The sequence below is a fragment of the Actinophytocola algeriensis genome (assembly GCF_014203735.1).
GTDB classification, from domain to species: Bacteria; Actinomycetota; Actinomycetes; order Mycobacteriales; family Pseudonocardiaceae; genus Actinophytocola; species Actinophytocola algeriensis.
Genome location: NZ_JACHJQ010000002.1, coordinates 1,147,389 through 1,205,059, shown reverse-complemented (window position 1 = coordinate 1,205,059; position 57,671 = coordinate 1,147,389). Strand labels below are relative to the sequence as shown.

Sequence of the window (57,671 nt, the reverse complement as noted above, 5' to 3'; positions counted from 1 at the left end):
CCGAGTGGACACGGCGGGAGCCGGACGCGTTCGCCGCGCTGCTCGCGCGGGAGCGGGTGACGGTGCTCAGCCAGACCCCGTCGGCGCTCGCGGTGATGCTGCCCGCGATCGCGGCGCGGGACGGCGCGGCCGATCACCTGCGGTACTTGTTGTTCGCGGGGGAGAAGCTCGACCGGCACCTCGCCGACCAGTGGTACGCGGCGGTCGGCGGTCCGGCCCGGCTGGTGAATCTGTACGGCACCACGGAGACCACCGTGCATGCGTCGTGGCGGTGGCTGCGCCCCGACGAGACCGACACCGCCGAGTCCGCGATCGGCGGACCCCTGCCGGGCACGGCACTGCACGTGGTGGACCCGGCCGGTGCGCCCGTGCTCGACCGGTGCGTCGGCGAGCTCTGGGTCGGCGGCCCGCAGGTGAGCACCGGGTACGTCGGGCGGCCCCGGGAGACCGCGACGCGCTTCGTGCCCGACCCCTTCGGCGCGGCGCCCGGCGCACGCGTCTACCGGACGGGCGACCTCGCACGCCGCACCGGCACCGGGTTGTCCTACCTCGGCCGCCGGGACGCCCAGGTGCAGGTGAACGGGTTCCGCGTCGAGTTGTCCGAGATCGAGGAGGCGCTCACGGCGCAACCGGGGGTGGCCGCGGCGGCCGCCGCCGCGCAACGGGACGGCAGCGGCTCGGGCATCGTCGCCGTCGTCGTCCCGGGCGAGGGTGCCACGCTGTCCACGGCGGACCTGGTGCGCGGGGTGCGGACCGTCCTGCCGCGCTACATGGTGCCGCGTGCCGTCGCGGTCGTGGACGCGCTCCCGTTGACCAACAACGGGAAGCTCGACCGGGCCGCGGTGACCGCGACCTCGGCGCCGGACGGGCACGCGCCCGCCGTGGCACCCCGCGACGCCCGCGAGGGCCTGCTCGCCGAGTTGTTCCGCGAGGTGCTCGCGGCGTCGTCGGCGGTGTCCGCGGACGCCGACTTCTTCGACCTCGGCGGCGACTCCATGCGGGCGATCCGGCTCGTCGGACTCGCCAGGGAGCGCGGTCTGTGGCTGACCGTGCGCGACGTGTACGCCGCACCGGTGCTGTCCGCGCTCGCCACCCGCGCCGTGCTCGGCGAGGAGGACGTGACCGGGTCACGCGCGCCGTTCTCGCTGCTGCCCGCGGAACTGGCCAGGACGTTCCCCGCGGACGTCGAGGACGCGTACCCGATGACGGCCATGCAGTCCGGCATGATCTACCACCAGGAGCTGGCACCGGCGTCCCGTGTCTACCACATCGTGCTGAGCTACCGGGTCCGCGGACCGATGGACCCGGACGCGTTCCGCGCCGCCGCACAGGCGGTGACCGACGCGCACCCGGTGCTGCGCACCAGTTTCGACCTCGCCCACCCGAACGGCCCGACCCAGCGCGTGCACACCGGCGTCGAGGCGGTGGTGGACTTCGAGGAACTCGACCACCTCGCCCCCGCCGACCAGGAATCCAGGATCCGGCAGGTCGCCGCCGCGGAGACCGCGCACGACTTCGACCTCGAGCGGGCGCCGCTGCACCGGCTCGTCGTGCTCACCCTGTCCGCCGACGAGTACCAGCTGATCTTCACCCACCACCACGCGATCCTCGACGGCTGGTCGGTGAACGTGTTCTTCGAGGACCTGCACACGCACTACCTCGAGCTGCGGGCGGGCGGGACCGGCGCCGTGCCGCGGCCGAGGACCAGGTTCGCCGACTACGTGGCAGCCGAACAGCGTGCGCTGGCGGACCCGGCCGACCGTGAGTTCTGGCGCGCGCGGACCGCGTCGCCCGCCAGGCTGGTCGCGCCGGACCGGCCGCAGGCACCAGCCATGCGGCAGCTGTCCGTCGAGCTGCCGGGCCGCATCGACGGGCTCCGCGCGGTCGCGACCCGCCTCGACGTGCCGCTCAAGGCACTGCTGCTGGCCGCGCACGTGCGGGTGATCTCCTGGCTCACCGGCACGGACGAGGTCACGACGAGCCTCGTCTACGCCTGCCGCCCCGAGGCACGGGACTCGGAACGGCTGCTGGGGCTGTTCCTCAACCAGCTGCCGCTGCGTGTCGACCTCACGGACCAGACGTGGGCGGACCTGGCGCGGCAGGTGTACGGCGACGAACTGGCCATGATGGGCCACCGCTGGTACCCGAACGCCGCGATCCAGCGGGACTTCGGCACCCGGCCGATGTTCGACTCCAGCTTCAACTTCACCGATTACCACACCACGCGCGAGATGCTGCGCGACGGCGACGTGGCACTGGTCGACAGCGACGAGCTGGAGTCCACCCACTACGCCTTCGGGTCGAACTACACGGTCGACCTCCGCACCGGTGAGCTGCGGGTGATCCTGGAGTACGACGAGAACGCGCTCACGCCGTCGACGGTGGCGCTCGCGGCGGAGGCGCACCGCCGCGTGCTCACCGCCTTCGACCAGGACGCGAACACCCCGTACCGGGCCACCGCGCTGCCGGGCGTGGCGGACGTGACCCGTCCCGCCGAGCCGGCCCTGGCGACCCGCGACGTCGCGCAGCCGCACGGGCACACCGCGCCGGGCGGCGCGCTCGAGCAGGCCGTGCACGACGTGTGGGCCGAGGTGCTCGGCGCCGACGACTACGACGTGCACACGGACTTCTTCGCCGCGGGCGGGGACTCGCTCGCCGCCATGCAGGTGGTGAGCCGCCTGCGGGCCCGGCACGGCGCGCTGTCGATGGGCGCGTTCATCGAGGCGGGCACGATCGCGGCGGTCGCCGCCGCCATCAACCCCTCCCGTGGCGCAGGCCGGTCCACAGTGGATACCACGGGGGAGCGGCGGTATCCGCTGTCCCGGGCGCAGTCGCAGATGTGGCTGGTCGCGAACCACCTTCCCGGGGTGGCGCTGTTCGGGATGCCGGGTGCGCTGCGCATCGACGGGCCCCTGGACCTCGGCGTGCTCGCCACGACCTTCGCCGCGCTGATCCGGCGGCACGAGGCGCTGCGGACCCGCGTCGAGACCACCGGTGACGGCCCGGTGCAGGTCGTCGAACCGCGCGCCACGCTCGACCTGGCGACCGTCGACGTGAGCGGGGAGACCGACCCCGCCGCCCGGTGCGAGGCGCTCATGGCGGCGGCCGTCCGCGAGCCGATCCCGCTCGACACCGCGCCGCTCATGCGCGCGACCGTCTACCGGCTCGGCGCGGAGCTGCACGTGCTGTACCTGAACATCCACCACCTCGTCTGCGACGGGTGGTCCCTCACGCTGCTCCTCACCGAGGCCGCCGCCACCTACCGGGTGCGAGCGGCGGGTGGGAAGCCCGACGTCCGGCCCGCGCTCGGCAACGGGCAGCTCGCGCAGGCACGTGCGGAATGGGCGCGAGGTGTGGAGGGCCAACGGGAGCTGGCCCACTGGGTCGAGCGGCTCTCACCGCCGTGGCCGACACTCGACGCCCCACCCGGCAGTCGTTTCGTACGGGCACAGGGCACGACCCTGCTCGCCCGGCTGCGTTCCGCGTCGTGCGGCCGGGTGCTGGGTGCGGCCGACACGGCGGCACTGCGCGCCGCGGCGCGCGGCCGGGGGTTGACCGAGTTCACCGTCGTGCTGAGCGCGTTCGCGGCGACGCTGCGGGCGTGGAGCGGGCAGGACGACGTCCGGATCGCGACCCAGCTGGCCAACCGCGCCACGCCCGGCGCCGAGGACGTCGTCGGCCTCGTCGCGAACACGGTCGTCCTGCGGCTGCGCGTCGGCGCGGACGACGATCCGGTCGCGGTGACCGAGCAGGCCCGTGCGGTGGGCGTGGACGCGCTGGCGCACCAGGAGATCCCGTTCGAGGACGTGCTGGCCGAGCTCGAGGCCCGCCACCCCGGCGACCGCGGCGCACCGGTGTTCGAGGTGATGCTGGTCGTGCAGGAGGAGACCCGGCAGGTGGACGTCGGCGAAGGGTTGCGGTTCTCGCCGCACCGGGCGGACCGCGACGTGCTCGGCGCCCCCGTGGCGGCGACGACCTGCGACCTGGTCCTCGGCGTCACCCCGGTCGACGGCGAGCTGGCGCTGACCCTGTTGTACAAGCCCGCGACGGTCACGCGGGAGCTGGCCGTGGCCCTGCTCGACGACGTCGCCGCCGCGCTCGTCGCGACCACCCGTGCGCTGGGGGAGAACTCATGACCGCCTGCGCCGCACACCGGCCCCGGCGCCTGCGCCTGCGGCGGCTCCCCTCGGTGCGCGCGGTCGGCGGGCTCGCCGTCCTGACGCTCGCAGCGGCCTGCGCCGCCGCCCTCACCGGTCCGATGTGGACAGCGGTAGCGGTGGTCGTCGCCGGGGCGGGGGCCGTCGCCTGGTACGCGCGGCACCACCGCGCCAGGATCGCGGTCGAGACCGCGCTCGCGCGCGCGTTGCTCGCCTCGGTCCCGGCCTGCCCGGACGAGGTCGCCGTACCGGGACTCGACGCCGACGTGCGCGCGACGGTGACCGGCGACGGCGTGACGCGGCTCACCGCGGCGTCGTGGCTCGACGCGGTGCGCGGCCTGGGGTTCGTGATGGGGCGTGACCGCGGGTTCCACCTCGACCTGGTGCGGCGCACGGCGGGCGGGCGGCTCGCCGAGGTGTGGGGCCGGACGGCGGTGCCCGCCGACCGGCACTACCGCCTGCTCGGTCTCGAACGGGCGGCGCGCCGGGCCGCGGACACCCTCGACGCGCCGGAACGCGACCTGCTGACCGCCTTCGCCGCCGGGGTGAACGCGTCCTTCGCCCACGACGGGCCACCATTCGAGTCCCGCTTCCTCTCGTGGCGGCCCGAACCGTGGACCGTCGCTGACAGCCTGCTCGTCGCGCTCTTCCTCTTCCACGCCCTGTCCTGGCACGAACCCGGGCGCCGCGCCGAGGCGGTCATCAGGCGGGCGCTCCCCCCGGACGTGGCGGCGTTCCTGCTGCCCGGGGGACCGGACACGGTGCCCGCCGGGCTGCGCGCGGTGCGGGGTGACGACGTGCCCGCCGACGTGGTCGCGGTCGACGGGGCGGTCGCAGGCTCCAACTGCTGGGTGCGCACCGGACCCGGCGGCCCGGTCCTGGCGTGCGACCTCCACCTGCCGCTGCTGTTGCCGAACCTGCTGTACGAGGTCGACCTGCGCTGGCCGGACGGGTCGGTGCACGGCCTCGCCACACCCGGCCTGCCGGTCGTGCTCACCGGCGGGAACGGGCACCTGGTGTGGGGCGTGACCAACCTGAGCGCCGCCGTGCTGGACCTGGTGCCCGCGGGCGCCGGGGCGACCACCACGACCGAGCACGTCCGGGTGCGCGGCGGTGCGCCCGTGGCCGTCGAGGTGACCGTCGACGGGGACCTGCCGGTCCTGCCGAAGCCGCTGCTCGGCGAGCGGGTCGCGGCCGCGTGGACCGGGTTCGACCCGCGCGCCTGTGACCTGCGTTTCCAGCGCCTCGCCACGGCCAGGACCGTCGCCGAGGGCATCGCGGTCCTCGACGAGGCCGACGGGATCGCACTCAACGCCCTCCTGGCCGACCGCGACGGGCGGATCGCCCACCTGGCGACCGGTCTGCTGCCGGAGCGGCCCCGGCTGGTCGACCCGCCGTCGGGTGTCCTCGTCTCCGCCAACGACGCCGCGCTGCCAGGGCATCCCTTCTGGTACGACGCCGACCCCGGGCACCGCGCCCGGCGGATCCGGCAGGTCCTGGCGGACACACACGACCCGACCCCGGACGCCATGCGCGCACTGCAGCACGACACGGACGCCGCGCTGTACCGGCGGTACCGGGACCTCGCCGTCGCAGCCCCCGCCGAGTCGTCCACTGTGGAGCTGCTGGCGGGGTGGGACGGCACGGCGCGCACCGGATCGCGTGCCTTCCCGGTGCTCGTGCGCCTGCGGCAGCTGCTCGCCGAGCGGGTGCTCGCCCCGTACTTGACCGCGTGCCGTGAGCTGGAACCGGAGTTCCGCTACCCGTTCCGCGACGTGGACCGGCCGCTGCTGGCCATACTGTCCATACAGGACCCGGCGCTGCTGCCGCCCGGTGCCGCCGACTGGCCCGGGCTGATCGCCGAGTGCGTGCACCAGGCCCGAGGACGGCGGCTACCTGCCTGGGGCCGGGTGAACTCCGTCGGGTTGAGCCATCCCCTGACCGGGCTGGCGCCATGGGCGGAGCGGCTCCTCGGCATCGCGGCACGACCCCAGCCGGGTGCGCTGCACAGCGTTCGCACCTGCGTCCCCGGGTTCGGTGCGGCGGGCCGGGCCGTGCTCACCCCCGGCGGCGGGACGTTCGAGCTGCCGGCGGGCCAGTCCGGTCACCCGCTGAGCCCGCACTTCGCCGACCGCCACCCCACGTGGCTCCGGTCCGGCGCACCCCGGGCATCCCGGGCCGTGTGCGGCTACTCGCTGTCCCCCGCACACCAGCCCGCCATCGCGAGGAGGGCGTCGTGAACCAGCACACCACCACCGCCCGGCCGGGCATCATCCGGGTGGGACCACCGCGCGCACCCCGTGTCCGGCTGCTGTGCGTGCCCTACGCCGGCGCGGGCACCGCCGCCTACCGCGCGTTCCCGGCGGTGCTGCCGCCGACGGTGGAGGTGTGGGCGGTCCGCCTGCCCGCCAGGGAGACCCGCCTGACCGAGGAACCGCTCACCGACATCGGCGCCGTGGTCACCGCGCTGGTCGACGAGCTCGCCACGGAACCGTTCGCCGCGGACGTGCCGTTCGCCCTGTTCGGGCACAGCATGGGCGCGCTGGTCTGCTTCGAGCTCGCCAGGGCACTGCGCAGGACGGGGATGCCCGAGCCCGCGCACCTGTTCGTGTCCGGCAGGCGCGCACCCAGGATCCGCGACGAGCTGCCCTCGATCCACCGCCTCGAACCCGCCCGGTTCCTCGACGCGGTCGAACAGCTCGGCGGGATCCCCGGCCAGGTGCTGGCCGAACCCGGGCTGCTCGACCTGATCGCGCCCGCGCTGCGGGCGGACTTCGCGGTCTGCGAGACCTACCGGCACACCGAGGAACCGCCGCTGCGGTACGGCATCTCCGCGTTCGGCGGCCGATCCGACCCGACCACGACGGCCGAGCAGCTGGCGACCTGGAGCACGGAGACCGCGGACCGGTTCACGTTGCGCCTCTACTCCGGTGACCACTTCTTCATGCACACCCACCACCGGCTGATCCTCACCGAGCTCTGCCGGGACCTCGAAATCGAGCCGTAGAGGGGAGCACACGATGGCCGAGCGCGGGGCGTGGCTGCTGAAGCCGCCACCGGACGACGCGCGAACACTGCTGTTCGGGTTCCCCTACGCCGGTGGCGGCGCGTCGCTGTACCGGCGCTGGCCGGACCGGATCGGCGGCGCCTGGTTCTGCCCCCTGCAGCCCCCCGGCCGCGAGCACCGGTTCCGCGAACCAGCCGCCCGCACGGTCGACGAGTTCACCACCGCGCTCGTCGAGTACCTCGACCGGTACGCGGACCGGCGGCTGGTGTTCTTCGGCCACTGCGGTGGTGTCCCCCTCGCGCTGGCGACGACCCTCGCCCTGCAGGACAAGGGCATGCCGCTGCCCGCGCACGTGTTCGCGTCCGGCTGGGGTCCGCCGCATGAAGGGTTGTACGGCCGCCTCAACTTCGTGGACCTCGCCACCGCCGACCTCGGCGCCGAGGTGCGCGACCTGTTCCGCAGGCTCGGCGCGCCGGTGCGGGAGGACTTCGTCGAGGTGGCCGCCGACATCCTGCGCGTCGACCTCGAACTGCACCGCCCACACCGGTACGACCCGGCCCGGTTCCTGCCGGCGCCGGTGACGGTCATCGGATGGACGGGCGACGACGTGGTGCCGCCCGCGCAGACCTGCCGCGGCTGGGAGCGATGCGCCGAGGTCCGTTACGAGGTGCTCGACGGGGAGCACTTCGCCTTCACCACCTGCCCACCCAGCCTGGTCGACCTGCTCACTCACGATGGAGGGTTCTGATGAGCCGTTCGGACACGCCACCGGACCACCGCACGATCCACGAGCTGGTCGCGGGCTGGGCGAGCACGACCCCGTCCGCGCCGGCGGTGCGGACCGCCGACGGTGTCCTGACCTACGGCGAGCTGGACTCCCGCGCCGCCCGGCTGGCCGCCGCGCTGCGGGCGGGGGGAGTGGGCCGGGAGGACCGGGTCGGCGTTGTCGTGCCCCGCTCCGCCGCCGCGATCGTCGCCTTCCTCGGGGTGCTCAAGGCGGGGGCGGCGTACGTGCCGCTCGACCCGGACTACCCGGCGGAACGCAGGGCGTTCATGCTCGCCGACGCCGGGGTGGTCGCACTGGTCACCGACTCGGCGGCCGACGTGGTCGTCGAGGACCCGCGGGTGCCGGTGATCGACCTCGCCACCGGTCTCGACGGCACAGCGCCGCTGCCCGCCGAACCCGGCGACGCGGACCAGTGCGCGTACGTGATCTACACGTCGGGTTCGACGGGCACCCCGAAGGGTGTCGTCGTCGAGCACCGCAGCGTGGTGTCGTTGCTGCGGAACGATTCCCGGCTCGCGATCGCGCCGGGCGAGACGGTGGCGCACTTCGCGCCCACGGCGTTCGACGCGTCGGTCTTCGAGATCTGGGGCGCGCTGTGCAGGGGCGCGGAGGTGGCGATCCTGGCCGGCTCCCAAGTGTCCATCGAGGACCTCGGCGACCAGCTGCGCGACCTCCGGCCGGACTGGTTGTTCCTCACCACCGGCCTGTTCCACCTGCTCGCCGACTTCGACCTCGCCGCGCTCAAGTCCGTCGGCACACTGCTGACCGGCGGTGACGTGCTCAACCCGGCCCGCGTCGCCGCGGCGGCGGGAACCACGACCGTGCACGCCGCCTACGGCCCCACCGAGACCACCGTGTTCACCTCGTTCCACGCGGCCGCGCCCGAGGGCGGGACGGACCGCGTACCGCTGGGCAGTCCGCTGTCCGGTGTCACCGTGCGCGCCCTGGACGAGGGGTTGGTGCCCGTGCCGGACGGGGCGGTCGGCGAGCTGTACATCGGCGGCGCCGGGGTGGCCCGCGGATACCACGGACGGCCACGGCTCACCGCCGAACGGTTCCTGCCCGACCCGTTCTCGACACGACCCGGCGGGCGGCTGTACCGGACCGGCGACCTCGGCGCGGTCCGGCCGGACGGCGAGCTGGAGTTCCACGGCCGCGTCGACCGCCAGGTCAAGGTGCGCGGGTTCCGCATCGAGCTCGGCGAGATCGAGCACGTGCTGCTCACCGCCCCCGACGTGGCGAGCGCGGCCGTGGTCGCGGTGCCCGGCGCGGACGGCGACAAGCGGCTGGCCGCCTACGTCGTCCCGGTTGCCGGAGCCGAGCCCGCGGTGTCGGAGCTGCGGTCCTGGGTCACCGCGCGCCTGCCGGACCACGCGGTGCCCGCCACGTTCGTCCTCCTCGGGCAGATGCCGCTGGACGTCAACGGCAAGCCGGACCGCGGCGCTCTGCCGTCCCCGTGGTCGAGCCGCGACGCCGTCCAGGGGCTCCCGGCGTACGTCGCGCCGGACACCGAACTGGCGCGCACCATCGCGGGCGCGTGGGCGGAGGCCCTCGAGCTGGACCGGGTCGGTGCGCACGACGAGTTCTACGCGCTGGGCGGCGACTCGTTGCGCAGCGTCGCGGTGCTGGAACGGTTGCGGGCGACCGGCATCCGGTTCACGGCGGCCGAGTTCTTCAGCCACCCCACCGTCGCCGAGCTCGCGGCCAGGTTCGAGGCCGACCGCGACGGTGCCGCGACCACGGCCGTGGCCGGGTAGGGGCGACCATGCGCATCACCGCACCACCACCGGACGTCGAGGTCCCGCTCGCCGAGATCGACCTGTTCGACCCCGCCGGGTACCGCGACGGCTGCAGGCACGCCGCGTGGCGGACGCTGCGCCGGACCGCGCCCGTCTGGTGGCACGAGCGGCCCGGCCAGCCCGGGTTCTGGTCGGTCACCGGGTACGCCGACTGCGAGCGGGTGCTCAAGGACCACCGCACGTTCAGCTCCGCGTCGGGCACCGTGCTGGGCTCCGTCGGGGCGGGCGACCCGGCGGGCGGGCGCACGATCTCGCTGATGGACCCGCCGGACCACACGGCACTGCGCACGACCGCGATGCGCTCGTTCAGCCACGCGGTCGTCCGCGACCGGGCCGGCCGCATCGAGGAGCAGGTCCGGAAGCTGGTGGCGCCGCTGCGCGACGGCGAACAGGACTTCGCCGTGCTGGTGCGCAGGCTCCCGATGGCGGTGTCCGGCGAGATCATCGGCATCCCCGAGGAGCACTGGGACCCGATCGCGCACTGGACCGCCGCCGGGCTGTCGCCGGAGGACCCGGCGTTCGCGTCCGGGCCCACCACCGCGCACACGCTGCGCCGCGCCCACCACGAGCTGTTCGCCAGGTTCGCCGAGCTGATCGCGCACCGCCGCAGGCACCCGGGCACGGACCTGATCAGCGGACTGCTCGCCCTGCGTCCCGGCGGCAAGCCCATGGAGGACGGGGATGTCCTGCTCAACTGCTACAGCTTCATGGCGGGCGCCAACTCCACCACCCCGCACGTCGCCGCGCACACCCTCCTCGCGCTGATCGAACGCCCTGACGAGTGGGCGCGGCTGCGCGCCGACCCGGAGCGCGTGCCCACGATGCTGGAGGAGGGCGTGCGCTGGACCGCGACGCCGCACCACCTGGTGCGCCGCGCGCTGCGCGACACCAGGCTCGGCGACGTCGCCATCGCCGAGGGCGACTGGGTGTGCGCGTGGACCGGTTCGGCCCAGCGCGACGAGTCCGTGTTCGACCGGCCGTTCCACTTCGACCCGGCCCGCTCGCCCAACCACCACAGCGGTTTCGGCGGCGGCCCGCACTACTGCGTCGGCGCGCCGCTGTCCCGTTTCGCGCTGCGTGTGCTGTTCACCGAGCTGGTCACCGCGTTCGAACGGTTCGACCTCGTCGGCCCGGTGACCCACCTGACCTCGAACTGGATCAACGGCGTGGTCGCCATGCCCGTGCTCGGCAAGGAGGTGCGCCCGTGAGCGAGCTTGCGAGTGAATCAATGTCACAGGGCGACCGCGAGCGGCTTCCCGGAGCCTGCGAGGGGGAGTCATGAGGCTGACCGCCGTGACCCCGGCCCGGCCGGTGCCGCTGGACCGCATCGACCTGTACGACCCCGCCCGCTACCGGTCCGGTGAGCAGCACCCGGCCTGGCACACGCTGCGTGCGCAGGCGCCGCTGTGGGCCCAGCACACACCGGAGGGCGACCGGTTCTGGTCGGTCACGAGCTACGCGGACGTGTCCCGCGTCCTCATGGACGACCGGCGGTTCTCCTCGGCGCACGGCACGATCCTCGCGGTCGCGCGGGGTGACAGCGCCGGTGGGCGGACCATCAACCTGATGGACCAGCCGCACCACGCGTCCGTGCGACTGCCGTCGATGCGGACCATGGCGACCCGGCTGGTGCGGGAGCGCAGGGAGATCGTTCGGGGGCACGTGCGCCGGATCCTCGGCGAGCACCTGGCGTCCGGCGAACCGGTCGACTTCGCGCGGCTGATGCTGCAGCTGCCGATGGCGGGGGTCGGCGAGATCATCGGCATCCCGGTCGTCGACTGGCCCGCCGTGCCCCGCTGGGCAATGGCCGGGGTCGCCCCGTCCGACCCGGAATACGCGACCGGCTCCGAGGCCGACACGCTGCGCAACGCCCACCACGAGCTGATGGCGCTGTTCGCGGGACTGATCGCCGACCGCAGGCGCACCCGGCGCGACGACCTGATCTCGGTGCTGCTCGACCTCGACTACCTGGGACGGCGGCTCGACGAGCACGAGCTGCTGCTCAACTGCTACAGCTTCGCGATGGGGGCGATCACGACCACCCCGCAGGTCGCCTCGCACATGGTCCTCGCGTTCGCCGACCGGCCAGCCGCGTACCGGGCGGTGCGCGAGAACCCCGCCCTGGTGCCGGACGCGATCGAGGAGGCGCTGCGCTGGGCGTCGCCCACCAACCACTTGATGCGCCGCACGCTCACCCGCGTCCAGGTGGCCGGGCAGTGGCTCGACGAGGGCGAGCTGGTCTGCGCGTGGGTGGGGTCCGCCAACCGCGACGAGAAGGTGTTCACCGACCCGTACACGTTCGACCCGGCCCGGTCGCCCAACCCGCACCTCGCGTTCGGGGTCGGTGCGCACCGGTGCATCGGCGGGCCCGCCGCGCAGGTCGTGCTCGCGGTGCTGCTCGAGGAACTGGTGGCCACGTGCGCCGGGTTCGAGGTCGCGGGCGAGGTGGTCCACCTGCACTCCAACTTCATCAACGGGATCACCCGGCTGCCGGTCCGCGCGCGGTCGGCGGTGCGGGAAGGAGTCACGCGATGACCGAGACGACACACGACGCGATGGTGCCGAGGGCGGACCGCGGCCTGTGGTCGGAGTACCGCGCGCCCGGCACCGACCTGGAACGGCAGCTCGCCGAGCTGTGGCGCGACCGCCTGCGCGTCGAGCCGATCGGGATCGACGACGACTTCTTCGAGCTGGGCGGCCATTCGCTGGCCGCGGCCGAGCTGCTCGTGGACATCGCCGCGGCCACCGGTGTCGAGGTGGCCGCGCGGACGTTGTTCCTCGAACCGACGGTGGCGGAGCTGGCGGCGGCGATCGAGGCGGCCGGGCGATGAGGCACACGGCCCCGGCAGACGCCGCCGCCGTCGACCTCGACGCGGTGGACCTGCGCGACCCCGACCTGTACCGGTACGGTGACCCGCACGCGGTGTGGCACGCCATGCGGGAACGGGATCCCGTGCACTGGCAGGAAACCGGGCCCGGCACCGGGTTCTGGTCGGTCACGAGGTACCGCGACGTGGAGAAGGTCCTGCGGGACGCGCGGACCTTCACCTCCGAGGGCGGCACGCTGCTCACGCTACTGGGCCAGCCCGACCCGGCGAGCAGGCAGCAACTGTCCACAACGGACCCACCGCGCCACACGGAGATGCGGGCGCCGCTGCAGCGCCTGCTCGCCGGCCGCACCGCCGACCGGCACCGCGACCGGGTCCGGGCCGCCGCCCGCGGGATCCTCGCGCCCGCGCTGGACGGCGAGCCCATCGACTTCGGCGTCGCCGTGCACCAGCTGCCGGTGGTCATGTTCGGCACCCTCATGGACCTGCCGGAGCCGGACTGGACCCGGCTGACCGAGCTGGCCGAGATGGCGATCGCGCCGGACGACCCGGTGCACCAGCTGCCCTCGGGTGCGGCCGCCACCCAGCACCGCGCGCACCGCGAGCTGTTCGCCTACTTCCAGGACGCGGCGACCGCGCGGCGCAAGGCGCTCGGCGAGGACCTGCTGAGCGTGCTGCTCACGATGACCGTCGAGGGCGAGCCGCTGGACCGCGGCGCGGTCATGGCCAACTGCTACCTGATGCTGATCGGCTCGACCGTCACGGTGCCCGAGGTGCCGAAGGCCGCGCTGGTCGAACTGATCGAATCCGGCCGCTACGCCGACTGGGCCGAGCACCCCGAACTGCTCGAGACCGGTGTCGAGGAGGCGCTGCGCTGGGCGTCGCCCGCCAACCACGTGCTGCGGTACGCCACCGCGCCGACCGAGCTGGGTGGCAAGCGGATCGCGGAAGGGGACGGGGTGGTCGTCTGGTACGGCTCGGCCAACCGCGACGAGGAGATCTTCCCCGATCCGTACACGTTCGACGTGCGGCGCACGCCGAACCGCCACCTGACCTTCGGTTCAGGTCCGCACTACTGCGTGGGGTTCGCCATCGCGCGGATGACGCTGCGGGTCCTGTTCGCGGAGATGTTCGCCGCGTTCTCGGACTTCGAGCTCGCCGGACCGGTCGAGCACATCGCGTCGAACTTCGTCGCCGGGATCACCCGGCTGCCGGTGGCGGGCAAGCCGCGTCCCGGCCGGGAGCCGTGGTGAGCGCGCCCGCCCGGCCCGCGCGCTGGTTCCTGCGGCCACCGGACCGGGACGCGCGGGCGCGACTGTTCTGCCTGCCGTACTCGGGGTGCGGCGCGAGCATGTACCGGGGCTGGCCCGCCGCGGTCGGCGACCTCGAGATTGTTCCGGTCCAGCTGCCCGGCCGGGAGAACCGGCTGCGTGAGCGTCCACACGAGACGTACGAGGCACTGGCGGCGGACGTGATCGAGGCGATCGAGCCGCACCTGGACCGGCCGTTCGGGTTCTTCGGCCACTGCGGTTCCGCGTTGTCCTCCTACGAGATCGCCGTCCAGCTCGCCGCGCGCGGCGGCCCACTGCCCACCTGCGTGTTCGTCTCCTCGCAGGTCGCCCCGCAGGACGGCCCGTACGGCACCTACATCGACATGGACGACGTCGAGCTGGCCGAGGAGGTGCGGCGGCTCATCCGCTTCATGGGCGGCGAACCGGTCGAGGACCTCGTGGCGCTGTGCCTGCGGGTCATGCGTGCCGACGTCGACGCGAACGCCCGCTACCGGGTGGCGGCGCCCCTCCGGCTGCCGTGCCGGATCAGCGCGATCGGCTGGCGGGACGACACGAACGTCCCCGCCCGCCTGATGCCCGGGTGGCGCGACTGCGGTCGCACGGAGTTCCACCTGCTGCCCGGCAGTCACTTCACGTTCCTGCAGGCACCCGCCGAGCTGCGGGCGGTCCTGCTCGACGGCATGGACCTCGACCAGGAAGGGAGCACGTCGTGACCCGATGGCGGATCACCGTCGACCAGGACCGCTGCGTCGGCTCGGCCACCTGCACCTCGATCGCACCGGACTTCTTCACGCTCGACGGCGAGGACCGCTCGTGCCCGGCCGCGGCCGAGGTGGCCCCGGCCGACCGGCTCGCGGACGCGGCGGAGCTGTGCCCGACGAGCGCGATCGCGGTGGTCGACGCCGAGACCGGCCTGTCGCAAGTGGACTGAGGAGACACCGATGAGCGTGCGCGTCGGCTATGCCGTCGACGAGGAGTTCGCGATGCCGCTGGCGGTGTCGCTGCGGTCGCTCGCCGACCACGCGACCGCGCGGGACGAGCCGGTCGTGACGGTCGTGACGACCGGTCTCCGGGACGAGACGGTGGCGCTGATCCGCCAGTCCTGTCCGGAACTCGCCCCGGAGTTCGTCACCGTCACCGACCCGTCGCCACCGGGCCTCGACCACTGGCACCCCCTCGCACACCTGCGACTGCGGCTCCCCGAGCTGGTCACCGGCGACGGCCCGCTGATCTACCTCGACGCGGACACCGTCGTCCAGGACGACCTCGCCGCGCTGCGGGATGTCGCGCTGGGCGGGCGAACCTTGGCCGCCCTGCGCGATCCGGTCGACCCGCCGCTGCCGCCCGCGCGGCGGGAGGCGCTCGGGCTCGCGCCGGACAGCCCGTTCCTCAACGACAGCGTGCTGGTGATCGACCCGGTCGCGTGGCGGGCGCACGACGTGGCGAACCGGGTGGTCGACCTCGCCCGCACCGGCGACCGGGTCACCGCGGAGGAGGCGCTGAACCTGGTGCTCGCGGACGACTGGGTGCCGCTCGCGCCCGGCTGGAACGTCTACCACATGCTCGTCGGGATGGCAGCGGTCGCGCGCAGGCTCGGGCTCGACTCGCCGGTACCCGCGGACTACCTGGCGGCGGAACCGCGGATCGTCCACTACGCAGGCGACGACAAGCCGTGGCTCGCCTCCTCGGCACGCGCCCCGTTCAGCGCGCTGTTCTACGCCTGCCTCGACCGCACCGCCTGGGCCGGCTGGCGGCCCGTGAGGAGCGCATGACATGACGACTCCCTTGCTGTACCTGGACGGCGCCACCGTCGCGAAGCTCCTGTCCGCGATCGACCCGCTCGACGTCGTGACCGAGGCGTTCCTCGCCGTCGGCGCGGGCCGGGCCGCCGTCACCCCGGAGGCGGCACTGCGCTGGACCGCACCGGACGGCACGGCGGCACGCAGCCTGATCCTCCCCGCCCGGCACGACAGGACCTACGGTTGCAAGATCATCAACGCCTGTCTCGGCAACCGCGACCGCGGGTTGCCGAGGGCACAGGGACTGATCGTGCTCAACGGGGAGGACACCGCGGCGCCCGTGTGCCTGATGCAGGCGGGGACCATCAGCGCGCTGCGCACCGCGTCGGTGTCGTTAGTGGCGCTGGGCGCGGTGCGTGACCTCGCGGCCGTGCGGCGGGTGGCCTTCCTCGGCGCGGGCCGCCAGGCACGCACCCACCTGGAGCTGCTCGCGGGCAGGACCGGCCTCACCGACGTCCTCGTCCACGACGTCGACGACGGGCAGGCACGGGCGTTCGCCGACGCGGCACGGGAGTTCGCTCCGCACGCGCGGGTGCGGACCGCGAGCGCCGAGGAGGCCGTGCGCGCCGCCGAGGTCACCATCGCGGCCACGACGACCACCACGCCCTACGTCCGGCTCGACTGGCTGCCGCCCGACGCGGTGTTCCTCAACGTCTCGCTCGACGACGCGGACGAGGACGTGCTGCTGGGCTGCGACCACCTCATCGTCGACGACTGGGCGCTGGTCAGTGAGGACACCACCCGGCTGCTCGGCAGGCTCTGCCACGCAGGACGGGTGGCCGCGCCGGGCGCCGGCGCACCGCCGGGTGGCCGGGCCGTCGACGCCGAACTCGCGGCCGTCGTGCCGCACGGGTACGCGGCGGGCCGGGCAGGCCGTGTGGTCGTCAACCCGTTCGGGATGGGCGTGCACGACATCGCACTCGCCGCGCGGGTGTACGCGGCCGCGCTCGCGGCGGGCGCTGGCCTCCCGCTCCCACGCTAGAACCACCGACAGGCAGGAGTTCGCCCGTGTCCATGCAGACCGCCACCGCGGCCGTGTCCGAGGTGGTCGAGCACATCTTCGAGCGGTATCCGCACGTCGCGCGCCGGGCCGGACGGCACGATCCCGGCACGCGGGTGCCGGTGGTCGAGCCGATCCCCGTCGCCGACCTCGACCGGATGCTGGCACGGTTGCGGCGGGAGCTCGCGGAGCTCCCCGCCACCGCGGACCCCGAGCTGTGCGCCGACCTGGACGCGGCGGCCCACGTGCTGGCGGGGGAGCGGTTCCCCGCGGCGGAGCTGGACCGGCCGTTCCGCGGGCCGCGGGAGTGGCTCGCCGCGACGGACGTCACCGACTACCCCAGGGGCACCCACGCACCGCTCGCCGATCGGATGACCGCGCTGCGCGACCACCTCACCCGGCTCCCGGACCTCCTCACCGCGGCGGGGGACGCGATAGGGCCGCGGCTGCCTGCGGGGGAGCGGCTGTGTGCCGTCGAACAGGCCAGGGCGCAGGCGCTGCAGCTCGCCGACGTCGAGCGGCAGGTGGCCCTGGACCACCCCGGGTACGCGGCGGACGGGATCTCCGCCGCGGCGACCGCGGCGTCGGCGGCCTGCCGGGCGTTCGCGGACCGCGTGGCGGCGACCGCACCGGCCACGGCCCTGCACGGCCCTGAGCTGCTCGACGAGTTCCTCCGCGCGACGCAGGGTCTCGACCAGCCCGTCGCGGACCTGCTCGACGCCACCCTGTCCGAAGTGGACCGGGTGCTCGCCGCGCTGGCCGCGGTGGCCGCCCGGCTCGGCGTGGCCGACCGGTTCGCGGCGTTCGACCTGCTCGGCGGCGCGGTGTCCGACCAGCCGGTGACGACCGCCCTGACCGGGATCATGGCGCGGCTGAGGGACTTCTGGGCCGCCGAGGACCTGGTGTCGGTCGACACCGTCGTGCCGCTGGAGGTGCGCCGCGCGCCGCGGCTGAGCGGCGGCGCCCTGGTGGAGTTCGGCATCTCGGCGCCGCTCGCGCAGGAGCGGCAGCCGCACATCCTGTGGGTACCGGAACCGGAGGGGGCCGAGGGGCGCGGCGAGCACCTCAACGACCCGATGCTCGAGGTGATCGCGGTCCACGAGGCGTTCGCCGGGCATTACGTCCAGATCGAGGCCGCGTCCATGGGCCCGAGCGTGCTCCGGGTGTGCGTGCCGTGGTTCCCGGGTCTCACCGAGGGCTGGGCGCACTACGTCGAGGAACTCGCCCTCGAGCACGGGCTCGCCGAGGGCCGCCCGCTGCTCGAGGTCGCCCAGCTGCGGTTCGCGCTCGAGGCCGCCACCCGGCTCGCCGTGTACCTCTCCGTCCACATGGGGCGGATGACGTTCGCCGACGCGGTCACGCGGGCGATCACCCTGTGCGGCTGGTCGCCGGAGCGCGCCGCGCGTGAGGTGCTGATCGTGGTGTCCGATCCGGTGGGAGCGATGTACACGCTGGGCAAGCTGCGCATCCGGCAGTGGCGCGAACGTGTCGCGGCGCCGGAGCTGAAACGGTTCCACGACCGGTTGGTCCGGTGCGGCAGCGCACCGCTGTCGACCGCGTCGCGCTACCACCTCGACGGCCACGCGGCCGCTGGTGCACGGTCCACTTCGGAGTCCTCGGGGGTGAGGTCATGACGGAGAAGGGCAAGGCGGCCGCGGTGGCGCGGTTCAACTTCCTCAAGATGTGGATCGGGCAGGGGGTCAGCGACTTCGGGTCGCAGATGTCGATCCTCGCCATCCCCACCCTCGCGATCCTCGTCTACGACGCGACACCGTTCGAGGCGAGCGTCGTCGGCGCGCTCGGGGTCGCCCCGTTCGCGCTGTTCTCGCTGCCCGCGGGCCCGCTCGCGGACCGGTTGCCGCGCCGGGTGGTGATCATCGTGTGCGACGTCGGCAGGGCGCTCGCCGTCGCCCTGCTCGCGATCAGCTACCTGTCCGGGTACCACCACATGTGGGTGGTCTACGTGGTCGCGTTCGTCGTCGGCGTCTTCACCGTTTTCTTCGACATCACCTACATGTCGTTCCTGCCGCAGGTGGTGCCGCCGGACCAATTGCTGGCGGCGAACTCGCGCCTCAGCGCGACCGGGGCCGTCGCCGGTACCGCGGGCCCCAGCCTCGCCGGGCTGCTCATCGAGGCGATCGGGCCCGCGAAGACGCTGGTGGTGGACGCGGTGTCCTATGTGGTCTCCGGGGCCGCGGTCATGGCCGTGCGGGTCACCGCCCCGAAGCGCGAGCGCGCGACGGGTGGCGTGCGCACGGTGCTCACCGAGATCAAGGAAGGGGTCGTCTACGTGTTCAGCAAGCCGGTGCTGGCACGGGTAGCGGTCGTGAACGCCGTGTGCGACTTCGGCCAGTCCATCATCAAGGCCGTCTTCCTGGTGTTCGTCTACAACTCGCTGCACCTCGGACCCGGCGTGGTCGGCTTCGTGATGGCGGTGGAGGGGATCTCGTTCACCATCGGCGCGATCCTGTTGCCGAAGGTCGTGCGTCGCTTCGGGTTCGGCCCCACGATGGCCTACTCGATCCTCTTCGGGATGGCGATCGAGCTGATCACCCCGGTCGCGCTGCTCGGCTACGCGGTCGTGATCCTGATCGGCATCAACCTCGTGACGGGCGCGACGAACGCGTGGTATGACGTCAACCAGCTCACCTACCGCCAGCGGCTCACGCCCGACGCGCTGCAGGGCAGGGTGCACGCGACGATGCGGATGTGCTTCGCGGGGCCGACGCCGTTCGGGTACCTGCTCGGCGGTCTGCTCGGCACTGTGATCGGGGTCGCGACCACCCTGTTCGTCGGCGCGGTCATCTCCACCGCGGGCGCCGCGATCATGCTCACCGGTGCGGTGCTGCGCCTGCGGGACGTCGACGACATCGACCCGGAACACCCGGAGCCGGTGCGCGTCGAGGCCGCCGCACCGGCCAAGGACCCGTCGTGACCGCCGACCGCGTGCGGGTCGTGTACACCGCCGACGAGAACTACGCGCTGCCGCTGGCCGCGTCGATGCGCTCGCTCGTTGACAACGTGTCCGATGTGGACCGGCTGTCGGTGGTGGTGCTGACGCCGGGGTTCAGCGACGGGTCGCTCGAACGGCTGCGGGCGTCGTGCCCGGAGCTCACCCCGGAGTTCGTGACGGTGCCGGGCAGCGCGTTCGACGGGTTGCCCACGTTCGAGTACTGGACGGCGACCATCTACCTGCGGTTGCTGATCCCGTCGCTGCTCGCCGGTGACGAGCCGGTCGTCTACCTCGACTCGGACACCATCGTCCTCGGCGACGTGCTGGAACTGAACGGGATGCCACTGAACGGCACGGTCCTCGCCGCGGTGGTGGACCCCGTCTCGCCGCGCTTCGACTCGGAGAACGGGGTGTGGGGGTGGGCGGACCTGGGGGTGCCGGGCAGCACGCCGTACTTCAACAACGGCGTGATGGTGATCGACCCGGTGGCGTGGCGGGACGTGGACCTGACCGGCAGGACGATCGACTACCTGCGTGCGCACCACGACAAGGTGACGTTCCCGGAACAGGAGGCGATGAACGCGGTCCTGAGGGGGCGGTGGCAGCCGCTGGACCCGGCGTGGAACATCTGGTCCCCGCTCGTGGGCGCGGCGATGGTCGCGCGACGGCTCGGCCTGCACCGGTACTCCGTGCACGAGGACCACGCCCCCGTGCTGGAGAACCCGAAGCTGGTGCAGTTCGTCGGCAAGGACAAACCGTGGTTCGCCGAATGCACGGGAACGCCGTACGGCCGCCTGTTCTACCACTACGTCGACCGGACGGCGTGGTCGACCTGGCGACCGCCGGGGGTGTCGCATGTTCGGTGACCTGTTCCGCGCACCGGCGAAAGTCATGGCGGTGGCGGACCGATGAGGACCCGGATCGTGTACGCCGCGGACGAGAGCTACGCGATGCCGCTGGCGGTCTCCCTCCGGTCGCTGGTCGACAACGCGAGCGACCCGGACGTGACGATCCTCGTGCGGCGGCTCTCCGACGGCGCGCTGGACAAGGTGCTGTCGTCATGCCCGGAGATCACCCCGGACGTCGTCACCGTCATGGAGGAGCGCTTCGCGGACCTCCCGGTAGTCCGCCACATCACGACCGCGACCTACCTGCGGCTGCTGATCCCGGCCCTGTTCCCCGACGACGACCCCGTGCTGTACGTCGACGCGGACACGGTCGTGCTCGCCGACCCGGCCGAACTGTGCCGCACACCGTTGGAGGGCAGGCCGCTCGGCGCCATCCCGGATCCCGCGGTACCACGGGTGGACGCGCCGGGCGGCGTCCAGCACTGGGCGCAACTCGGCCTCCCCGCCGACACCCCGTACTTCAACGCCGGTGTCCTCCTGGTGAACCCGGCGGTGTGGCGCGAGCAGCACATCACCGAGGAGACCCTCGCGTACGTGAGCAAGTACGGGAGCCGGATCTTCCTGGACCAGGAGGCGCTGAACGCGGTCGTGCGCGGCAACTGGCTCCCGCTGGACCCCGCGTGGAACGTCTACCCGGAACTGGCGGGCGCGGCAGCCGTCGCGAGGCGCATGGGCGAGCCGCTGCCGCTGTCGGAGGAGGTCGAGGAGGCCCTCACCAACCCGAAACTGGTCCACTTCGTCGGCGCGGACAAACCATGGCTCCCGGCCGTGGCACACGCCCCGTTCAGCCGGACCTTCTACCACTACCTCGACCGCACCGCGTGGGCAGGCTGGCGACCCGATCGGTGACACGGCCATCAGCGCTCCCCACAGACGTCGCTGGGCCTGGGAGCCGGCCGTCGATCTCCGTCGACGCCACACCTCAGGCCAGGTCGAAGGCGCCGGCGTCGCTCACGTGGTTCCATGGCGCGTTGGGCGGTCCGTCTTTGATGCGGAGCTGGCCGTCGTAGATGGCGATGCGGTTCGGTGACATCGCGAACGAGGAACCGTTGGCCACCGGCTGCCATCCCGCGCTCAGGCCACCTTCCTTGACAGAGAGCTGGCCACTGTCAACACCCCGATCCGTGGTGTGGTGACCGGAGGGCCGCCCGAACCGACGAGCTGCGAACAGGTGCCGGTCATGCCGTACCACCACATGGTTGCCGAAGCCACGGCCGCAGCCCCAGCTGCCGGTGGCACCGCATCCGGCGAAGGCCACCGTCACGACACCCGACTGCGCGGCGCCAAGACCAGTCCCGGATCACCGCCATCCTCGATGGTGTCCAGGCTCCGGGCTCGGGGACACGAACTTGGCCAAGTCGACGCTGCTGTAGCGTCCGTCAGTCAGGCGTAAGGCCAATGCGCGGCCGTCGAACTCGACCACACACACGACTTCTCCGTGCCACAGCAGCGATTCCGGACCGCCACCGTCACCGCTCGCGCGCTCATGCTCCCACCTCCGCCCGCAGGGCAGAACCACCGCCAGCCTGTCTAAGAGCCTTTGGCAAAGGGAGCTCTAAGATCACCAGGTGCTGCTGTAGTACCAACGGTCGGCGGCCAGGTGGACGCGGTGACCTCGCGAACGCCATCGCCGGATTCGAGAAGCGGCATCCGGACTGCGCGGTGGAGCTCACCGAGATCCCGCTCGCCGACCCGTTCGGCGAGCATGTGCATCACTCCGCCGTGGCGGTTGTAGGTCGCGCGTTGCCGCAGCGGCTTTGGTGGTCGGCCGCCAGGCTTTCCCTTCGCGGGGTTGGAGATTCAGCGGATCGAACTCGTCCACCCAGACCACGCGTCCGTCGGTGGGTGGGTGGTCGTAGAGGTCGAGGATGCGGTGCATCCTGGCGATGAAGCCTGGCCCTCCCACTAGCATGATCAATTACCGGGTCACCTACTGAGACGAGCCACTAGTCGCCCAGTAGGTGGAGGTCGCCTCGGCCGATGGTGGTCGTGATGACCAGTTCCATGATGAGGTTGTGGTTGAGCGCGTTACCGACAGGCGGTGGGACCTCGTGCTCCAGCAGTCCAGCAACCGTCCCGCTCAACCGCTTACGCACACCGGCGACGATGTGCGCGGCCTTGCGCCAGCTCCACCGTCCGGCGGGATCAAGCTCCCGCAACTCGTCGGCGACCTGCTCCCACGCCAACGGCTGCGGCATCGGATCGCCACGCAAGTACCGCTGGGCGAGACAGACGATCACCAGCCGCTCGACGTCCGTCAGCGACCACACCGTGCGGGGCCGGGTGTCCGCGGAAACCACCGCCGGGGGAGTGGCCGGCCGATGCGCGGCGACACGGACCTCCAGCAGGTGCTCCTGCTCGGGTGCCACGATGAACAGCGGGTGGTATCCGGCGGTCAGCTCGGCGACGTCGCTGCCCAGTACGAGCCTGCCGCCGGGAAAACGGATCGGCAGCTTGCCCATGTTGCGCAGCAGCCATGTCCCGTGCTCACGCGTGATGGTGCCGTGCTGCCTGCTGACGTGGGGGTCACCGGCCCCGACGCACACGTGCACGTCGGGTTCGTTGCGGCCGAAGAGCACGGGGAAGTCCGCGTCCGGCGCGACGGTCATGCCGCCGCCCGCGCCGAGCACGAACAGCGTCCCCGGTGTGGCGGCGGGCACCGTCGCGGCCAGGCTGCCCACCTCCCTCGGCAGGAGGCTGACCTTGCTGGACCTCGTCACGTGCAGTGTCACGGGTGCCTTTCCTAGATGATGCCGTCCACCGGATCAGGTCTCAGGTCGCTACCGGTACTCGAACTGCCGCCGGAGAGGTACTCCCGGCCATCCGCGATCACCTTGTAGGTGACCTGGCCGATGCCCTGGTGGTAGGTGATCTGGTAGGTGGAGCGGGTTGGCCATTCGGGTATCTCCACGAGTCTGCGGTACGGCAGCCGCACATTCCGCACGGTCACCGTGTCGCCGTTGATCGTCGTGGTCAGTTCCCGCACGGGTGCGTCGCCGAACACGTAGAACTCCACCATCCGCGGTTCCGGCTTGGCGGACGTCGTGGTCACCGGCGTGCCCGACGTCGGCGTGGCGCGGGTGGTCGGCGGTGCGGGCTGGGCGGTCCCGTCGCCCGCGGTCGTGGCGACCACCGTCACGGCACCGGCGCCCGCCACCAGCGCACCGGCCCCGATCAGCAGCGCCCGCCTGCCGATCCGGCGGCGCGCCTGCCCGTCGAGCGGATCGGCGGGCGGGTTGTCCGCCTCCCGCGCACTGGTGGCGATCGCCGCGGTCACCGTGGCGGGCAGGCGCGCACCGGCGAACTCCGCCAGCGCGGGCGCCAGGTCCGCGAGCCGCGGACGCGCTGCCGGGTCGACCCGCAGGCACGGTTCGATGAGCGCACGCAGCAGGTCGTCACCGACGTCGGCGTCGCGCGGGTTGCCGGTCAGCGCGAACGCCAGCGTGGCGCCGAGCGCGAACACGTCGCTCGCCGGGCTCACCCACCCGCCAGCGGCCTGCTCGGGCGCCATGTACCCGGCCGACCCGGCGGGCACGCCACCGAGGTGGGCGGTGCCGTCCCGCAACACAGCCGCGACGCCGAAGTCGGTGAGCCGCGGCCCGTCGCCGGTCAGCAACACGTTGGCCGGCTTGACGTCCAGGTGCGCGACCCCGGCCTGGTGGATCGACGCGAGCGCCGCCACCAGCCCGGACCCGATCGTCCACACGATCGGCGACGGCAGCGGCGCCGCGTCCCGCAGTGTCACCGACGGGACGTACTCCATGGCCAGCCACGGGATCGGCGCGTCGGGATCGGCGTCGAGCACGCCGGGGCTGTAGCGCCCGCCGACCGCGCGGGCCGCGTTGACCTCGTGCCGGAACCGCGCGCGATGGCCGGGATCGGCGGCGAACTCGGTGTGCACGGCCTTGAGGGCCACCGCCCGCCCGGTCCTCGACCGTCCGAAATAGACCATCGCGAGACCGCCCGCGCTGATCCGCGCCAGCACCCGGTAGCTGCCGATCGTCCTCGGGTCGTGCCGTTCAAGAACCCGCACGCGCACCTCCCGGCGGCGCGAGCGCGACGACCGCGCCCTCCCGGGTGCCGACGTACACCACGCCGCCCACCGCACACGGCGGCGTCTTGGGGTTGACGTCCGACTCGTAGGTCCACCGGGTGGTGCCGTCGGCGGCGTCGAGCACGTGGACCTCGCTGCCGGTCGATACCTGCAGCACCCCGTCGACGTGCCCGACCACGCAGTCGGCTCCGTACTCCCGCGCCCACGTCCGTGTCCCGGTCGCGGCGGCCAGCGCGATCACCTCACCCCGCCCGCCGCCGAGGTAGAGGACGTCGCCGACCGGCACCGGCGCCGAGGCGGGCATCATCGACGGCACCCGCCACAACGCGGTGCCACCTGCCGCCGCGATCGCGTGCAGCACCCCGTTGCGGTCTGTCGCGTACACCGCGCGTTCGCCGACCGCGAGGTAGAACGGCTCGTCGACGGGGTAGGTCCACCGCGTCTGGCCGCTGGCCGCCGCCAGCCCGGTGAGCGCGGTCCCGGACGCGGCGACGATCAGCTCGCCACCGGCCGCGAGCCCGTTCTGCGCGTCCACGGCCGCGGTCCACAGGCCGGCGCCGTTCGTGGCGGCCCGTGCCCGCAGCGACTCCCAGCCGAAGGAGGCGACCGACCCGGTCTCGGTCAACCGGACGATGACCTCTCGGAACGGTGGCGTGTACGACCACCGGATCGCGCCGGTGCGCGGGTCGAACGCGCGCAGCACCGGGTTGGTGTTCTCGGCCGCGTAGACGTGACCACCCGCGACCTCGCCGAGGAGTGTGGACGGCGTAGTCCACAGGACCTTTCCGGTGGCCGGGTCGATGGCGTGCACCCGGTCCTCCTGGCTGATCGCCACGACGACGCCGCCCACGGTGAACACGTCCGGGTAGTAGTCGCTGACCTTGGTGCTCCAGAGCGGGACCGCGATCGGCGGCGGCGTCGACGTTGTGGTGGTCGGCTCGGTGGTCGTCTTCTTCGGTGGCGCCGCGGTGGGTTCGTCCCGGTCGCGGAACAACGTCAGCCCGGCGGCGACGACCGCTGCGGCCGCGGTCGCACCGCCCGCGACGAGCAGTGTGCGCCTGCGCGGTTGCGCGGGCCGCGTCACCACCGGGTCGACGGTCACGTCCGCCATGCCGGGCGTCGGCAGGGGAGCGGGCAGTGCCGCTGGGTCAGTGGTGGCGCGGCGGTCGATCTCCTCGCGCACCGCCGCGGGCAGCCAGTCCGGACCGCCCGGCGCGGCCAGGTGGGCCAGCGTCCCAGCGGAGGGCCGGGCCGCGGGGTCGCGGGCCAGACAAGCGGTGATCACGTCCAGCAGGTGCCGGTCGGCGATGCCCGCGAGATCGGCCTGCACCCGGTCGGCCCTGGCGAGGATCATCGCGGTGTCGCCGGTACCGAAGGGCGCGCGACCGGTGGCGGCGTAGGCGAGGACGGCACCCGCGGAGAACACGTCGGACGCCGGGCTCGCGGGTTCGCCCTGCGCCTGTTCCGGCGCCATGTAGCCAGGGGTGCCGACAGTCGTGCCGACGACCGTGATCGCGGTCGCGTCGAAGGGCCGCGCGATGCCGAAGTCGATCAGCCGGGGCCCGTCGGCGGTGAGCATGACGTTGCCCGGCTTGACGTCCCGGTGGGCCATGCCGATCGAATGGATCTCGACCAGCGCCTCGCCGAGCCCGGCGGCCACGACCCGGGCCGCGCCGGGCGGCAGCGGCCCGTGCACGCCGACCGCCTCATGCACGGTCACCCCGACCAGATAGGCGGTGACGAGCCAGGGCGCGGCCGCATCCGGGTCGGCGTCGAGCACGGGCGCGGTGACCGTGCTGGTGAGCTGCGCGGCCGCCGACGCCTCGCGCCGGAACCGGGCCCGGTACCTCGGGTCGGCGGCGAACCGTTCCCGGATGACCTTGACAGCGACCGTGCGCCCGCCCGCGGAGCGGCCGAGGTACACCACGCCCATGCCGCCCTCGCCGAGCCTGCCGAGCAGCACATACCCACCGATGCGGTCCGGATCGTCCCGGCGAAGCCCCTCCACGCGTCCCCCAGATCTGACAGGTGCCCAGGCTCAGCGTAACGACACCACTACTCGCGGCCCTGCGGCCACTGTTCGCCAACCTGCTGTAGAGCTACTCGGCGGCTTCGGTCGCCGCGCGTGGTAGACACGCCGAGGGCACCGGCACGACGTGGCGATCGAGGCGGGCGATCTCACCCTGGTCCGTGGGGGACCTGCGGACCGCGCCGACGCGATCCGCCCGTCCCGCCGCACCCTGAGCACGTCAAGGGCAACCTGTTCTGGGCGTGCGGCCACCACGTGGCGGCGCTCCCGCTCGCCGCGGCCGCGTGCTCAACCGATGATCACGGGCGTTCCGCAGCTCAATCGGCTGATCCATGCGCTGCGACCCCCGGTCGGCCCCGGTGTTGCCTGCCTGTTCCGTTGGACCTGTTCGTGCTGGCACTACCGAGCGTCACCAACGAGGTTCGTGTGATGGCTGGGTGACCACGGCACGCGCGGGATGTCGCAGGGCACACACGATCCTGTCGCTGTTCGTCGTGGCACTTTTCACACGCTCCCCGTGGTTCGCCCGGCCGGTCGTCATGAGACGGTGACCGGGGGTAGACGGATGCCCCGCCGGGTCGAGAGGAGCACGCGTGTCAGGTGTGGACGAGAAGCTGGGTGACATCTACGCCGAGGTCGTGGCGCGGAACCCGGGCGAGATCGAGTTCCACCAGGCCGTGCGCGAGGTGCTCGACTCGCTCGGGCCGGTGATCGCCAAGCACCCGGAGTACACCGACAGCGCGGTGCTGCGACGCCTCTGCGAACCGGAGCGGCAGATCATCTTCCGGGTGCCGTGGGTCGACGACGCGGGCACCGTGCGGATCAACCGGGGTTTCCGGGTGGAGTTCAACTCCGCGCTGGGCCCGTACAAGGGCGGCCTGCGTTTCCACCCGAGCGTGTACCTGGGCATCGTGAAGTTCCTCGGCTTCGAGCAGATCTTCAAGAACGCGCTCACCGGCATGCCCATCGGCGGCGGCAAGGGCGGCTCGGACTTCGACCCCAAGGGCCGCTCCGACGGCGAGATCATGCGGTTCTGCCAGGCGCTGATGACCGAGCTGTACCGGCACGTCGGTGAGTACACCGACGTGCCCGCCGGTGACATCGGGGTCGGCGGCCGGGAGATCGGCTACCTGTTCGGCCAGTACAAGCGGATCACCAACCGGTACGAGTCCGGCGTTCTCACCGGCAAGGGGCTGGCATGGGGTGGATCGCAGGTGCGCACGGAGGCCACCGGCTACGGCACCGTGTTCTTCGTCGAGGAGATCCTCAAGACCCGCCGCGAATCGTTCGAGGGCAAGCAGGTGGTGGTGTCCGGGTCGGGGAACGTCGCGACGTACGCGATCGAGAAGGTCCAGCAGCTCGGTGGTGTCGTCGTGGCGTGCTCGGACTCCGCGGGCTACGTGGTCGACGAGAAGGGCATCGACCTCGACCTGCTGAAGGAGATCAAGGCGGTGCGCCGCGACCGGCTCGACACCTATCCGGGGGAGTGCCGGAGCGCCGCCCGGTACGTTCCCGGTCGTCCGGTGTGGGAGGTTCCGTGTGACATCGCCCTGCCGTGCGCGACCCAGAACGAGCTGGACGGCGCGGGCGCGGGCATGCTGATCGCGAACGGCTGCACCATCGTCGCCGAGGGCGCCAACATGCCCTGCACGCCGGAGGCGGTGCGGCTGTTCACCGAGGCAGGTGTCGTCTTCGCCCCCGGCAAGGCCGCCAACGCCGGTGGCGTGGCGACCAGCGCGTTGGAGATGCAGCAGAACGCATCCCGGGACACCTGGACCTTCGAGCACACCGAGCACCGCCTGGCCGAGATCATGCACAGCATCCACGACCGCTGCCTGGCGACCGCCGATGAGTACGGTGTCCCCGGCAACTACCTCGCCGGCGCCAACATCGCGGGCTTCACCCACGTGGCCGACGCGATGCTCGCCCTCGGGGTCATCTAGCGCGGGGTTCGCCGCCGCCGCTCGATGGCCTCGTGCGCCCGGCACGGCCGAGATCGCTCCCTCGGGCCACGCCGAACCGCAGGCTGGAGCGGCTGCCTGACAGGATGTCCGTGCCGGAACGCTCCGCTGGGCTGGTGCGAACAGACACCAGCCGGGGGCGGCCACATCGGACACCGACGTCGCGTACGTGAAGCCGTCCGGGCGCAGGACGACCATGCCCGACGCGGTGCGGCGACGCCCCCGGCGAACGTAGCCGGCTCCGTTCCTGCGCGGCCCGACGAGAAGCCCGGGCATCGGAACGGTGGCGGTCATGGCGTCGAGTATCGACGCGGAATCGTGGTGCCCCACACAGCGGTGAGGTGGCGAACGGTGGCCACGACCAGGCGGGTGGCGGCGATGAGGGTGTCCGGCAGGACCGGAACGACCTCTGACCGGACGCGGTCACCGCTCGCAATCGTCGATGTCGCCGGCCACCGGGAGACCCTGAGCGCGTTGTTCGCGGATCTCCACGAGCGGGGCTTCACCAGGCCGGACCGGGGTGGCCTGCACCGGACCTCACCGCGAGCCGCTTCGTGCGGCTGGAGTGCGCAGTCGCCGCGGGCACCACACGCCTACACGACCGCGGCGCTGATCGGCGTCGCCGCGATGGCGATCACGACGATGGCCAGCCTCGCCCTCGCCCTCGGCCGCCGACGCTCACCCGGGACCAATCCGATCACAGCCCCAGTCGGTGTGCCGGGCCAGGGCCGGTCGAGTCGAACCGGAAGCTGAGGATCGAAGCCGTCCGACTTCGACGCCGTCTCCGTCGGCTCGCTGACCCACAGCGCGCCGGCCATGGATCTGAGCATGCTTCTGAGCATCAAGTTCCGAACATCGATTCCGAACACAGGAGGCACCGTGGTGAAGGGCTATTGGGTCAGCGCCTACCGCACCATCGCGGACCCCGAGAAGCTGGCTGCCTACAACAAGCTGGCTGGTCCAGCCGTCGAGGCCGCGGGCGGGCGGCTGCTCGCCCGCGGCAGCCGGGTCGTCGCACACGACGCCGGAATCGCCGAGCGCACCGTCCTGATCGAGTTCGACAGCTTCGAACAGGCGGTCGCCGCACATGCGGGTGCGGCCTACCAGGAGGCGCTGGCCGCACTCGCTGACGGCGTCGAGCGCGACTTCCGCATCATCGAAGGCCTCGGCTGACGATCGAGGCTGCGTCGGCGACGAACGCGAAGCCGGCTGCGGGGATCACCCCGGCTCGTCAGCGCGCCGCACCGTCGCAGGCCAGTGGCATCGGCGGTGATGTCCCAGTCCGGCGACGGTTCCCGGCGGCACGGCGGCACGGATGACGGCCTCGGTGTCGGCGGGGTGCCCGTCGCATCCATGCTTGACAAAGGTCTAGCCACCGGCGACGCTGTGGAAGCGCTCTCACAGACTGACGTAAGTCATCCTGGTGATCGCCCGCACGATCACGCGCATGAGTGACCCTGCTGCTCTGCACGCACGAGGAGTTCCCGATGCGAACCACAACGAAGTGGGTGAGCGCACTCGTCGCGCTCGTGACCGCCATGGCCGGTGCCGTGTTCGCCAGCCCGGCCCAGGCCATAGGCCCGGACCTGCTGCCGATCACCATCACCAACAACAGTGGCCGCTCCGAGGCGGTTCACCTCTACGTCCTCGGTACCGACATCCGGCCCGGCGGCCGGCTCGGGTACGTCAACCGCGACGGGGGGTTCACGCACTGGGCTCCCGGCGCGAACCCACCTGTTCCCGCACCGGACGTGTCCATCGCCGGGCCGGCGAACGGCGGCAGCGTCACGGTTCGGGTGCCGCGTTTCATCTCGGGCAGGATCTACATGTCCTTCGGGGAGAAGCTGAAGTTCTTCCTCACCCCCGATGGCCTGGTGCAGCCCGCGCCCTGGGCGGCCGGCGACCCGAACCGGAACATCCTGTTCGACTGGAGCGAGTTCACCTACAACGACGCGGGGCTGTGGCTGAACAGCTCCCAGGTGGACCAGTTCGCCGTGCCGCACGCCGTCACGGTCACCGGCGCGAACGGCGTGACCAAGAAGACCGGCGAACTGGTCGGCAACGGCCGGGAGAACGTGATCAACGGTCTCCGCGACCAGCCCGGCTGGGCCGGCACGATCCTCACCCGTTCGGACGGCACGGTGCTGCGGGTACTCGCTCCGGGCAAGGCCGCGGACGCGGGCCTGTTCAGCACCACCTACCTCGACGGCTACATCACCGAGGCCTGGAACGCTTACGCGAGCAGGACCCTCACCGTCGTGCCGTTCGCCGATCAGCCGAACATCAAGTACTTCGGCCGGACCTCGGGCACGGTCATGAACTTCACCAACACCGCCGGGCAACACGTCGCCTCGTTCACCAAGCCGACCTCGGCGAACGTGTGGGGCTGTGACGGCGCCCTGCACGCACCGAACGACCAGGTGGTCGGACCCATCGCCCGCACCCTGTGCGCGGCGCTGCACCGGTCCACGCTTGGGCGGATCGACGTGCAGCCCGGTGGCGGCCCGGCCGACTTCTACCAGGGAGCGGTCACCAACCACTACTCGCGACTGATCCACCAGAACATGGTCGACGGCAAGGCCTACGGCTTCGCGTTCGACGACGTCCAGGCGCAGGAGTCACTCGTGCACGACGGCGACCCGCGTTCGGCCGGCATCATCCTCACCCCGTTCGGTGCCGGCGGGCCCGGCAACCCGTCTCCCACCACGAGCGCTGTCGTGAGCGACTGGCACGGCAAGTGCATCGACGTGCCGAACTGGAACTTCGCCGACGGCCAGCGCCTCATCGTGTGGAACTGCACCGGCGGTACGAACCAGGCCTGGCAGTTCACCGGTGGCACGCTGCGCACGCAGAACAACAAGTGCATGGACATCGCCTGGGGCTCCACGGCAAACGGCGCTCCCGTCCAGATCGCCACCTGCAGTGGCAACGCCGCCCAGCAGTTCGTCCTCGATGGGGCCGGTTCCCTGGTGAACCCGCAAGCCAACAAGTGCGTCGACATCGCCGACTGGAACCCGAACAACGACGCCGTCCTCCAGCTCTGGGACTGCGCTGGCACGGCCAACCAGAAGTGGCGCCGCGGCTGACGACCGAGGAAAGCTCCGGCGGGGACGGCGGGTGGCGGGTGTGATCGCGCCATCCGCCGTCCCCGGCCAGAGCCCTGATATCGGCGCCATCGTGTGTTGACACCGCGCCGGCCGACGGGTTCCGCGAGACCAGTTGGTGCCGTCTGACCGGAGTCCGGGTCGGCGGAAGGCTGACGTTCGAACCCGCGCGGCTGGACCACCCGCACTGCTGCATGCGATCTCCGTGGTGGCGCTGCGGAACGCCGAGTCACGCTTGGCCATGGGGCGCGCCCTGATCGCGTGACAGCCGCTCACCTGAACCCAGGCTCGCTGATCCATTCGAGTGAACGCGTGGTCTAGACCCTTGTTTATACGTGGTCTAGACCACACATTTTGAGCAATGTCCCCCTGCGTCTCTCGCCGAAGGAGTCCGATGAGAAGACTGAGATGGCCCCACATGGTGGGGATCTGCACCGTGACCGTCGCGCTTGTGCTGGGTGTCACCGCTGCACCCGCGAGTGGTGCGGGCGGTGTGTCGGCCACCTTCGCCAAGGGGTCCGACTGGGGTACCGGGTACGAGGGCAAGTACACGATCACCAACGGCTCCGCGACCGCACGTTCGTCGTGGCAGGTCGAGTTCGACCTGCCATCCGGCCACCGGCTGTCGAGCCTGTGGGACGGCAGCTCCACCACCAGCGGTCAGCACGTGACTGTCAAGGGCACCTGGAACGGCACCATCGCACCGGGCGCCTCCGTCAGCTTCGGCTTCAACGTCGCCTACACGGGCACGTACGCCCCGCCCGCCAACTGCAAGCTGGACGGTGGCTCGTGCAGTGCCACGGGCAACCCGCCCACCGACCCGCCGCCGACCGATCCCCCGCCGACGGACCCGCCGCCCAACCCCGGCGGTGCCAAGAAGCTCGGCTACTTCACGCAGTGGGGCGTCTACGGCCGCCAGTACTTCGTCAAGAACATCAAGACGAGCGGCTCGGCCAGCAAGCTGACGCACATCAACTACGCCTTCGGCAACGTGACCAACGGCCAGTGCGCCATCGGCGACGCGTACGCCGACTACGACATGGCCTACACCGCGGCCAACAGCGTCGACGGCGTCGCCGACACCTGGGACACCGGCGCGCTGCGCGGCAGCTTCAACCAACTGCGCAAGCTCAAGCGCGAGTTCCCGCACATCAAGGTGTTGTTCTCGTTCGGCGGCTGGACCTGGTCCGGCGGCTTCGGCCAGGCCGCGCGGAACCCGGCCGCGTTCGCCGACTCCTGCTACCGGCTGGTGGAGGACCCCCGCTGGGCCGATGTGTTCGACGGCATCGACATCGACTGGGAGTACCCCAACGCCTGCGGCCTGACCTGCGACACCAGCGGGCCCGCCGCGTTCAAGAACCTGATGCAGGCGCTGCGTGCCCGCTTCGGCACCAGCAACCTGGTGACCGCCGCGATCACCGCCGACGGCTCGAACGGCGGCAAGATCGACGCGGCCGACTACGGCGGCGCGGCCCAGTACCTGAACTGGTACAACGTGATGACCTACGACTACTTCGGAGCCTTCAACGCACAGGGCCCGACGGCCCCGCACTCGCCGCTGACGTCGTACGCGGGCATCCCGCAGGCCGGCTTCAACTCCGACGCCGCGATCCAGAAACTCAAGAGCAAGGGCGTCCCGGCCAGCAAACTGTTGCTGGGCATCGGGTTCTACGGACGTGGCTGGACCGGCGTCACACAGGAGGCACCCGGTGGCACCGCGACCGGCGCCGCCCCCGGCACGTACGAGGCGGGTATCGAGGACTACAAGGTCCTCAAGAACCGCTGTCCCGCGACGAAGACCATCGCGGGCACGGCCTACGCCAAGTGCGGCAGCGAATGGTGGAGCTACGACACCCCGGCGACGATCCGCGGCAAGATGTCCTGGACAAAGTCCCAGGGCCTCGGCGGCGCCTTCTTCTGGGAACTGTCCGGCGACACCACCAACGGTGAGCTGATGACCGCCCTCAGCGGCGGCCTCGGCTGACCCGTTCCCTGTGACCGCAGCCCTCGTGAGTGGAGCAACGCCCGCTCACGAGGGCTGTTCCACGTCTGGTGCCGGTACGGTGCACGCGTGGAGACCACAGAGGACCGGGCCTTCCCCGCAGCGCTCGTGGCACTGGCTTGAGCTTCCCCCGTTGCCCGCACACCGTGGCGGTGCTGGCGGGCATGCGCCCCGCGCGGGGACGAACTCCGCATCAGGCTGACGGCTCACGCCACACTCGCCACAAACTTGCCGATGGTGCCACCGGCGTGCAGCCGCGCAGCCCGTCCGACAGCTCGGCGAGTGGCAGGACCTCAGAACACGCACGGCCCAAGAGCCGCCACCCCTCCCGCAAATGTGGGCAGGCTGGCCGGCTGACGTCGGGTGAACAGCACCGTGAACAGGGCGCGGTCGGCCAGATCGGTGACGAACTGGCCGCTCGACGGGATGTCCACCAAGGCCCAACCCGCCGTGGGCGTCGTGGTTGGCATGACCGTCGAACGGACCACATGCCTGCGTCGTGCGACGTTTGCATATGCATGGACAAGCGGTCGGTCACGACGTGCGAAGGCGCGAGCGCAGTTGGCGGGCCGCGTTGATCATGCTGACGACGCTTGTCACGTTCGGGGTGAGACCGATGTGCCGCGCGGTGGGGTCGTAGAACTTGCCGAGCAGGCCGACGTCGTTGCGGGCGGTGAGCAACTGGCGGAACAGCGCCCCCGCCGCGGCGGATTCCCCGGTGCCGTCCAGGGCGGCGACCAACCGGAACCCGGTCATGAGAGGTGTACCTGGAGCCAGGGAAACGGGCATAACGTTGTCTGCCGTGGACAGCGCCGCGGTGATCGCGCTGACGGTGCCGCGCACCCGGACGTCCCGCCAGGGCAGGAACCCCACCTCGGGCATCATCAGCAACTCGGGGTCTACGACGTCGGATCCGTAGTGACTGGTGAAGGTGTTGCGGTTCGGGTCGTAGCCCTTGGCGCACACCTCCGCGCGGAGCCGCGCCCGTGCGGCCCGCCAGCGGTCGACGGGGCCGGGGAGGCCATGCCGGTCAGCGGTGCGCACCGCACGATCGAGACCCGCCCACGCGCGCACCTTCGAGACCACGCGATGGCCGGGCGATGAGCCGATCCCGTCCTGGTCGTCGTCGGGCTGATCCCACGCGGACTCGAGGTGGTCGAGCAGGTCAAGCTGCAGATCCCAGGCGGGATCGCGGGAGGGCAGCCACAGGTGGTCCGCCGAGTTCACGCCGTGCAGCAGCTCGCCCAGTGAGCCTGCGCCGGTGGCACGCGCTGACGGGTCGCCGCGGCCGTCGACGGTGTACCGCGTCGCGGCGTAGCGCGGGTCGCCGGCGACGGCGCGTACCAGCCATTCCCGCCAGGCGCGCGCTTCGTCGGCGAGTTCCGCGTGCAGCAGTGCCCGTAGGGTCGACGACGCCTCGGCGACGTCGCACAGGGACGGCGGCTCGCCGGTCCGGAACACGGGGGAGGAGACGACGGCGCCTGTTGGGGTGTGCGTGAGCGCCTTCAGGGTGATCATGGCCCGTTGCAGGGCGTCGCCCCACGAGTCTGTGCCGTCGACGCCCGCCGACCATTTCGACCAGAACCGCTCTGTCGCGCCGATGAGGTCGCCGGGAGCGGCGGTGGGGGGCTTGGGGAGGTAGGACGCCGTGTGGGTGAGGACGAACCCGGCCTGTTGACCCGCCGCCACGGTGAACCTCGCCTCCGCGGCGTTGTGTCCGGCGACCCGCACGAGCGGGACGCTCGCGTCGAGCCAGAGCGCGTCGGAGCCGGCGACCGCGCTGACGGTCGTGCCCGTGCAGCGGAGCCACGGGGTGCGGTCGCCGTGGTCGAACCGTGGCTTGAACACGACGTGCACCGGGACGCAACCGGTTATGCCTTCGACGATCCGCACGACCCGGGCGTCGTCGGCCCGTGGCGCCATGCAGTCGACCGTCCTGATCGTTCCGGACGGAGTGTCCCACTCGGATTCCAGGACCAGCGTGCCCGGCCGGTAGCGGCGCCGGGTCACCCGGCCTCCTTTTTCGGGGCTGACCGTCCAGCTGCCGCCCCGGTCGCCGTTCGTGAGCGCGGCGAAGCACGGCATGGAGTCGAACCGGGGTACACACAGCCAGTCGAGTCCGCCGCGGCTGTTCACGAGCGCGATCGTGTGGAAGTCGCCGAGGAGCGCGTAGTCCCCGAGGTCGTCGGTCATGCTCGGCTTCCTGACGGACCCGTCGCGGCTAGTGAGGTGGATCAGGTCTCTGCTTACCCGATCTTCGGGGCCTGATGCGAGCCGTGGCGCGAGTGGTAGGGCAATCGCAAGGTCGTCAGGCAGTACGACGTAGCGCAGCCCACGTGTACGGCGCTGCCAGCGCGACTGTGACGATCGCGCCTTCGCGGTGAACTCCCAGAAGGAGATGGGGTGCTCGGCGCGCTTGGCGATACCGAGCACGACCCCGTTGGCGCTGGCGCCGACGGCCGTCATGTCGCCGCCGAGGGCGGAGGGCCCACCACAGTGCCTCGGCTCGACCCGCCACCGCGCCACCTTGGTACGGACCTTGGGGTCAGGGTCGGTGGCCAATTCGGCCAGCTCAACGCGACCGGCAGCAGTTCGAGGAACTCTTCCGCGCGGAGCAGGTCCAGCGTGGCGAGCAGCTCGAGTCCGCGGTCTGTCGCCATCGCCAGGTCGGCGGCGAGCTTCTCTGCGAGTGCTGGTCGTCGAATCGAGCAGGCCCGGTTGGGGCCATGGGTTGCTGCGGCCAGGGTCGTGCTCGCCGCCATGTAGGCCCGCGCGCGATAAGGTGCATGAGGTCGAGTCGACCTACCTCAGCGGTTGCAGGACAGCTACCTGGATAACGCCCGATGCCGAGTTCGTCGGCGCGTTGCCGCAGGGTCGCCAACTCGTCAGCCCATTGGTCCTCCTCGTCAATTCCGGCTACCACTGCGCGGGTCCGGGAACCATCCCGATCGGGTTCACCCGCGCGATGCGAGCAGGCTCGGGTGCGTTCCGCATCCGAGGAGGCATTCGTGCCGTTGGAGCTGGTGCACAAGTGCAACGACCCATGCAGACGGGGGTGAGCGTCTCGCACGCCGGCTGGACAGGCCGAGGTCCGTCCGAGCGCCTGACGAGTCAATGGTTCTCTGGGGGACCTGGGGGGGTCAGTGCTTGCCAGATCAACTCAGCGGCACGACGGGCTTTCTGGTTGATTGTGACCTTGTCGTTGAGGTTCGTGGGTTGCTGGGCGGGGGCTTTCCCGAGGTGTGCGACGAGTGCGACGGCCAGTTCGCGTAGTTTGATGTTGAACTGTTGGCTGGCTCGTTGGAGCACCGCCCATGCTTCGTCGGCGTCGCAGCGTCGCACGGTCATGATGGCGCCTTTGGCTTGCTCGATCGCCGCTCGCGAGACCAGCGCGTTCACCATCCGGGCGGTTTCCTCGGCACTGCGGGTGGCGATATCCGCGATCGTGATCGCGCTGGCCACGAGGGGCTCGTAGCGAGCCAGGACGGCGAGCGTCTGTTGGTCCGCTGGGCGGTTCAGGTAGGCCGAGAGCACCACCACACCGTCGCCGTTCCACAGGCCCGGTACCGCGACGACCCCCCGTACCTGTGATACCGCGTCGTGGTGCTCCTGGGGCAGCCGAGGGCGTACAACGTCCAGGGTCAGGTGCGGCCAGCGCGGATCGTGCCACAGGTCGCTCGTCATGATTGGTTCCTCGCCGGCCGCGGCCAGCAGCGACGGTCCCCACAAATGACCGGTGGTGATCGGCGGCAGCACGGTACCGACACCGGTGGCGGCAAGGACCTGTAACTGGCCTGCGCCGCGGCCCGGGGCCGGGTGGGCGGCGCTGACCGCGGTACCGATTGCCGCAGGCACGTCACGACGGACACCCGTCAGCACGTCGGCCAGCAATTGGGCCAACGATGTCGTGACTCCCGCAGGACGCTGCGTGGTGTTCATTCGCCTCACCGCCCCAGACCTCGGTGATGCTTGTCCTAGCCGTCCTAGCCGTTCTGCCAGTGGCTGCGGCAGCCACGGTACCAGCGATGCAACCAACCAACCACCGACAGCGGCACAGGACAATGGCTCAGCGTCGTGCTTCTCGTCCGCAGGCGCGCGCATACCGCTACCCGTCGGACACCACATGGCCGTGGCAGCCGTGAGGATGGAACTGGTGGAGAGTGTGGGCGGTGACGTCGAAGTTGAGGTCTCCTGCGTTGTAGCGAGGTGCGGTCAGGACGAGGGTGCCGACCGGCCGCCAGGGACCGGTCAGCTCGGCAACCGTGATCCGCGAAGCCACTGGCTCGGCGGCGATCGCGTCGGTCAGCAGGCAGGCCGTAGCTCTGGGGCTTGGCCCCCGTGGGCACGGCGCCGAACACCATGCCACACGGATGCAATACGCGGGCGCCGCGGACCGCGGCGCCCTTGACGAGTCCGGGCATGGTCTCCGATGGTCCGTTCACCATGAGGTCGGTTGGGCGTGGTCGAGGTTCCCCGCTCACGAGCAGCCACACCGCGAGAGGGCGTGCGCGTCATGGGTGTGAAGCGAACATCATGCGGCCGGCCGTGAGAGCCCCATGACACTCCACGCGATGACGCCGCCTATCACCTGGCGTCGCTTGCCGATCCGGGCCGGTCAATGCCGCCCCGCCACTCACCGTTTCCTGGCCACGCTGCTCGATGAACTCCTTGAAGCTCTGCAAGTCCCCCTTGACACGACTGTTAAGAATGCCGAGCTCGTCGGCCACCTCTTCGACGAACCCGTCCGGATTGATTTCCCCTGGGCTGTCACACGCGTAGTGCTGTCGTCCAGACGGTGGAAGGTGATCACACCGGGTGCCTGGGACCGTCGTCCGCCTTCCATGCCACCCGTTCGTCGGGTGCTGTTCGGTGATGGTACTCATCGCGCATTCCTCCTCGCTACCTCGTGTGATCGGCCGCTGCTGCCGACGGCATCGATTTCGGCGCCGATACCCCAGCTGGTATGACCTACACATCAGAGCGCCGAGCAGAACACGAATAACTCGGACCCGAGGTTTGCCACACGCATTACGAGGCGGACCGCAAGTGCCAGCGCCGCTCGATCGGATCGACCCCGAGAGCACGAAAGCCCCCGGCGTCGGCGAGGCGGGGGCGAGCTGCGCGTCTGACGAGGCCTTGACCGTCACTTCACCGAGAGATTCTGATCCGCTGGGGCGGCGGCTCAGCTTGTGTTCGTCGCGAGGTGTCGCCGCGAGTTGGCTGGGTAGTCCGTCATGGGCGGCCGTGGGGTCAGCATCGATCCAGATGGAACCCGTGGTGAGGAAGTGCCACCGGGCGCTGCGATCCCCATGTCAGCTTCGGGGGCCCGATAGCCTCGATGAGGAGAATCATGAGCACGAAAAATGTCAACACGCGAACGAACAAGCACCCCGTGCAACTCGCCGCAACGGTCGTTGCGGCAGTCTTCCTGTTGGTAGGCATCCTCGGCTTCGTTCCCGGGGTCACCACGGAGTACGACGGGATGACCTTCGCCGGTCACCACTCCACCGCGATGCTGCTCGGCGTCTTCCACGTATCGATCCTGCACAACATCGTGCATTTGTTGTTCGGCATCGTCGGCCTCGCGCTGGCCCGTACCGTCAGTGGCGCCACCGCGTTTCTCATTGGTGGCGGCGTCATTTACCTGCTGCTGTGGATCTATGGCCTGGTCATCGACATGGACAGTGCGGCAAACTTCGTCCCACTGAACACTGCGGACAACTGGCTGCATTTCTTTCTCGGCATCGGCATGATCGCACTCGGCGCACTGCTCCGGCGGATGGGCGCACGTCGCACCGTCTGACACCAGTGACGGACACTCGATCCACCGGCGAGGAGTGCTCGATGAGTTAGGTGCCTCTTTCGTGTCGCAGGGACCGGCGATACGAGTGGGCCGGGTCCGATGCCATGGCGGCGGCGCCGGCCGGTAGGACTCGGCCATGCCCCACGTCGGGTCGGCCAGGGGACAGTGGCAGGCGACGCCCGCTCAGTGGCACGGGTGCCAGGTCTGGAACGAGGTGATGCAGGCGTCCAGTGAGCGCTGACCGGCTCGGTACCGATCAGTGCTCGGTAGCCGACGTTCACACCGCCACCGGCGCGGTCCCGCTTCGGCGTGATCGTCATGGCGCTGGCCGCCGCATCAGTTGTGCTCGGCATCGCCCCCGCGACCACTTCGACCGCGTTCGCCCTCACCGCATCGACGGTCGGTGTCGCGCTGGCCGTCGCGACCGGTGCGTCCGCGGTCCGCGCCCCGCACCGCACCGCCCGATGGCGTTCCGGTTCACCATAGCGATCGCGATCCTGGACGTCGTGCTGCTGACGCGGTCACGAACTGACGATCGTTGCGGCGGCACCCGGATGAGTGGTGCGCCAGTCCGGATGGATGCGGTCGTCGTGAGGGGTGACGACGAACTGACAGGCCGATGCCGGCTCGCTGACTACTCGGGATCCAGGGTGTCCATGCGTCGGCCGGGACCGAATGGGTACCTCGTGCGCATGTTCCCCAAGCGAATAGTCAAAGGTCGGGTAGTGCTCGTGACCGGCGCTTCCGCCGGCATCGGGCGGTCGGTGGCGGCGCGCCTCGCGACAGCCGGTGCGACCGTCGTGACCAGTGCCCGGGACGGGACGCGGTTGCGAACAGCTGCTCGGTATCTTCCCGGAACCGTCGATCCTGTCGAGTGCGACCTCACAGATCAGCGGCAACGCCGCGAGATGATCGACTACGTGGTGGCACGCCACGGTCGGCTCGACGCGCTCGTCAACAACGCGGGTCTAGGTCACGTGGGGCTGTTCGGCGACATCGACCAGAACTCCCTTCGCGAGATCGTGGAGCTCAACGTCATCGCTGTCGCGGACCTGACCCGGCTGACCCTGCCACACATCGCCGACCGTGGCGGCGACGTCGTGATGATCTCCTCTGTCGCCGGCTGGGTACCGGTTCCGCCGCTGTCCCTGTACTCGGCCACCAAGGCGGCGGTCAACGCGCTGGTCCACGCTCTCCGGCGGGAAGCGCCGCCCGGCCTTCGCATCCACAGCATCAACCCCGGACCAGTCCGGACGGAATGGCTCCTCCGCGCGGCCGGTCTCCGACCGAGCGACGACGAGGGCCGGCGAGGGTGCTCATTCGGCACCAGTCCGGAACGCGTCGCCGAGGAGGTGTACCGGTGCCTCACCGGGTACAGGAATCGCACCGTCGCCGTACCGCGCTGGTTCGGAGCCGCGCGTTTGGCCGGCCTGCCACCGCTAAGCAACGCCCTCGACCTGGCTCTCGCACCGGTCGCGCCCCTGTTGGCCCGGTGGGCACGGCATTACCAGGACTCCCTGGTCACCCGAGCCCGCCGCGAACAGCACGGCGACCTCGACGACACGACGAGCACCCTGCCGACCTCGACCACGCCGCGGAACTGACGCAGATCCACCAGACCATCGAGGTAGCTCACGAGTCATGGTCATCGGGGTGCCGGCGCGGACAGGCCCGCGAAGCGCAGGTCCTGTAGCGCTGGGCGGTTAAGACCGGCGTCACGGTTCGACGCCGGTCTACCGGGTCGCTGAAGGGTCCCGAGGAGCGACGAGGTGCTGTCGAGCAGGCACCTCCGGCTTGTGGGACCACAACCAGATGACCGAGGAGAGGAGAGCGCGCTACCTCGCCGTGTTCGGCCCGCGCCCCACTCCGGCGCGACTGCTCCGGACCTTCACCGACCGGCCGCCGCACCTTGTGTCCAGGTCAGCTGCTGGAGTTCGGGCAACCACCGGGTCGGCGGATGGCCTGCCGGTGGCGGCCGTCGTCGTGGATCACTCAGCCGCGCTGAGTCTTGAGGTCAACTGCCGCGGTGTCCACGGCGCACCGAGGGCCGTGAAGGTAGCGACCCGGGTGGCGGCGTGCCGGCACCATTTCTCGACGTCGGTGACCACGGGATGCCGGTCGTCGCCTTCTCCTTGCCAGTGCAGGTGGTGGTTCGCGATCGGGGTTGGGGTGCCGGCCTGGCGCACCGCTTCGAGGACTCGCATGAAGGCCGCGGTGTCGTCCACGGGGCAGCGTGGCCTGCGGCCGGTCTCGCGGGCGGTGAGGAGGTCGTCGAGCAGGTCGGTCCGGCCGAAGGTCAGGGTGCGGGTGCCGCCCCGGCCGTCCACCTCGATGGTGTCCGACTCGTAGGCGAGCCGCAGCGTTCCCGCGCTGCCGTGCACGAGGACCAGGGCGGGGGAGCGGCGGGCCGCGCACAGGGTGAGACCGAACCCCAGTCGCTGCCCGTCCGCGAGCGTGACCACGCCGGAGGACGTGTCGTCGGCTTCGATGTCGTTGGCCCGGTACAGATCGGTCTCCACCGCGGCGACCTGGTCGAGCCTCGTGGCGCCCGCGACCAGCAACGCCGTGGCGACGGCATGGGCCAGTGGGTTCGTGACGACGCCGTCGACCACGTCCCGGCCGTCCAGGCGACGGCGGCCCGCCCACGCCGCCCTGGCCCAGTACGCCGCTGTGCGCACCCAGGTCCCCAGCGCGCCGAACCCGGTCACTGTGCCGAGCTCGCCGTCGGCGACGATCCGCCGGACGGCCTCGACAGCCTCGGAGCCGAAGGTCTGGAAGCCGATCTGGCAGATCCGTCCCGTCTCGTTCGCCGCCGCGCGCAGCTCCTCGTACTGCGCGAGCGACGGGGTGGGCGGTTTCTCCAGCAGCACGTCGCAGCCGGCCCGCAGGGCGGTCACCGCGAGTTCCGTGTGGGTGTGGACGGGGGTGGCCAGCACCACGACATCCGGTCGGGCACGGGGATCCGCCAGCAGGTCCGCCAGGCTGTCGTGCCACGTCGCGCCGGACAGTCTGGTCGCCAGCGGGCCGGGTGGGCGGGGGTCCGCGACCGCGACGAGCCGTGCTCGGCCGGTCTCGGCGAGCCGGTCCAGCCGGTCGAGGTAGGACGCGCCGTGGCCCCGTGCGCCGACCAGGGCGACCCGGGTGATCGAGCCGGTCACCGGGCCTCCCTCCGCGCCGTGGCGACACGGGCCAGCGCCAGGTCGGCGAGGTCCCCGGCGTCCTGCGCGGACAGCCTGCGGTCGATGACGAGCATGACCAGGCCGAGGTCCAGGTCCTCCCCGGCGGGGATCACGCACGGGGTGTCCCAGGCCAGTGCGGGACCCGCACCGACGTACTCCGCGACGCGCACGAACCACGGCCGGGGTCCGACCTCCGCGACGGCCCCGTCCTGCACGAGCACCACGGAGGTCCACTCCCCGCCGTACCGGCCGCAGAAGGCGAGCCACGGTGAGCGGGAGCCGTGGGCGCCCGATTCCGAGTCCGAGTCGGTCGTGAGCACCTCGGTGGAGTCGGCCGACACCAGGCGGCAGAAGATGCCACCGTAGCCCGCCCCCGGCCGGCCTCGCAGTGCTGGGCTGGAGATCACCGCACCCGCGGGCGCGGCCAGACGGCTGTGCCAGCCCATGGCCCACGCCTGCGCTTCCGGAATGATCACCCCGGTCAGCTCGCGGGCCTCCATCAGCTGCTGGCGGCCGTGCTGGTCGGCCCACGTGATCGACTCGACGATGCGGGCGCCGCTCTCCTCGATGGCGAGCTCCGTGCTGATCTGGCGCCCGTGGTTGCGCAGCAGCGTGGGTCCCTGCCCCGGCAGGAACGTGCGGCCGCCCCAGTAGGAGGTCCCGTCGACGTCGGCGACGGTGAGCGAGAGGCCGTAGTGGTGGCGGTGGTCGACGGGACTGACCTGTGTCACCGCGCGCCCGGACAGTGCGTGGACCGGATGCAGGTAGGGCCGTGGGCTGTGGACCTGCGGCATCCCCGTCCCGTCCGAGTACCGGGCCAGCGCGAGGTCGCGGTGTTCCAGTACCGCGCCGGTGGCGTCGCGTCGCCACCGCGCGCGCGTGTCGTCGCCGACTCGTTCCCGTGCGGGATCCGCGGTGCCGGACGACGGCATACCGAGCCGGCGGGCGGGCGGCACGGGACCGCTGCTCGCCCGCACGACCAACTCCGGCCGGATCAGCTCCGGCGCCGGCTCGGTCTCCTGCCCGCCGTGTTCGATGGCCATCACCAGCCGCTCCCACGCGCGGCGCCCGAGATCGAACTGGGAGACCCTCGACGTGGTCAGTGACGGTGTCGCGTAGCGGGAGAGCTCGATGCCGTCGAAGCCGGTGACCGAGATGTCGCCCGGCACGGCCACGCCGGTCTCGTTGAGCCGAGCGAGCAACCCGAACGCCACCAGGTCGTTGAACGCCAGCGCGGCCGTCGCCCGGTTGTCCAGCACCTCGTCGGCGATGCGGTAGCCGTCCTCGATCGTGGTCCCGGCGGGAATCGTGCGCACGCGGAGGAACGGGTGCCGCCGCGCCGCCTCGTCCAGTCCGGCCAGGCGGGCCTGGTTGGACGCGGCGGTGGACGGCCCGGCGAGGTAGGCGAGGTCCCGGTGGCCGAGGTCGACGAGGTGGTCGACTATGGCGGCCATGCCGTGGGCGTAGTCCACGGCCAGCGTCGGGGCCTGCGCCACTGGGCGGTTGAGCACGAGGACGGGGGCCGCCGTGGACAGGAGTGCGGTGAGCTCCTCCTCCGGCATCCGGGGGCTGGCGAGGATGAGCGCGTCGCAGCGCAGGCGTGCCTCGAGCGCGGTCTCCGCCTCCTCGGTGACGGACTCGGCCGTCTCCGCGACGAGGACGCGGTACCCGTTCTCGGCCGCGGCGGCCATCGCCCCGCGCAGCACCTGCTGGAACATGGGGTTGCCCAGGTCGGGGACGACGAGCGCGACGGTGTTGGTGCGGCCGAGGGACAGGCTGCGTGCGGTGTTGCTCGGCCGGTACTGGAGCCGGTCGGCCGCGGCGTGGACGCGTGCCGCGATCTCGGGGGCGACGGTCGTCCTGCCGTTCATGACCCGGGAGACCGTCGCGCGGGACACGCCCGCCGCGACCGCGACCTCTCCGATGGTGCTCGCACCCCTGAACGACCGGGCCATCACGCAGCGACCTCTTCCACACCAGCGACATCGACCAACACGGCGCCGAACGTAACGCGGTCCTCGGCCGCGGGCGCGGCGGCCTGGTGTGGCCGGCCCGCGGTGAGCACTGGGTTCGTGACGTCCATCGACGAGGCCTCCCACGAGGAGTATGTGCGCTCTTCGAGCCTATAGGAAACCGGTTCCCCACCTGTTACCGTAGCCTACGGAAACCGGTTTCTCACTTGGCGAGCCACGACTCGACGACGAGATGAGGTGCACGACCATGGGACTGCGAGGACGGCTGGCCGGCCTTGCCGCAGTCGCGGCAGCACTGGTGATCAGCGGCTGCGCCGGCCCGGGCAGCGGTACCGGAGCCGCCCCGGAAGGAGGGACGGAGGACTGGGGCGAGCCGAAGGGCACGATCGAGTTCTGGGACACCAACGCCAACCCCCGGCTCACCGCGAAGTGGGAGGAGTTGATCGCCCGCTTCGAGAAGGACAACCCCGAGATCAAGGTCGACTACGTCGGTCTGCCCAACTCCTCGTATCTGCAGAAGGTGCAGAACGCGCTGGCGACCGGTGAGATCCCGGACGTGCTGCTGATCGGCAACGACATCGCGAGCCTCATCGCGCAGAAGGCGCTCGTGCCGGTGGACGACGCGTTCACCGAAGGGGGACTGCCGGACAAGGTCGACAAGTCCATGGTCGAGACCGAGCGCGGCAACTCGGCCGACCGCAAGCTCTACAAAGCGCCGCTGACCGCGCTCTCGGACGTCATCTGGTACCGCAAGGACTGGCTCGCGGAGGCGAACCTGGCCGAGCCGAAGAGCTACGACGAGTTCTTCGCCGCCGCAGAGGCACTCACCAACCCCGGCGCCAACCGGTTCGGCTTCGCGTTCCGCGGTGGCCCCGGTTCGATGCCGCCGCTGCTCGCCATGACCTACGGGATGTCCGGCGTCGGCGAGTTCTTCACCGAGGACGGCAAGGCGACCCTCGACGACCCCGAGAACGTCGAGGCGTTCAAGCGCTACGCCGGGCTGTACGGCACCGTCAGCGCCACCGCCGACATCTCCAACGACTACCCCAAGATCGTCGCCGCGTTCGACGGTGGCTCCGCGTGGGCGATGCACCACAACCTCGGTTCCTACCAGGACCACGTGACGGCACTGGGGGCCGACAAGGTGGCCGGGGTGCAGCCGTTCCCGGACGAGGACGGGGTGATCACCGCGACGAGCCCGGCCATCTCCGGGCTGAGCATCCTGGCCGGCAGCGAGAAGAAGGCGGCCGCATGGGAGTTCGTCGAGTACATGAGCACCGAGGCCAACTCCGAGTGGGCCGAGACGGTGGGGCAGGTGCCCGCGTTCACCGAGGCGCAGAAGGGCGCGTGGGTGGAACAGTCGCAGCCGATCAAGGCGGTAGTCGAGGCGGCGGAGAACCCGAAGACCCGGTACGTGCGGTTGCCGACGTTCCTGCCGGACTGGGGCGCCATCCTCAAGACCGAGATGGAGCCGGACTTCCAGGCGGTGCTGCAGAAGACGATGCCCGCCGAGGAGTTCCTGTCGAAGTACGCGGCGCGCTTCGAGGAAGCCTTGGCGGAGTACAAGGAGAACGCGGGCAAGTGAACACCCTCATGTGGACAGTGCGCCGGTGAGGAACCGGATCGCCTGATCCTGCGTGGGCCCGTCGAAGCGGTGGGGACCGGGCACGGTGATGCCCTCGTAGGTTCCCGCCGCTCCGGCGAACCGCTCGCGCAGCACGGTGTCCGCCCGTGCCATGCCGTCCGGCGGGAACAACGCGTCGTCGGCCGCGTAGAGCACCAGCTGATGGTGCTCGCCGCGCGCGAAGGCGACGTCCGGCCAGTCCCTGCCGTGTGCGAGGCACGGGGTCGCGAACAGCCAGGAGTGCGCGTCGAGGTACGCGGGATACAGCTCGTCCACTGTGGACATCATGCATGCGATGGCGCTGGCGCGCACGCGTGGGTCCAGTGCCGTGAGCACCGCTGCCCGCCCGCCGCCGCCGGAGAACCCGACGACGCCGACGCGGTCCACGTACGGCAGGCCGGCGAGGACGTCGAGTGCGGTGAGGTCGTCGTGGGCGACGGCGCCCGCGTAGGTCGTGCCGAGCACACCGGCGAACTTGGCCACGGTCGGTTCGTGCAGGGCGGCCGCGGTGTCGTAGCCGGGTTCCTGTCCGGCCGCGCGGAGGGCTGCCATGGTGGTCCGCAACCGCCACGGTTCCGGTGTCAGCAGGAAACGCCGGGAGCCCCAGGAGAAGGCGTCGTGGGCGAGCACGGCGAACCCCGCGCGGGCGAGCCGTTCGGTGAGTGCGGAACCGCCGTAGCAGTCGTGGCGCAACCGTTCGGCGACCGGGGTGGCCGTGGTGATGAGGCGTTCGGCGCCCACGCTCTTGACCCCGGCGTGGCAGTGCAGCGCGAGGATGCCGGGCATCGCGCCGGCCGGCCTGGGTGAGGGGAGCACCAGCCACGCCCGCGTCGGCGGACCGAAGCGGGTCTGCCAGCACAGCTCGGTGATCGACACACCGTCGCGCCGCCAGCCCCGTGCGGTGCTCGGCGTGGCCGGCACCGGTGCGAGAACACCGAGAAGCGTGGCCAGTTCGCCGTCGAGGGCCGGGCCCGCGCGCCAGGCCGAGGGCCAGTCCTCGTAGCCGCCGATCGCGGACGGGCGGGTCAGCCTTTCACCGCCCCCGCCGACAGCCCCTGCACCAGGTACCGCTGGATGTACGCGAACACGAGGACCACCGGCACGACGGCCACGACACCGCCCGCGGCCAGCGCGCCGAAGTCCACGCTGTACTCACCGAGCATGTAGCTGAGGCCGACCGGCACGGTGAACTGCTCCTGCGAGTTCAGGAACATGAGCGCGAACAGGAAGTTGTTCCACGCGGAGATGAACGCGAACGAGCTGATCGCGACGATTCCCGGGCGCAGCAGCGGAAGCACCGTCGCGAGGAACCCGCGCAGCCGGCCGCAACCGTCGATCCAGGCCGCCTCCTCCAGCTCGATCGGGATGTTCCTGATGAAGCCCGCCATGAGCATCAGCGACAACGGCAGCTGGAACACGGCCTCCGCGACCACGATGCTCCACAGACTGTTGATCAGGAAAGTGGCGCGGAAGATGTCGAACAGCGGGATGAGCATCATCGCGCCGGGGATGAACTGGGTGAAGAGCATCATCAGCATGAAGATGCCCTTGCCGCGGAAGGAGAACCGGGCCAGGGCGTAGCCGCCCGCGAGCGCGATGGTCGTGCTGAAGAACACCGTCAGCACGGCGATGACCACGGAGTTCCTGAAGAACACCGAGAAGCCCGCGCCGTTCCACACCGTCGAGAAGTGGTCCAGCGTCAACGGCCACGGAAACAGCGAGGTCGAGCCGGTCTCGCGGAAGGCGAAGAGCAGGATCCAGTAGAACGGCACCAGGGTGAACAGCAGGTACAGCGCGAGCGGGACGTAGATCGCCCAGCGCGGGGTCTGCCTCGGATCGGTGTCGCGGCGGCGTGACCTTGCCACACGCGGTGGCCTTGGCGGGGCGGCCGGCGGCGCCGCGGTGGTCAGGCTCATGCGTTCTGGTCCTTCCCCACGCGTACCAACCAGAGATAGGTGACGGAGAACAGCGCGAGGATCACGAAGCCCGCCATCGTGAGCGCCGAGCCGTAGCCGAACTCCTTGGCGTCGATGGCCAGGCGTGCGACGTACAGCGGCAGCGTCATCGTGGCATTGCCCGGCCCGCCGCCGGTCAGCGTGTAGAGCAGGTCGACGTTGTTGAACTCCCACACCGCGCGCAACAGCGTCGAGATGACGATGGCGTTGCGCAGGTGCGGCAGGGTGATCGACCAGAACCGGCGCAACCGGCCCGCTCCGTCGACCTCCGCCGACTCGTACAGGTCCCGTGAGATCGACTGCAGGTCGGCCAGGATCAGGATCGCGAAGAACGGGATGCCGCGCCACAGTTCGGCGACGACCGCCGCCCAGAACGCGGAACCGGGTTCCGCCAGCGGGCTCGTCCCGTACTGGCCGATCCCGGCATCGGCCAGGTAGCGACCGAACCCGGTCGTGGGGTTGTAGATGAGCAGCCAGATCGTGGTCGTGAGCACCCCGCTCACCGCCCACGGCGCGAACACGAGCGCTCTCGCCATGGCACGGCCGACGAACGTCTCGTTGATGACGAGCGCCAGCGCGAGGCCGAACACGAGCTGGAGGCCCACCTCGACGACCACCCACTGCGCGGTGAACACGAGCGACTGCCAGAACAGGGAGTCACCCGCCATCGTCACGTAGTTGTCGAGCCCGACGAACCTGTTGCCCCACGGTTTGGTGACGTTGTAGTCGTACAGGCTGTAGTAGACGACGCTGCCGATCGGGTAGATGAGGAACACCGCGACCAACAGCCCGGCCGGGGCGATCAGCAGGTAGGGCGTCCACCGCTCCCGGCGCGCCCGCCGACGCCTGGTCGGCACCCCGCCAGCCGACGTGGCGGCGTCGAGCACGGCCATTGTGCGTCTCCCGTGTGGGTAACCGGTTTCTCACAGTGAAACGTACCCACACACCCAGGTCAATCCCTTGCTTTCGTACCACGCGTCCGCCACGTATGGTGAGTGAGAAACCGGTTGCTCAGACGGAGGAAGCCATGGCCATGCCCAGGCGGTACGCCGTGGTCGGCACGGGTTCCCGTGCCGGCATGTACGTCGACGCGATGCTCGGCGAACACGCGGACGTCGCCGTCCCGGTGGCGTGGTGCGACACGAACGAGCAGCGGATGTCCGCCTACGACGAACGAGTACGCCCGCACGACCACACGCCCGCGCACTACCACCCCGACGACCTCGCGCGGATGCTGACCGACGAGAAGGTCGACGTCGTGGTCGTCACCTCGCCGGACCACACGCATGCCCACGTGGTCACCACCGCTCTCGACGCGGGCGTGGACGTGGTGTGCGAGAAGCCGCTGACGATCGACGCCGACGGGCTGCTGGCCATCAGCGACTCGGTCGCGCGCTCGTCCGCGCGGCTGACCGTCACGTTCAACTACCGCTACTCGCCACGCAACAGCGCGCTGCGGCAGGTCATCGCGGACGGCACGGTCGGGGAGGTGCTCTCCGTGCACTTCGAGTGGCTGCTGGACACAGTGCACGGAGCGGACTACTTCCGGCGCTGGCACCGCGACAAGCGGCACTCAGGTGGTCTGGCTGTGCACAAGGCGACCCACCACTTCGATCTCGTCAACTGGTGGCTCGACGACGTCCCCGAGTGGGTCGTCGCGCACGGCGGCATGCGCTTCTACGGCCCGGACGGCGCGGGACGCCCCGCCGGTCCACGTCCCGCGCTCGCGCGCGACCTGGCCGAGGACGACCCGTTCCACCTCGACATGGCGGCCGACGAGCGGATGCGCAGGCTCTACCTCGAGGCGGAGAACGACGACGGCTACCTCCGTGACCAGGACGTGTTCGCGCCGGGCGGGAACATCGAGGACACCCTGAACGCACTCGTGGCGTATCGCGGCGGGGCCGCCATGACCTACTCGCTGACCGCGCACAGCCCGTGGGAGGGCTACCGCGTCGCCGTCAACGGCACATGCGGCCGCGCGGAGCTGGAGGTCGTCGAGCGGAGCCACGTCGCGCCGGGGGGTGCCGCACAACTGCTGGGCCCGAACGGCAAGCGACCAGCCGTCGACCCGAGCGTGACGCCGGGAACGGTTGACGGCTCGACCGGTGCGCGGCCCCACGGCTCGCGGCTCGTCGTCCAACGGCACTGGGGCGTCGCCGAGGAGGTGTCGATCCCCGAGGCTGCGGGTGCCCACGGTGGCGGGGACGCGATCCTCCTGCGGGACGTCTTCCGCGGCGCGGCACACGACCCGCTCCGGCGTCAGGCAGGCCACCTCGACGGGATGCGCAGCGTCGCGGTCGGGATCGCCGTCAACGCGAGCCTGCGGTCCGGGCAACCAGTGCGGCTCTCGGCGCTCGGCCTGGCCGACGAACCAGGCCACGCGACATGACACGGCGACCGGTGTCAACCGGCCGCCGTGTCGGAGGTCGCGCGGTGTCAGAGCTTGCCCGCGCCCGCACCCGTGGTGACGGATGTCCTGACGGTGCCGACGTTCTCGGCGGTGTAGCTGTACGGGATGGGGGCCACGGTGCCGTTGACCTCACACGGCCCGGAGTTGGTGAGCGAGTTGTCCCGTGCCACCAACCGCCCGGGGTCGGAGTCCGCGTATCCGCTCGCCGACCAGCACGCCTGTTGCACGTTCTCGAAGACGTTGCCCTCCACGAGCAGGCCGGCGTCCATGAGGGAGGCGATGGCGTACGACGAAGAGTTGTTGTTGACGTTGGAGTAGTAGTTGTTGAACACGTGGACCGTCTCACCGAAACGCACCCGGGGGCTGCGCTCGAACGTGCGGTCGAACCAGTTGTGGTGGTACGTGACCCGCAGGTGCCCCCTGTCCTCGCTCTCGTTGCCGTCGGAGTGGCCGACCAGCGAGGTCTTCCAGTGGTTGCGGACGATGTTCCACGACACGGTGATGTAGTCGGCGGCGTGGGTGATGTCGAGCATGCCGTCGTAGAAGTCGGGATCGTCCTCGATGGTGCTGGACATCGTGTTGTGGTCGATCCAGACGTGGGTCGCGCTCTCGATCTGGATGGCGTCGTTGCCGGGCACCCCGCGGATGTTCATGTTCTGGATGATCACGTTGGCCGGGGTCATGTCCTCGATGTTGAGGGTGGTGCCGGAGATACCCGAGCCGGAGCCGACGCCGCGGATCGTCTTGTCGGCACTGATCTCGACTGTGCCGGAGCCGCTGAGCATGCCGTTGACCAGGATCGTCCTGGCGCCCGAGTTCTGGGCCTGTGTCCGGAAGTCGGCGAAGGTGCTCACGGTGACCGTGGTGCCGCCCGCGCCGCCGGTGGTGCCACCGGCCTGCGTGGCCCACCCGAGGATCCCGCCGGGCGGCGGTGGCGGCGGCGGTTCGGTGTCACCGGTTTCGGTCTCGAGGTAGTCGATGTTGGGCAGACCGTTCGCGGTCGTGGGGTTCAGCCGGATCGTGTTGCTACCCGCGTTCACCGACACCGTCAGGGTCTTCGTGGCCCAGTTCGACCACGCCCCGGTGGCCTCGAACGACGGCGTCCGCACCGTGGACCCGTTCACGACGAGGTTCGCCGGACGGGCCGCCGTCGTGCCGTTGGCGAACCGCACGTCCACCGTCGCCGTGCCGGATTCCGCCGCGTTCACGGTGAACTGGGCATAGCCGCTCGTGGCGTTGGTGCCGTTGCAGAACCCACTACCCGAGAAACCGGAGTGGTTGGCATCGATCGTGCCGGAGCACACTGTCGGCGGGTCCTCTGCCTCATACCGCGCGGGCGCGGCGGACGCGGCGGACGAGGCCACCGCGACCAGTGCGCCGGCCAACAGGCCGACACAAGCGGCCATGATTCTTACGCGCATGGTTGTCTCCGTGGGATCAGTCATTCGTTTGACAATGGTTGGCGAGGGCAGCACCAGGCCCGGCCCGGGTTCACCCGGTGCCACCGCGGAGAAGGGAAGGAAAACGCTTTCCTACCGCATGTTAGGAGGTTCACCACGCGAGGTCAACGGCGGCTGCCGGGCTGATCATCGAATACCGGCCGCTGAAGGAATAGATCATGTGCGCGCTCCCAAGAAATCCGGATCGCGGCGCGGTAATCGCTTGTCCCAAGGTCTTCGTACCGCGGTGGTAAATGTGCGACAACTCGTTGACACGCGTGCGCCGGGTGCCTAGCGTAATAGGCAAGCGCTTTCCTGATCGCGCTGACTGGTCTCTCGAGTCAACGGAGGCAATGATGCCCCGATTCGGACCTCGTGTGCACTCGCCGTGTCACGGCACTCGCGCGTCTCTTTTGGTGGGTCGTAACCCCTTCGGGGGTCGTGTCGTCCGTATAGGACCCCGCCCACCCATGTCGCCTGCGCTCCCGCACTGATGAACGTCAAAGACAACGACACATTTGGAGATGGATGATGAGATTCCTGCCTCTCATCGCCGGCGCCGCCGTGGCGGCGGGCCTGCTGGCCCACGGCACGGCAGCAGCCGCGACCACACGGTACGAGGCCGAGAGCGCCCCCGCGGTCTGCGCCGGCACGCTCGATGCCAACCACTCCGGGTACTCCGGCAGCGGGTTCTGCAACGGCACCAACGCCACGAGCGGTTATGCCCAGTTCACGGTGACCGCCGCGGCGGGCACGGCCACGGTCGCGGTCCGGTTCGCCAACGGCACCACCAGCGCCCGGGCCGCTGACCTGGTCGTCAACGGCACGACGGTGCAGTCGTTGTCGTTCGAGGGCACGGGTGCGTGGAGCACGTGGGCCACGAAGACGTTGACCGTCACCACCATGGTCGCCGGCACCAACACGATCCGGCTCAACCCCACCGCCGGCGGCGGGCTGCCGAACATCGACTACATCGACGTCACCTCGGACGGCACGCCGCCGGACCCGGACCCGGTCGACACCCTGTACGTGGCACCGAACGGCACCGACAACGCCGCGGGCACGGAGTCGAACCCGACGACGCTCACCTCTGCGCTCACCCGCGTCAGCGCGAGCGGGACGATCTTCATGCGTGGCGGGACCTACCGCTACTCGGAGACGGTGACCATCGCGCAGGACAACAACGGCACCGCCAGCGCGCGCAAGAAGCTGTTCGCCTACCAGGGCGAGACCCCGGTGCTGAACTTCTCGGCCCAGAGCGAGGACCCGGCGAACCGAGGGCTCGCTCTGGGCGGGTCGTACTGGCACCTCCGCGGCATCGTCGTGGAGCGTGCCGGTGACAACGGGATCCTCCTCGCCGGCGACAACAACATCATCGAGCGCGTGGTGACCCGCTTCAACCGCGACTCCGGCCTGCAGCTGTCGCGGTTGATCGCCGGTGCTCCTTCGTCCCAGTGGCCGTCGAACAACCTCGTCGTGTCCTCGGTGTCGCACGACAACGCGGACTCCGACGGCGAGGACGCCGACGGCTTCGCGCCGAAACTCACTGTGGGGCCGGGAAACGTGTTCCGCTACACCGTGTCGCACAACAACATCGACGACGGCTACGACCTGTTCACCAAGTCCGACACCGGCCCGATCGGCGCGGTGACCATCGAGGACTCCCTCGCCTACGAGAACGGCACCCTGTCCGACGGCTCCCAGGCGGGCAACGGCGACCGCAACGGCTACAAGCTCGGCGGCGAGGACATCGCGGTCAACCACATCGTCCGCCGCAACATCGCCTACGACAACGGGAAACACGGGTTCACCTACAACCGCAACCCGGGCACGATGACGGTTTCGGACAACGTCAGCGTCGGCAACACCGAGCGCAACTTCAACTTCGACGCAGGCACCTCGGTCTTCCGTGGCAACACCTCCTGCGACAGCGGGTCCAACGACCGGATCATCGGCAACTCCGACAGCTCCAACCAGTTCTGGTCCGGCACCAACGGGTCCCGCTGCTCCTCCTACTCGGGCACCCTGCTCTGGTCGTTCGCTTCGGACGGCCGACTCGTCGTGACCTTCGGCACCAGGACGGTTGTGCGGTAACCGAACACAAGGGTCGGGCGAGGGTGATCGTCATCCCTCGCCCAGACCCGTGCGGTTCAGACCACGACAGCGCGGCGAACTTCGTGCCACTCAACACCGCCGACAACTGGTTGCACCTGTTCCTCGGCATCGGCATGGTCGGTCTCGGTCTCGGTCTCGGTCTCGGTCTCGGTCTCGGTCGCGCACTGCGCCGTGGTACCACCGCGCGGGGAGCCCGTGGCTGAGATGGCCGGGTCGCGCGGGCGCAGCGTTCACCATCACGTGAACCAGCGACTACGGCTGTATCCGGCCGTCTGGCCCTCCGGTTGCCGTCCGCCTCGCCTTCGTCCTCGGCGTGTCCGGCCGCGCGGCCGACACGTTCGCGCTGGACGGCGGTACCAGGTGGCGAAGAGAGCGGCGGCGAGTGCGAGCTCCGCGAGATCGCCGGCGTAGTACATCAGCTGGGCGGCCGTGCGGGCCTTCTCGCCGTCGGGTCCCGCGGGAGCGCGTGCGTAGAGGACCTTGGCGAGAACGGAATGGGCGGCGACGGTCAGGACGAGTACGAGGACGCGAGTGGTCATGCCGGGGCGGCGCGGCGCGGGGTCGGGGCCGGCGATCGACCAGGTGAACAGGTAACCGGCGGCCAGGTAGTGCAGGAGCAGCGCGTTGTGCGGCACCTGGCCGCCGGTGGCCTCGGCGAGCGGGGTCAGCAGGACCGCGTACAGGCCACCGACCGCGAGCAGTGCGGCGGTCGCCGGATGAACGAGGACGTGCACCGGGCGCGCGCGCAACACCCGGCCGATCCGCCGCCCTGTCGCAGGCTCGGTGACGCGGAGCAGGAGGGTGACAGGGGCGGCCAGGACCAGCCCGAGCGGGGCGACCATGCCCAGCAGCAGGTGCCGCGCCATGTGCGCCCGCGGATCGTGACCGGCCAGCACCGGTGACAGCGCCACCGCGGCCACGGCACAGCCGAGCAGCCACGCCGCGGTGCGACCGCGGGGCCAGCCGTGTGGACCGGTACCGGCGCGTACGGCAGCGGCCAGGTAGGCCAGCGCCAGCACGGCGACCACCACAACGATCGGCGACCATGTTCCCGGCTCCGCCGGGAGGTGCGAGTGACCGGGCACCGGATCAGCCGCCGCCGCGGCGGGCCGCCCGCCACGTCACCAGCGCTCCCGCGAGCAGGAGGAGCGCCGCCGCGATGTTCCAGGCCAGGTCGTAGGGCAGGAGGTCCACGCCGTAGCGGATCTGGTGCACGCGGAGGACCTTGTGGTCGACCAGGCCGTCGAACAGCTGGAAAACGCCCGCCCCGAGCAGAAATCCGCCCCACGCCGCGAACGGGACCAGCGCGCCGCGGCGGCGCAGGTCGGCGAACCAGAAGAAGCCCCCGGTGAGCGCCACCAGCTCGGCGGCGTGGAGCAGCCCGTCGGACAGCAGACCGACAACCTGGGTGGCGCGGTCGTAGAAGTGGTGCCAACCAAGGATCTGGTGGAAGACGACCTCGTCGACGGCCGCCATCGCCGCCACGCCGATGAGACCCGCGGCCAGCACCGAGGGCCGCAGCCCGGACTGTGTCGACGGAACCGCCATCCGCCACCTCCGTCATTCGTTCGACGAGGGCAACCGACTACCCCGGAACGTCCGGGTCCATGCCCCGCCCTGCCCGAGGGGCCCGCCCGCAACCAGCGACCTACACCTGCTGTCCTTCCCACATTCGATCAGCGGGTGCGGTGGCCTCACCAATCGCCACAGGGCGGATCTCAGACACGTGGCGGCGCGTTTCGCCGTGGCCTCAGGCCACATCGCGGCGTTCATGGCAGTCGTCTCCGATACGGCGAGAGGGCCGCTCACTCGCGGCGGGCTCGAGGGGAGGGCCAGGCGCACAACTGCTTGACGCCAGAGGTGGGAACACGGTGAACACCGCGTCACGCGGCTACCCGCTGTGGCGGCGACTATCCACACCGGGTTCCATCCAGGTCAGCCACGTATCAGGCACCCAGGCGGTCCGCCATGTCACTGAGAATGGCGGCGATGCGCTCCAGTTCTGGCGGCGAGTCCCTCGGGTCCCCGAGCTGGTCCAGGAGGCTGCGGCGCGACGCGACGAACAACGCTCCGCGGTACTCCTCGGTGTCCTGTTCGTGAGCGGCTATCACCTGCGGTTGTCCTTGCAGGAGCACCACAACCGGGTCCTCGACCTCGGATTTCAGCAGCCGTTCCACGACCTCGACGTCCACTGTGGTCACCGTGCACCGCCCTTTGCCGTCAGGGAACGGTTCCGGCGCCGTACCAGGCCGATGGCCAGGCCGCCCGCCAGTATCCACGGTCCCGCGACGATGACCGGGTCGAGCAGGTGGTGGGCGGCGTCCGCGCGTTTCTTCCCGTACCGCGACGAGATGCCGTGCCGGGAGAGCTCGCTCGTCACCCCGGTCTGGGTGATCGGGTTGTCCGGGCGCGGAGTCAGGAACGAGCGCAGGTGGTTCTCCCACGCGTCGACCCGGTCTGCGGCCAGGAGCAGCAGCCAGTGCGCGGCGCGTCCCTCGCTGTACTTGCGGTACGAGTACCTGCGCAGCGCACCGGAGATGCCCCTGGGTGGGCACGAGGTGCCGAAGACCGGAGTCAGGAACTTGTGCTCGATCGACCGCTCGCGAGGCCATTTCTCGGGTTGGCGTTCCGGGAAGTCCCAGTGGGCGCCGGTCCGGTCTTCCTGCCACCGCAACTTCGGCACCGACGGGCGGTCCTTCGGGTCCAGGTCCACGCCCCAGCCGGGAATGCGGGCCCGCAGCTGGTCGCTGGACTCGGTGAGCGGTGGCCGCTCCGAGGTGTACGCCATGATGTTCCCTTCTCAGCCGTTCGTGACGATGAGTGGCTTGATGCAGCCATCCAGCTTCGCGGAGAAGATGTGGTACCCCTCCGCGATGTGCTCGAGCGGGATGCGGTGGGTGACGATGTCGCTCGGCTTCAGGTAGCCGTTCCGGACGTGCTCGAACAGCCGCGGCCACTGCCGCTTGACCGGGCACTGGTTCATCCGCAGCGTGAGGCCCTTGTTCAGGGCGTCGCCGAACTTGACCGCGCTGAACATCGGACCGTACGCGCCCATCACCGAGACCGTGCCGCCCTTGCGGACCGAGTCGATCGCCCAGTTGAGCGCCACTGGTGAGCCGCCCTGCAGCTTCAGTTTGGCCGCCGTGACGTGCTGGAGGAGGTTGCCGTCCGCTTCGGCGCCCACCGCGTCGATGGCGACGTCGGGGCCGAGGTGGTCGGTGATCTTCTTCATGTGCACGACGATGTCGTCGTACTCGGTGAAGTTGTAGGTCTCGGCGTGGGCGAAGCTGCGTGCCTTCTCCAGCCGGTACTCCAGGTGGTCGATCACGACGACGCGCCCCGCGCCCATCAGCCACGCCGACTTCGCGGCGAACAGCCCCACCGGCCCGGCGCCGAAGACCACCACCACGTCACCCTCGACGATGTCGCCGAGCTGAGCGCCGAAGTACCCTGTGGCGAGCGCGTCGGTGAGCAGTACGGCGTCCTCGTC

The 57,671-nt window shown here is 71.0% G+C and carries 45 protein-coding genes and 2 pseudogenes (2 of these 47 cut by a window edge); 28 read left to right on the top strand and 19 right to left on the bottom strand.

Annotated elements, in window-relative coordinates; genetic code table 11:
* The 17 genes from FHR82_RS11715 to FHR82_RS11635 all read left to right on the top strand — a co-directional run.
* On the top strand, positions 1 to 4,136 hold the 3' portion of the coding sequence (locus FHR82_RS11715) for a non-ribosomal peptide synthetase (RefSeq protein ID WP_184810280.1). 2,119 nt of this gene lie to the left of the window's left edge; the window shows 4,136 of its 6,255 coding nt (coding positions 2,120-6,255); its start codon lies beyond the left edge, outside the window; the stop codon is at positions 4,134 to 4,136.
* A complete protein-coding gene (locus FHR82_RS11710; protein ID WP_184810279.1) occupies positions 4,133 to 6,397 on the top strand; it encodes a penicillin acylase family protein in 2,265 nt (754 codons plus the stop codon). Before FHR82_RS11715 ends, FHR82_RS11710 begins: the two co-directional genes overlap by 4 nt.
* On the top strand, positions 6,394 to 7,164 hold the full coding sequence (locus FHR82_RS11705) for a thioesterase II family protein (protein ID WP_184810278.1): 771 nt from the start codon (positions 6,394 to 6,396) through the stop codon (positions 7,162 to 7,164). Before FHR82_RS11710 ends, FHR82_RS11705 begins: the two co-directional genes overlap by 4 nt.
* 13 nt (positions 7,165 to 7,177) lie before the next feature.
* Complete coding sequence (locus FHR82_RS11700) at positions 7,178 to 7,912, top strand: thioesterase II family protein (protein ID WP_184810277.1); 735 nt, start codon at positions 7,178 to 7,180, stop codon at positions 7,910 to 7,912.
* Positions 7,912 to 9,708, top strand: coding sequence for a non-ribosomal peptide synthetase (locus FHR82_RS11695; RefSeq protein WP_184810276.1), 1,797 nt, complete (start codon positions 7,912 to 7,914; stop codon positions 9,706 to 9,708). The genes FHR82_RS11700 and FHR82_RS11695 overlap by 1 nt, the downstream gene beginning before the upstream one ends.
* An 8-nt stretch (positions 9,709 to 9,716) precedes the next feature.
* Positions 9,717 to 10,958 carry a cytochrome P450 gene (locus FHR82_RS11690; RefSeq protein WP_184810275.1) on the top strand — a complete coding sequence of 414 codons (1,242 nt, stop codon included), beginning with the start codon at positions 9,717 to 9,719 and terminating at the stop codon, positions 10,956 to 10,958.
* Between the two features lie 70 nt (positions 10,959 to 11,028).
* Positions 11,029 to 12,285: a cytochrome P450 gene (locus FHR82_RS11685; RefSeq protein ID WP_184810274.1), complete on the top strand. Its 1,257-nt coding sequence runs from the start codon at positions 11,029 to 11,031 to the stop codon at positions 12,283 to 12,285.
* Positions 12,282 to 12,581, top strand: coding sequence for a phosphopantetheine-binding protein (locus FHR82_RS11680; protein WP_184810273.1), 300 nt, complete (start codon positions 12,282 to 12,284; stop codon positions 12,579 to 12,581). Before FHR82_RS11685 ends, FHR82_RS11680 begins: the two co-directional genes overlap by 4 nt.
* Positions 12,578 to 13,831, top strand: coding sequence for a cytochrome P450 (locus FHR82_RS11675; RefSeq protein WP_184810272.1), 1,254 nt, complete (start codon positions 12,578 to 12,580; stop codon positions 13,829 to 13,831). Before FHR82_RS11680 ends, FHR82_RS11675 begins: the two co-directional genes overlap by 4 nt.
* Positions 13,828 to 14,583, top strand: a complete 756-nt coding sequence (locus tag FHR82_RS11670; protein WP_311771019.1) for a thioesterase II family protein — start codon at positions 13,828 to 13,830, stop codon at positions 14,581 to 14,583. The genes FHR82_RS11675 and FHR82_RS11670 overlap by 4 nt, the downstream gene beginning before the upstream one ends.
* A complete protein-coding gene (locus tag FHR82_RS11665; protein WP_184810270.1) occupies positions 14,580 to 14,801 on the top strand; it encodes a ferredoxin in 222 nt (73 codons plus the stop codon). Before FHR82_RS11670 ends, FHR82_RS11665 begins: the two co-directional genes overlap by 4 nt.
* 10 nt (positions 14,802 to 14,811) lie before the next feature.
* Entirely contained in the window at positions 14,812 to 15,642 is an 831-nt protein-coding gene (locus FHR82_RS11660; protein WP_184810269.1) for a glycosyltransferase family 8 protein, read from the top strand.
* 1 nt (position 15,643) lies between these two features.
* Positions 15,644 to 16,651, top strand: coding sequence for an ornithine cyclodeaminase (locus tag FHR82_RS11655; protein ID WP_184810268.1), 1,008 nt, complete (start codon positions 15,644 to 15,646; stop codon positions 16,649 to 16,651).
* 32 nt (positions 16,652 to 16,683) lie between these two features.
* Positions 16,684 to 18,303, top strand: a complete 1,620-nt coding sequence (locus FHR82_RS11650; protein ID WP_225944165.1) for a DUF885 family protein — start codon at positions 16,684 to 16,686, stop codon at positions 18,301 to 18,303.
* A complete protein-coding gene (locus tag FHR82_RS11645; protein ID WP_184810266.1) occupies positions 18,300 to 19,604 on the top strand; it encodes an MFS transporter in 1,305 nt (434 codons plus the stop codon). Before FHR82_RS11650 ends, FHR82_RS11645 begins: the two co-directional genes overlap by 4 nt.
* Complete coding sequence (locus tag FHR82_RS11640) at positions 19,601 to 20,488, top strand: glycosyltransferase family 8 protein (RefSeq protein WP_184810265.1); 888 nt, start codon at positions 19,601 to 19,603, stop codon at positions 20,486 to 20,488. The genes FHR82_RS11645 and FHR82_RS11640 overlap by 4 nt, the downstream gene beginning before the upstream one ends.
* Before the next feature lie 42 nt (positions 20,489 to 20,530).
* Positions 20,531 to 21,379, top strand: a complete 849-nt coding sequence (locus FHR82_RS11635; protein ID WP_184810264.1) for a glycosyltransferase family 8 protein — start codon at positions 20,531 to 20,533, stop codon at positions 21,377 to 21,379.
* A gap of 73 nt (positions 21,380 to 21,452) precedes the next feature.
* Here FHR82_RS11635 and FHR82_RS11630 read toward each other — a convergent pair whose 3' ends face one another.
* From FHR82_RS11630 to FHR82_RS11615, 4 genes are all read right to left on the bottom strand, one after another.
* Entirely contained in the window at positions 21,453 to 21,794 is a 342-nt protein-coding gene (locus FHR82_RS11630; RefSeq protein ID WP_184810263.1) for a hypothetical protein, read from the bottom strand.
* 682 nt (positions 21,795 to 22,476) lie between these two features.
* Positions 22,477 to 23,262 carry an FHA domain-containing protein gene (locus FHR82_RS11625; protein ID WP_221463621.1) on the bottom strand — a complete coding sequence of 262 codons (786 nt, stop codon included), beginning with the start codon at positions 23,260 to 23,262 and terminating at the stop codon, positions 22,477 to 22,479.
* Between the two features lie 11 nt (positions 23,263 to 23,273).
* Positions 23,274 to 24,563 (bottom strand): serine/threonine-protein kinase, encoded by a 1,290-nt coding sequence (locus FHR82_RS11620; RefSeq protein WP_184810262.1) that lies wholly within the window; start codon positions 24,561 to 24,563, stop codon positions 23,274 to 23,276.
* Entirely contained in the window at positions 24,550 to 26,592 is a 2,043-nt protein-coding gene (locus tag FHR82_RS11615) for a serine/threonine-protein kinase (RefSeq protein WP_184810261.1), read from the bottom strand. Before FHR82_RS11615 ends, FHR82_RS11620 begins: the two co-directional genes overlap by 14 nt.
* Before the next feature lie 623 nt (positions 26,593 to 27,215).
* On the opposite strand from FHR82_RS11615, the gene gdhA reads away from it, so the two are divergent.
* The 4 genes from gdhA (at position 27,216) to FHR82_RS11590 (ending at position 33,662) form a co-directional block, all read left to right on the top strand.
* Entirely contained in the window at positions 27,216 to 28,556 is a 1,341-nt protein-coding gene (gene gdhA / locus FHR82_RS11610; protein WP_446471757.1) for an NADP-specific glutamate dehydrogenase, read from the top strand.
* An 897-nt stretch (positions 28,557 to 29,453) separates the two neighbouring features.
* Complete coding sequence (locus FHR82_RS11600; protein ID WP_184810501.1) at positions 29,454 to 29,747, top strand: DUF1330 domain-containing protein; 294 nt, start codon at positions 29,454 to 29,456, stop codon at positions 29,745 to 29,747.
* Positions 29,748 to 30,061: 314 nt separating this feature from the next.
* On the top strand, positions 30,062 to 31,660 hold the full coding sequence (locus FHR82_RS11595) for a glycoside hydrolase family 64 protein (RefSeq protein ID WP_184810258.1): 1,599 nt from the start codon (positions 30,062 to 30,064) through the stop codon (positions 31,658 to 31,660).
* Positions 31,661 to 32,072: 412 nt separating this feature from the next.
* Positions 32,073 to 33,662: a glycosyl hydrolase family 18 protein gene (locus tag FHR82_RS11590; protein WP_184810257.1), complete on the top strand. Its 1,590-nt coding sequence runs from the start codon at positions 32,073 to 32,075 to the stop codon at positions 33,660 to 33,662.
* 311 nt (positions 33,663 to 33,973) lie between these two features.
* Here the strand turns inward: FHR82_RS11590 and FHR82_RS11585 are convergent, their stop codons facing one another.
* The 4 genes and pseudogenes from FHR82_RS11585 to FHR82_RS45945 form a co-directional block, all read right to left on the bottom strand.
* The gene (locus tag FHR82_RS11585; RefSeq protein WP_184810256.1) at positions 33,974 to 34,117 is read right to left on the bottom strand and encodes a hypothetical protein; all 144 of its coding nucleotides are present in this window, start codon (positions 34,115 to 34,117) and stop codon (positions 33,974 to 33,976) included.
* 97 nt (positions 34,118 to 34,214) lie between these two features.
* A complete protein-coding gene (locus FHR82_RS11580) occupies positions 34,215 to 35,873 on the bottom strand; it encodes a glycoside hydrolase family 15 protein (RefSeq protein ID WP_184810255.1) in 1,659 nt (552 codons plus the stop codon).
* A gap of 918 nt (positions 35,874 to 36,791) precedes the next feature.
* A complete protein-coding gene (locus FHR82_RS11575; RefSeq protein WP_225943772.1) occupies positions 36,792 to 37,619 on the bottom strand; it encodes an ANTAR domain-containing protein in 828 nt (275 codons plus the stop codon).
* Between the two features lie 645 nt (positions 37,620 to 38,264).
* Positions 38,265 to 38,560: pseudogene (locus FHR82_RS45945) on the bottom strand (SRPBCC family protein); the annotation flags it as partial.
* Positions 38,561 to 39,030: 470 nt separating this feature from the next.
* Between FHR82_RS45945 and FHR82_RS11570 the strand changes: the two are divergent.
* From FHR82_RS11570 to FHR82_RS11560, 3 genes are all read left to right on the top strand, one after another.
* The gene (locus FHR82_RS11570) at positions 39,031 to 39,483 is read left to right on the top strand and encodes a DUF4383 domain-containing protein (protein ID WP_184810254.1); all 453 of its coding nucleotides are present in this window, start codon (positions 39,031 to 39,033) and stop codon (positions 39,481 to 39,483) included.
* Between the two features lie 309 nt (positions 39,484 to 39,792).
* A complete protein-coding gene (locus FHR82_RS11565) occupies positions 39,793 to 39,969 on the top strand; it encodes a hypothetical protein (protein ID WP_192772840.1) in 177 nt (58 codons plus the stop codon).
* The gene (locus tag FHR82_RS11560; protein WP_221463619.1) at positions 39,948 to 41,087 is read left to right on the top strand and encodes an SDR family NAD(P)-dependent oxidoreductase; all 1,140 of its coding nucleotides are present in this window, start codon (positions 39,948 to 39,950) and stop codon (positions 41,085 to 41,087) included. The genes FHR82_RS11565 and FHR82_RS11560 overlap by 22 nt, the downstream gene beginning before the upstream one ends.
* Positions 41,088 to 41,471: 384 nt before the next feature.
* Here the strand turns inward: FHR82_RS11560 and FHR82_RS11555 are convergent, their stop codons facing one another.
* Both FHR82_RS11555 and FHR82_RS11550 read right to left on the bottom strand, forming a co-directional pair.
* On the bottom strand, positions 41,472 to 42,641 hold the full coding sequence (locus FHR82_RS11555; RefSeq protein WP_184810252.1) for a Gfo/Idh/MocA family protein: 1,170 nt from the start codon (positions 42,639 to 42,641) through the stop codon (positions 41,472 to 41,474).
* Positions 42,638 to 44,617 (bottom strand): DUF6807 family protein, encoded by a 1,980-nt coding sequence (locus tag FHR82_RS11550; protein ID WP_184810251.1) that lies wholly within the window; start codon positions 44,615 to 44,617, stop codon positions 42,638 to 42,640. The genes FHR82_RS11555 and FHR82_RS11550 overlap by 4 nt, the downstream gene beginning before the upstream one ends.
* 265 nt (positions 44,618 to 44,882) lie before the next feature.
* On the opposite strand from FHR82_RS11550, the gene FHR82_RS11545 reads away from it, so the two are divergent.
* Positions 44,883 to 46,220 (top strand): ABC transporter substrate-binding protein, encoded by a 1,338-nt coding sequence (locus FHR82_RS11545; protein WP_184810250.1) that lies wholly within the window; start codon positions 44,883 to 44,885, stop codon positions 46,218 to 46,220.
* A 6-nt stretch (positions 46,221 to 46,226) separates the two neighbouring features.
* On the opposite strand, the gene FHR82_RS11540 is transcribed toward FHR82_RS11545, so the two are convergent.
* The 3 genes from FHR82_RS11540 to FHR82_RS11530 form a co-directional block, all read right to left on the bottom strand.
* Positions 46,227 to 47,180: a hypothetical protein gene (locus tag FHR82_RS11540; protein ID WP_221463618.1), complete on the bottom strand. Its 954-nt coding sequence runs from the start codon at positions 47,178 to 47,180 to the stop codon at positions 46,227 to 46,229.
* A gap of 104 nt (positions 47,181 to 47,284) precedes the next feature.
* Entirely contained in the window at positions 47,285 to 48,175 is an 891-nt protein-coding gene (locus FHR82_RS11535) for a carbohydrate ABC transporter permease (protein WP_184810249.1), read from the bottom strand.
* Positions 48,172 to 49,107, bottom strand: coding sequence for a carbohydrate ABC transporter permease (locus FHR82_RS11530; RefSeq protein ID WP_184810248.1), 936 nt, complete (start codon positions 49,105 to 49,107; stop codon positions 48,172 to 48,174). The genes FHR82_RS11535 and FHR82_RS11530 overlap by 4 nt, the downstream gene beginning before the upstream one ends.
* A 134-nt stretch (positions 49,108 to 49,241) precedes the next feature.
* On the opposite strand from FHR82_RS11530, the gene FHR82_RS11525 reads away from it, so the two are divergent.
* Positions 49,242 to 50,606, top strand: coding sequence for a Gfo/Idh/MocA family protein (locus tag FHR82_RS11525; RefSeq protein WP_184810247.1), 1,365 nt, complete (start codon positions 49,242 to 49,244; stop codon positions 50,604 to 50,606).
* Between the two features lie 47 nt (positions 50,607 to 50,653).
* Here FHR82_RS11525 and FHR82_RS11520 read toward each other — a convergent pair whose 3' ends face one another.
* Entirely contained in the window at positions 50,654 to 52,048 is a 1,395-nt protein-coding gene (locus FHR82_RS11520) for a pectate lyase family protein (protein WP_184810246.1), read from the bottom strand.
* Positions 52,049 to 52,597: 549 nt separating this feature from the next.
* On the opposite strand from FHR82_RS11520, the gene FHR82_RS11515 reads away from it, so the two are divergent.
* A complete protein-coding gene (locus FHR82_RS11515; protein ID WP_184810245.1) occupies positions 52,598 to 54,160 on the top strand; it encodes a right-handed parallel beta-helix repeat-containing protein in 1,563 nt (520 codons plus the stop codon).
* Positions 54,161 to 54,219: 59 nt separating this feature from the next.
* Positions 54,220 to 54,384 (top strand): annotated as a pseudogene (locus FHR82_RS11510) (DUF4383 domain-containing protein); the annotation flags it as partial.
* 33 nt (positions 54,385 to 54,417) lie between these two features.
* Here FHR82_RS11510 and FHR82_RS11505 read toward each other — a convergent pair.
* The 5 genes from FHR82_RS11505 to FHR82_RS11485 form a co-directional block, all read right to left on the bottom strand.
* Positions 54,418 to 55,200: a cytochrome c oxidase assembly protein gene (locus tag FHR82_RS11505; protein ID WP_221463617.1), complete on the bottom strand. Its 783-nt coding sequence runs from the start codon at positions 55,198 to 55,200 to the stop codon at positions 54,418 to 54,420.
* 70 nt (positions 55,201 to 55,270) lie between these two features.
* Entirely contained in the window at positions 55,271 to 55,729 is a 459-nt protein-coding gene (locus FHR82_RS11500; protein ID WP_184810244.1) for a DUF2243 domain-containing protein, read from the bottom strand.
* A 398-nt stretch (positions 55,730 to 56,127) separates the two neighbouring features.
* Positions 56,128 to 56,382, bottom strand: coding sequence for a hypothetical protein (locus tag FHR82_RS11495; RefSeq protein WP_184810243.1), 255 nt, complete (start codon positions 56,380 to 56,382; stop codon positions 56,128 to 56,130).
* Positions 56,379 to 56,969, bottom strand: a complete 591-nt coding sequence (locus FHR82_RS11490) for a hypothetical protein (RefSeq protein ID WP_184810242.1) — start codon at positions 56,967 to 56,969, stop codon at positions 56,379 to 56,381. Before FHR82_RS11490 ends, FHR82_RS11495 begins: the two co-directional genes overlap by 4 nt.
* 12 nt (positions 56,970 to 56,981) lie before the next feature.
* A protein-coding gene (locus tag FHR82_RS11485; protein ID WP_311771018.1) for a zinc-dependent alcohol dehydrogenase crosses the window boundary here: on the bottom strand, positions 56,982 to 57,671 show its 3' portion. It continues 597 nt past the right edge of the window; the window shows 690 of its 1,287 coding nt (coding positions 598-1,287); the start codon falls outside the window, past its right edge; it ends in the stop codon at positions 56,982 to 56,984.

What these genes read in the sequence shown, in the direction of transcription:
- FHR82_RS11545 (WP_184810250.1), top strand. Translation starts at nt 44,883, where the DNA reads ATGGGACTGCGAGGACGGCTGGCCGGCCTTGCCGCAGTCGCGGCAGCA.
- FHR82_RS11515 (WP_184810245.1), top strand. Translation starts at nt 52,598, where the DNA reads ATGAGATTCCTGCCTCTCATCGCCGGCGCCGCCGTGGCGGCGGGCCTG.
- FHR82_RS11580 (WP_184810255.1), bottom strand. Translation starts at nt 35,873, where the DNA reads ATGACCGACGACCTCGGGGACTACGCGCTCCTCGGCGACTTCCACACG.
- FHR82_RS11650 (WP_225944165.1), top strand. Translation starts at nt 16,684, where the DNA reads ATGCAGACCGCCACCGCGGCCGTGTCCGAGGTGGTCGAGCACATCTTC.
- FHR82_RS11490 (WP_184810242.1), bottom strand. Translation starts at nt 56,969, where the DNA reads ATGGCGTACACCTCGGAGCGGCCACCGCTCACCGAGTCCAGCGACCAG.
- FHR82_RS11685 (WP_184810274.1), top strand. Translation starts at nt 11,029, where the DNA reads ATGAGGCTGACCGCCGTGACCCCGGCCCGGCCGGTGCCGCTGGACCGC.
- FHR82_RS11590 (WP_184810257.1), top strand. Translation starts at nt 32,073, where the DNA reads ATGAGAAGACTGAGATGGCCCCACATGGTGGGGATCTGCACCGTGACC.
- FHR82_RS11710 (WP_184810279.1), top strand. Translation starts at nt 4,133, where the DNA reads ATGACCGCCTGCGCCGCACACCGGCCCCGGCGCCTGCGCCTGCGGCGG.
- FHR82_RS11500 (WP_184810244.1), bottom strand. Translation starts at nt 55,729, where the DNA reads ATGGCGGTTCCGTCGACACAGTCCGGGCTGCGGCCCTCGGTGCTGGCC.
- FHR82_RS11525 (WP_184810247.1), top strand. Translation starts at nt 49,242, where the DNA reads ATGGCCATGCCCAGGCGGTACGCCGTGGTCGGCACGGGTTCCCGTGCC.
- FHR82_RS11595 (WP_184810258.1), top strand. Translation starts at nt 30,062, where the DNA reads ATGCGAACCACAACGAAGTGGGTGAGCGCACTCGTCGCGCTCGTGACC.
- FHR82_RS11550 (WP_184810251.1), bottom strand. Translation starts at nt 44,617, where the DNA reads ATGGCCCGGTCGTTCAGGGGTGCGAGCACCATCGGAGAGGTCGCGGTC.
- FHR82_RS11570 (WP_184810254.1), top strand. Translation starts at nt 39,031, where the DNA reads ATGAGCACGAAAAATGTCAACACGCGAACGAACAAGCACCCCGTGCAA.
- FHR82_RS11675 (WP_184810272.1), top strand. Translation starts at nt 12,578, where the DNA reads ATGAGGCACACGGCCCCGGCAGACGCCGCCGCCGTCGACCTCGACGCG.
- FHR82_RS11520 (WP_184810246.1), bottom strand. Translation starts at nt 52,048, where the DNA reads ATGCGCGTAAGAATCATGGCCGCTTGTGTCGGCCTGTTGGCCGGCGCA.
- FHR82_RS11645 (WP_184810266.1), top strand. Translation starts at nt 18,300, where the DNA reads ATGACGGAGAAGGGCAAGGCGGCCGCGGTGGCGCGGTTCAACTTCCTC.
- FHR82_RS11690 (WP_184810275.1), top strand. Translation starts at nt 9,717, where the DNA reads ATGCGCATCACCGCACCACCACCGGACGTCGAGGTCCCGCTCGCCGAG.
- FHR82_RS11700 (WP_184810277.1), top strand. Translation starts at nt 7,178, where the DNA reads ATGGCCGAGCGCGGGGCGTGGCTGCTGAAGCCGCCACCGGACGACGCG.
- FHR82_RS11660 (WP_184810269.1), top strand. Translation starts at nt 14,812, where the DNA reads ATGAGCGTGCGCGTCGGCTATGCCGTCGACGAGGAGTTCGCGATGCCG.
- FHR82_RS11535 (WP_184810249.1), bottom strand. Translation starts at nt 48,175, where the DNA reads ATGAGCCTGACCACCGCGGCGCCGCCGGCCGCCCCGCCAAGGCCACCG.
- FHR82_RS11560 (WP_221463619.1), top strand. Translation starts at nt 39,948, where the DNA reads ATGGCGTTCCGGTTCACCATAGCGATCGCGATCCTGGACGTCGTGCTG.
- FHR82_RS11655 (WP_184810268.1), top strand. Translation starts at nt 15,644, where the DNA reads ATGACGACTCCCTTGCTGTACCTGGACGGCGCCACCGTCGCGAAGCTC.
- FHR82_RS11530 (WP_184810248.1), bottom strand. Translation starts at nt 49,107, where the DNA reads ATGGCCGTGCTCGACGCCGCCACGTCGGCTGGCGGGGTGCCGACCAGG.
- FHR82_RS11680 (WP_184810273.1), top strand. Translation starts at nt 12,282, where the DNA reads ATGACCGAGACGACACACGACGCGATGGTGCCGAGGGCGGACCGCGGC.
- FHR82_RS11695 (WP_184810276.1), top strand. Translation starts at nt 7,912, where the DNA reads ATGAGCCGTTCGGACACGCCACCGGACCACCGCACGATCCACGAGCTG.
- FHR82_RS11635 (WP_184810264.1), top strand. Translation starts at nt 20,531, where the DNA reads ATGAGGACCCGGATCGTGTACGCCGCGGACGAGAGCTACGCGATGCCG.
- FHR82_RS11575 (WP_225943772.1), bottom strand. Translation starts at nt 37,619, where the DNA reads ATGAACACCACGCAGCGTCCTGCGGGAGTCACGACATCGTTGGCCCAA.